This is a genomic window from Williamsia sterculiae (assembly GCF_900156495.1).
GTDB lineage: Bacteria > Actinomycetota > Actinomycetes > Mycobacteriales > Mycobacteriaceae > Williamsia_B > Williamsia_B sterculiae.
The window spans coordinates 57,672-115,075 of sequence record NZ_FTNT01000003.1; the positions used below are offsets into that span (position 1 = coordinate 57,672).

At 68.6% G+C, this 57,404-nt stretch carries 53 protein-coding genes (1 of these 53 only partly in view); 29 read left to right on the forward strand and 24 right to left on the reverse strand.

The features are described from left to right. Nucleotides 1-904, forward strand: partial view of an FtsK/SpoIIIE family DNA translocase gene (locus tag BW971_RS05860; protein WP_083709341.1) — the 3' end only. 1,934 nt of this gene lie to the left of the window's left edge; the window shows 904 of its 2,838 coding nt (coding positions 1,935-2,838); the start codon falls outside the window, past its left edge; the stop codon is at nt 902-904. Nucleotides 905-1,112: 208 nt separating this feature from the next. Next, nucleotides 1,113-2,150, forward strand: coding sequence for a TerC family protein (locus tag BW971_RS05865; RefSeq protein WP_076477581.1), 1,038 nt, complete (start codon nt 1,113-1,115; stop codon nt 2,148-2,150). 16 nt (nt 2,151-2,166) lie between these two features. Here BW971_RS05865 and BW971_RS05870 read toward each other — a convergent pair whose 3' ends face one another. Continuing rightward, nucleotides 2,167-2,445, reverse strand: coding sequence for a YciI family protein (locus BW971_RS05870; protein ID WP_076477583.1), 279 nt, complete (start codon nt 2,443-2,445; stop codon nt 2,167-2,169). 4 nt (nt 2,446-2,449) lie between these two features. Further along, nucleotides 2,450-3,001 (reverse strand): amino-acid N-acetyltransferase, encoded by a 552-nt coding sequence (locus tag BW971_RS05875; RefSeq protein ID WP_076477585.1) that lies wholly within the window; start codon nt 2,999-3,001, stop codon nt 2,450-2,452. A gap of 219 nt (nt 3,002-3,220) precedes the next feature. On the opposite strand from BW971_RS05875, the gene pgsA reads away from it, so the two are divergent. The 8 genes from pgsA (at nt 3,221) to BW971_RS05910 (ending at nt 9,183) form a co-directional block, all read left to right on the forward strand. Further along, entirely contained in the window at nt 3,221-3,904 is a 684-nt protein-coding gene (gene pgsA / locus BW971_RS05880) for a CDP-diacylglycerol--glycerol-3-phosphate 3-phosphatidyltransferase (RefSeq protein WP_076477587.1), read from the forward strand. Nucleotides 3,905-3,970: 66 nt separating this feature from the next. After that, entirely contained in the window at nt 3,971-4,345 is a 375-nt protein-coding gene (locus BW971_RS05885; RefSeq protein WP_076477589.1) for a helix-turn-helix domain-containing protein, read from the forward strand. A 186-nt stretch (nt 4,346-4,531) separates the two neighbouring features. After that, a complete protein-coding gene (locus BW971_RS05890; protein WP_076477591.1) occupies nt 4,532-5,338 on the forward strand; it encodes a PspA/IM30 family protein in 807 nt (268 codons plus the stop codon). Nucleotides 5,339-5,482: 144 nt separating this feature from the next. Beyond that, a complete protein-coding gene (locus BW971_RS21635; RefSeq protein WP_200799367.1) occupies nt 5,483-5,653 on the forward strand; it encodes a hypothetical protein in 171 nt (56 codons plus the stop codon). A gap of 23 nt (nt 5,654-5,676) precedes the next feature. Then, nucleotides 5,677-6,834, forward strand: a complete 1,158-nt coding sequence (locus BW971_RS05895) for a glycosyltransferase (RefSeq protein WP_076477593.1) — start codon at nt 5,677-5,679, stop codon at nt 6,832-6,834. 55 nt (nt 6,835-6,889) lie between these two features. Further along, the gene (locus tag BW971_RS05900; RefSeq protein ID WP_076477595.1) at nt 6,890-7,099 is read left to right on the forward strand and encodes a DUF3046 domain-containing protein; all 210 of its coding nucleotides are present in this window, start codon (nt 6,890-6,892) and stop codon (nt 7,097-7,099) included. 324 nt (nt 7,100-7,423) lie between these two features. Continuing rightward, nucleotides 7,424-8,464 carry a recombinase RecA gene (gene recA, locus BW971_RS05905; protein ID WP_076477597.1) on the forward strand — a complete coding sequence of 347 codons (1,041 nt, stop codon included), beginning with the start codon at nt 7,424-7,426 and terminating at the stop codon, nt 8,462-8,464. Between the two features lie 2 nt (nt 8,465-8,466). Further along, a complete protein-coding gene (locus BW971_RS05910; protein ID WP_327200635.1) occupies nt 8,467-9,183 on the forward strand; it encodes a regulatory protein RecX in 717 nt (238 codons plus the stop codon). Nucleotides 9,184-9,204: 21 nt separating this feature from the next. Here the strand turns inward: BW971_RS05910 and BW971_RS05915 are convergent, their stop codons facing one another. The 4 genes from BW971_RS05915 to BW971_RS05930 are packed head-to-tail and all read right to left on the reverse strand — an operon-like array spanning nt 9,205 to nt 12,555. After that, complete coding sequence (locus tag BW971_RS05915) at nt 9,205-10,074, reverse strand: amino acid ABC transporter permease (RefSeq protein WP_076478171.1); 870 nt, start codon at nt 10,072-10,074, stop codon at nt 9,205-9,207. Beyond that, the gene (locus BW971_RS05920) at nt 10,071-10,754 is read right to left on the reverse strand and encodes an amino acid ABC transporter permease (RefSeq protein WP_076477599.1); all 684 of its coding nucleotides are present in this window, start codon (nt 10,752-10,754) and stop codon (nt 10,071-10,073) included. Before BW971_RS05920 ends, BW971_RS05915 begins: the two co-directional genes overlap by 4 nt. Then, nucleotides 10,751-11,827, reverse strand: coding sequence for a glutamate ABC transporter substrate-binding protein (locus tag BW971_RS05925; protein ID WP_076477601.1), 1,077 nt, complete (start codon nt 11,825-11,827; stop codon nt 10,751-10,753). The genes BW971_RS05920 and BW971_RS05925 overlap by 4 nt, the downstream gene beginning before the upstream one ends. Next, nucleotides 11,827-12,555, reverse strand: coding sequence for an amino acid ABC transporter ATP-binding protein (locus BW971_RS05930; RefSeq protein ID WP_200799376.1), 729 nt, complete (start codon nt 12,553-12,555; stop codon nt 11,827-11,829). Before BW971_RS05930 ends, BW971_RS05925 begins: the two co-directional genes overlap by 1 nt. Before the next feature lie 231 nt (nt 12,556-12,786). Between BW971_RS05930 and miaB the strand changes: the two genes are divergently transcribed. Further along, on the forward strand, nt 12,787-14,343 hold the full coding sequence (gene miaB, locus BW971_RS05935) for a tRNA (N6-isopentenyl adenosine(37)-C2)-methylthiotransferase MiaB (RefSeq protein ID WP_076477603.1): 1,557 nt from the start codon (nt 12,787-12,789) through the stop codon (nt 14,341-14,343). Further along, entirely contained in the window at nt 14,340-14,945 is a 606-nt protein-coding gene (locus tag BW971_RS05940) for an Rv2732c family membrane protein (RefSeq protein ID WP_076477605.1), read from the forward strand. The genes miaB and BW971_RS05940 overlap by 4 nt, the downstream gene beginning before the upstream one ends. Before the next feature lie 83 nt (nt 14,946-15,028). Here BW971_RS05940 and BW971_RS05945 read toward each other — a convergent pair whose 3' ends face one another. Further along, on the reverse strand, nt 15,029-16,426 hold the full coding sequence (locus tag BW971_RS05945; RefSeq protein ID WP_076477607.1) for a DUF349 domain-containing protein: 1,398 nt from the start codon (nt 16,424-16,426) through the stop codon (nt 15,029-15,031). Between the two features lie 111 nt (nt 16,427-16,537). On the opposite strand from BW971_RS05945, the gene BW971_RS05950 reads away from it, so the two are divergent. The 4 genes from BW971_RS05950 (at nt 16,538) to hflX (ending at nt 20,812) form a co-directional block, all read left to right on the forward strand. Further along, nucleotides 16,538-17,359, forward strand: coding sequence for a class III extradiol ring-cleavage dioxygenase family protein (locus BW971_RS05950; RefSeq protein WP_327200641.1), 822 nt, complete (start codon nt 16,538-16,540; stop codon nt 17,357-17,359). After that, nucleotides 17,356-18,339, forward strand: coding sequence for a tRNA (adenosine(37)-N6)-dimethylallyltransferase MiaA (miaA, locus tag BW971_RS05955; protein ID WP_083709343.1), 984 nt, complete (start codon nt 17,356-17,358; stop codon nt 18,337-18,339). Before BW971_RS05950 ends, miaA begins: the two co-directional genes overlap by 4 nt. A 6-nt stretch (nt 18,340-18,345) precedes the next feature. Further along, on the forward strand, nt 18,346-19,236 hold the full coding sequence (gene dapF / locus BW971_RS05960) for a diaminopimelate epimerase (RefSeq protein WP_143690221.1): 891 nt from the start codon (nt 18,346-18,348) through the stop codon (nt 19,234-19,236). Between the two features lie 67 nt (nt 19,237-19,303). Continuing rightward, entirely contained in the window at nt 19,304-20,812 is a 1,509-nt protein-coding gene (gene hflX / locus BW971_RS05965) for a GTPase HflX (protein WP_200799368.1), read from the forward strand. A 31-nt stretch (nt 20,813-20,843) separates the two neighbouring features. Here hflX and BW971_RS05970 read toward each other — a convergent pair whose 3' ends face one another. Genes BW971_RS05970 through BW971_RS05985 form a run of 4 tightly spaced genes read right to left on the reverse strand, consistent with a single transcriptional unit; the run spans nt 20,844 to nt 25,018 of the window. Next, nucleotides 20,844-21,101, reverse strand: a complete 258-nt coding sequence (locus BW971_RS05970; RefSeq protein ID WP_076477609.1) for an HPr family phosphocarrier protein — start codon at nt 21,099-21,101, stop codon at nt 20,844-20,846. Nucleotides 21,102-21,148: 47 nt separating this feature from the next. Beyond that, on the reverse strand, nt 21,149-23,203 hold the full coding sequence (locus BW971_RS05975; protein ID WP_076477611.1) for a PTS fructose transporter subunit IIABC: 2,055 nt from the start codon (nt 23,201-23,203) through the stop codon (nt 21,149-21,151). Nucleotides 23,204-23,258: 55 nt separating this feature from the next. Then, the gene (locus tag BW971_RS05980) at nt 23,259-24,230 is read right to left on the reverse strand and encodes a 1-phosphofructokinase family hexose kinase (protein ID WP_076477613.1); all 972 of its coding nucleotides are present in this window, start codon (nt 24,228-24,230) and stop codon (nt 23,259-23,261) included. Continuing rightward, nucleotides 24,227-25,018 (reverse strand): DeoR/GlpR family DNA-binding transcription regulator, encoded by a 792-nt coding sequence (locus tag BW971_RS05985; RefSeq protein ID WP_076477615.1) that lies wholly within the window; start codon nt 25,016-25,018, stop codon nt 24,227-24,229. Before BW971_RS05985 ends, BW971_RS05980 begins: the two co-directional genes overlap by 4 nt. Before the next feature lie 134 nt (nt 25,019-25,152). On the opposite strand from BW971_RS05985, the gene ptsP reads away from it, so the two are divergent. Continuing rightward, nucleotides 25,153-26,880 carry a phosphoenolpyruvate--protein phosphotransferase gene (ptsP, locus tag BW971_RS05990; RefSeq protein ID WP_407701197.1) on the forward strand — a complete coding sequence of 576 codons (1,728 nt, stop codon included), beginning with the start codon at nt 25,153-25,155 and terminating at the stop codon, nt 26,878-26,880. 27 nt (nt 26,881-26,907) lie between these two features. Here ptsP and lexA read toward each other — a convergent pair whose 3' ends face one another. Continuing rightward, a complete protein-coding gene (gene lexA / locus BW971_RS05995; protein WP_076477617.1) occupies nt 26,908-27,636 on the reverse strand; it encodes a transcriptional repressor LexA in 729 nt (242 codons plus the stop codon). 115 nt (nt 27,637-27,751) lie between these two features. Here lexA and BW971_RS21845 point away from each other — a divergent pair, with 115 nt between their 5' ends. Further along, nucleotides 27,752-28,432, forward strand: coding sequence for a hypothetical protein (locus BW971_RS21845; protein WP_234974266.1), 681 nt, complete (start codon nt 27,752-27,754; stop codon nt 28,430-28,432). A 175-nt stretch (nt 28,433-28,607) separates the two neighbouring features. Further along, on the forward strand, nt 28,608-29,078 hold the full coding sequence (nrdR, locus tag BW971_RS06005; protein WP_076477619.1) for a transcriptional regulator NrdR: 471 nt from the start codon (nt 28,608-28,610) through the stop codon (nt 29,076-29,078). Nucleotides 29,079-29,090: 12 nt separating this feature from the next. Here nrdR and hrpA read toward each other — a convergent pair whose 3' ends face one another. Further along, nucleotides 29,091-33,071 carry an ATP-dependent RNA helicase HrpA gene (hrpA, locus tag BW971_RS06010; RefSeq protein WP_076478185.1) on the reverse strand — a complete coding sequence of 1,327 codons (3,981 nt, stop codon included), beginning with the start codon at nt 33,069-33,071 and terminating at the stop codon, nt 29,091-29,093. 68 nt (nt 33,072-33,139) lie between these two features. On the opposite strand from hrpA, the gene BW971_RS06015 reads away from it, so the two are divergent. Further along, a complete protein-coding gene (locus BW971_RS06015) occupies nt 33,140-34,369 on the forward strand; it encodes an aminotransferase family protein (protein ID WP_076477621.1) in 1,230 nt (409 codons plus the stop codon). A 71-nt stretch (nt 34,370-34,440) separates the two neighbouring features. Here the strand turns inward: BW971_RS06015 and BW971_RS06020 are convergent, their stop codons facing one another. Both BW971_RS06020 and BW971_RS06025 read right to left on the reverse strand, forming a co-directional pair. Continuing rightward, nucleotides 34,441-34,971 carry an alkyl hydroperoxide reductase gene (locus tag BW971_RS06020; protein WP_076477623.1) on the reverse strand — a complete coding sequence of 177 codons (531 nt, stop codon included), beginning with the start codon at nt 34,969-34,971 and terminating at the stop codon, nt 34,441-34,443. 51 nt (nt 34,972-35,022) lie between these two features. Further along, the gene (locus BW971_RS06025) at nt 35,023-35,610 is read right to left on the reverse strand and encodes a peroxiredoxin (protein ID WP_076477625.1); all 588 of its coding nucleotides are present in this window, start codon (nt 35,608-35,610) and stop codon (nt 35,023-35,025) included. A gap of 161 nt (nt 35,611-35,771) precedes the next feature. Here BW971_RS06025 and BW971_RS06030 point away from each other — a divergent pair, with 161 nt between their 5' ends. After that, nucleotides 35,772-36,734: a hydrogen peroxide-inducible genes activator gene (locus tag BW971_RS06030; RefSeq protein WP_076477627.1), complete on the forward strand. Its 963-nt coding sequence runs from the start codon at nt 35,772-35,774 to the stop codon at nt 36,732-36,734. On the opposite strand, the gene BW971_RS06035 is transcribed toward BW971_RS06030, so the two are convergent. Both BW971_RS06035 and BW971_RS06040 read right to left on the reverse strand, forming a co-directional pair. After that, the gene (locus tag BW971_RS06035) at nt 36,721-39,225 is read right to left on the reverse strand and encodes a DEAD/DEAH box helicase (protein ID WP_407701198.1); all 2,505 of its coding nucleotides are present in this window, start codon (nt 39,223-39,225) and stop codon (nt 36,721-36,723) included. The two genes, BW971_RS06030 and BW971_RS06035, sit on opposite strands and share 14 nt — an antisense overlap. An 18-nt stretch (nt 39,226-39,243) precedes the next feature. After that, the gene (locus tag BW971_RS06040; protein ID WP_083709349.1) at nt 39,244-40,329 is read right to left on the reverse strand and encodes a proteasome assembly chaperone family protein; all 1,086 of its coding nucleotides are present in this window, start codon (nt 40,327-40,329) and stop codon (nt 39,244-39,246) included. A 281-nt stretch (nt 40,330-40,610) separates the two neighbouring features. On the opposite strand from BW971_RS06040, the gene BW971_RS06045 reads away from it, so the two are divergent. Together BW971_RS06045 and BW971_RS06050 are read left to right on the forward strand one after the other, a co-directional pair. After that, nucleotides 40,611-41,699 carry an S-(hydroxymethyl)mycothiol dehydrogenase gene (locus tag BW971_RS06045; RefSeq protein WP_076477629.1) on the forward strand — a complete coding sequence of 363 codons (1,089 nt, stop codon included), beginning with the start codon at nt 40,611-40,613 and terminating at the stop codon, nt 41,697-41,699. Further along, nucleotides 41,696-42,331: an MBL fold metallo-hydrolase gene (locus tag BW971_RS06050; RefSeq protein ID WP_076477630.1), complete on the forward strand. Its 636-nt coding sequence runs from the start codon at nt 41,696-41,698 to the stop codon at nt 42,329-42,331. The genes BW971_RS06045 and BW971_RS06050 overlap by 4 nt, the downstream gene beginning before the upstream one ends. Here BW971_RS06050 and BW971_RS06055 read toward each other — a convergent pair. Beyond that, a complete protein-coding gene (locus tag BW971_RS06055) occupies nt 42,315-42,794 on the reverse strand; it encodes a hypothetical protein (protein ID WP_076477632.1) in 480 nt (159 codons plus the stop codon). The two genes, BW971_RS06050 and BW971_RS06055, sit on opposite strands and share 17 nt — an antisense overlap. 150 nt (nt 42,795-42,944) lie before the next feature. Between BW971_RS06055 and BW971_RS06060 the strand changes: the two genes are divergently transcribed. Both BW971_RS06060 and BW971_RS06065 read left to right on the forward strand, forming a co-directional pair. Continuing rightward, complete coding sequence (locus tag BW971_RS06060; RefSeq protein ID WP_143690222.1) at nt 42,945-43,670, forward strand: DUF5642 family protein; 726 nt, start codon at nt 42,945-42,947, stop codon at nt 43,668-43,670. A 146-nt stretch (nt 43,671-43,816) separates the two neighbouring features. Further along, the gene (locus BW971_RS06065) at nt 43,817-44,911 is read left to right on the forward strand and encodes a DUF4192 domain-containing protein (RefSeq protein WP_143690223.1); all 1,095 of its coding nucleotides are present in this window, start codon (nt 43,817-43,819) and stop codon (nt 44,909-44,911) included. A 28-nt stretch (nt 44,912-44,939) separates the two neighbouring features. Here BW971_RS06065 and galE read toward each other — a convergent pair whose 3' ends face one another. Next, the gene (gene galE, locus BW971_RS06070) at nt 44,940-45,923 is read right to left on the reverse strand and encodes a UDP-glucose 4-epimerase GalE (protein WP_076477634.1); all 984 of its coding nucleotides are present in this window, start codon (nt 45,921-45,923) and stop codon (nt 44,940-44,942) included. Between the two features lie 9 nt (nt 45,924-45,932). Further along, nucleotides 45,933-46,616, reverse strand: coding sequence for an iron-dependent transcriptional repressor DtxR (locus BW971_RS06075; protein WP_076478193.1), 684 nt, complete (start codon nt 46,614-46,616; stop codon nt 45,933-45,935). Between the two features lie 164 nt (nt 46,617-46,780). On the opposite strand from BW971_RS06075, the gene BW971_RS06080 reads away from it, so the two are divergent. Together BW971_RS06080 and BW971_RS06085 are read left to right on the forward strand one after the other, a co-directional pair. Further along, nucleotides 46,781-48,049, forward strand: a complete 1,269-nt coding sequence (locus BW971_RS06080) for an acetoin utilization protein AcuC (protein ID WP_076477636.1) — start codon at nt 46,781-46,783, stop codon at nt 48,047-48,049. Continuing rightward, nucleotides 48,042-50,771: a bifunctional acetate--CoA ligase family protein/GNAT family N-acetyltransferase gene (locus BW971_RS06085; RefSeq protein ID WP_200799369.1), complete on the forward strand. Its 2,730-nt coding sequence runs from the start codon at nt 48,042-48,044 to the stop codon at nt 50,769-50,771. The genes BW971_RS06080 and BW971_RS06085 overlap by 8 nt, the downstream gene beginning before the upstream one ends. Nucleotides 50,772-50,779: 8 nt before the next feature. Here BW971_RS06085 and BW971_RS06090 read toward each other — a convergent pair whose 3' ends face one another. The 3 genes from BW971_RS06090 to BW971_RS06100 form a co-directional block, all read right to left on the reverse strand. Beyond that, a complete protein-coding gene (locus tag BW971_RS06090) occupies nt 50,780-51,769 on the reverse strand; it encodes a sigma-70 family RNA polymerase sigma factor (RefSeq protein ID WP_076477638.1) in 990 nt (329 codons plus the stop codon). Between the two features lie 121 nt (nt 51,770-51,890). After that, nucleotides 51,891-53,456, reverse strand: coding sequence for a DUF7782 domain-containing protein (locus BW971_RS06095; RefSeq protein ID WP_076477640.1), 1,566 nt, complete (start codon nt 53,454-53,456; stop codon nt 51,891-51,893). After that, nucleotides 53,453-53,842 (reverse strand): DUF3099 domain-containing protein, encoded by a 390-nt coding sequence (locus tag BW971_RS06100; protein ID WP_234974267.1) that lies wholly within the window; start codon nt 53,840-53,842, stop codon nt 53,453-53,455. The genes BW971_RS06095 and BW971_RS06100 overlap by 4 nt, the downstream gene beginning before the upstream one ends. A gap of 125 nt (nt 53,843-53,967) precedes the next feature. On the opposite strand from BW971_RS06100, the gene BW971_RS06105 reads away from it, so the two are divergent. Continuing rightward, nucleotides 53,968-54,210, forward strand: a complete 243-nt coding sequence (locus tag BW971_RS06105) for a DUF3039 domain-containing protein (protein ID WP_076478197.1) — start codon at nt 53,968-53,970, stop codon at nt 54,208-54,210. A 28-nt stretch (nt 54,211-54,238) separates the two neighbouring features. Here the strand turns inward: BW971_RS06105 and BW971_RS06110 are convergent, their stop codons facing one another. After that, the gene (locus BW971_RS06110) at nt 54,239-55,561 is read right to left on the reverse strand and encodes a YihY/virulence factor BrkB family protein (RefSeq protein ID WP_407701201.1); all 1,323 of its coding nucleotides are present in this window, start codon (nt 55,559-55,561) and stop codon (nt 54,239-54,241) included. 85 nt (nt 55,562-55,646) lie between these two features. Here BW971_RS06110 and BW971_RS06115 point away from each other — a divergent pair, with 85 nt between their 5' ends. Then, on the forward strand, nt 55,647-57,326 hold the full coding sequence (locus BW971_RS06115) for a DEAD/DEAH box helicase (RefSeq protein WP_076478200.1): 1,680 nt from the start codon (nt 55,647-55,649) through the stop codon (nt 57,324-57,326). Nucleotides 57,327-57,404: the final 78 nt, after the last annotated feature.

The window sequence follows — 57,404 nt, forward strand, 5'->3', positions numbered from 1 at the left end:
CCTGATCACCCCGATCATCACCCAGCCCAAGAAGGCCGCTGCGGCGCTTGCCTGGTTGGTGGAGGAGATGGAGCAGCGCTACGAGGACATGAAGGCGTCGCGGGTCCGACACATCGACGACTTCAACGCCAAGGTGCGCACCGGGGAGATCACCGCACCACCGGGTTCGCAGCGGATCTACAAGCCATATCCCTACATCCTGGCCATCGTCGACGAATTGGCCGACCTCATGATGACCGCGCCACGTGACGTGGAGGAGGCGATCGTGCGCATCACCCAGAAGGCGCGCGCCGCGGGCATCCACCTGGTGCTGGCCACCCAACGGCCGTCGGTCGACGTGGTGACCGGTCTGATCAAGACCAATGTGCCGTCGCGGTTGGCGTTCGCCACCTCGTCGTTGACCGACTCCCGCGTCATCCTGGACCAGCCCGGTGCGGAGAAGTTGATCGGTATGGGCGACGCCCTGTTCCTGCCGATGGGTGCCAACAAGGCGGTCCGTATGCAGGGCGCGTTCATCACCGACGAGGAGATCGGCGCGGTCGTCGACTTCGCCAAGACGCAGGCCGAGCCGGAATACGACGAGGGCGTCACCACCGCGAAGGCCGCCGACAAGAAGGACATCGACGCCGACATCGGCAATGATCTCGACGATCTGCTGCAAGCCATCGAGCTGGTGGTCTCCAGTCAGTTCGGATCCACCTCGATGTTGCAGCGCAAGCTGCGGGTCGGCTTCGCGAAGGCGGGCAGGTTGATGGATCTCATGGAGACTCGCGGCGTGGTCGGTCCCAGTGAGGGGTCGAAGGCACGCGAGGTGTTGGTCAAACCCGACGACCTGGCCGGGGTGATCGCGTCCATCAACGGCGGGGGCGACCCTGATGACGAGGCGGCACACGAGGGGGAGTGAGCTCGCCCACGGTGCGGTGGCGGCATGAGTAAAGAGAAGGTAATGTCGAGGCCGCTGGTGAGGGGAGTATCCCTAGGCGGCATGTTCGTCAGTACGGCCAGCGGAACCCCACGCCATCGTGACCGGTCCCGCTGACCCGGACATGTCGGTCGCGTGAGCGACGGGAGAGACCTCCGGCACACACCCTGTGAGCTGGAGGAACTGTCCTGTGAACGTCTCGCCCACCGTGTGGGTCATCACGATCGTGGTGATCGGCGCGCTCTTCGTCTTCGACTTCTTCGCGCACGTCCGTACACCGCACGCACCGTCTCTCAAGGAGTCGGGGTCGTGGTCGGCGGTGTACATCGTCATCGCGCTGCTGTTCGGCGGATTCATCTGGTGGCAATGGGGCGGCACCTACGGCGGTGAGTACTACGCCGGGTTCGTCACCGAGAAGGCGTTGTCGGTGGACAACCTGTTCGTCTTCGTCATCATCATGGCCAAGTTCGCGGTTCCGCGTGAGTACCAGCAGAAAGTGCTGCTGCTCGGCATCGTGATGGCGTTGGTGATGCGTGGAGCGTTCATCGCGGTCGGTGCGGCCGCGATCAACGCCTACAGCTGGGTCTTCTACCTGTTCGGTGCGTTCCTGATCTACACCGCGATCAAACTGGTCCGCGACGCCGCGGGACACGACGACGCGGGGGACGAGGACGAGGGTCGGATCCAGAAGTTCGTCGCCAAGCACCTGCGCAGCACCGAGGAGTACGACAGCGACAAGCTGTTCACCAAGGCCAACGGCAAGCGACTCGCCACGCCGATGCTCATGGTGCTCATCGTCATCGGCTTCACCGACGTGTTGTTCGCGCTGGACTCGATACCGGCCATCTACGGCCTCACCGAGCAGCCCTACATCGTGTTCACCGCCAACGCCTTCGCGTTGATGGGCCTGCGTCAGCTGTACTTCCTGCTCGGCGGTCTGCTCGACCGTCTGGTGTACCTGTCCTACGGGCTGTCGATCATCCTGGCGTTCATCGGTGTGAAGCTGGTGCTGCACGCGCTGCACGAGAACACCTTGGGCTTCATCAACGGGGGTGAACACATCTCGGTGCCGGAGATCCCGACCGCCCTGTCGTTGGGTGTGATCGTCGGCGTCCTGGTCGTCACCACGGTCGCGAGCCTCGTGTGGGGTCGGCCGGCCGACAGGGACCCCGAGGTCGACGACCGTGAGGGTGGCGCGCAGGTCGCCTCCGGAGACGGGACGCGCTGAGGCGACCCGGTCGGTCTCAGAGGGAGCCGAACACCACGTTCCAGGGCTTTACCCGGACCCCGTCGACCGCCCCGTTCACCGCGAACGGATCCTGGGCCAACACGGCGTCGAGGGCGGTACGGTCCTCGGCCTCGATGACGATCAGCGCACCCGACTGATCCTCGAACGGCCCCGACAGCCGCACCACGCCGGCTTCGTGCTGCTCCCGTAGCCACGTCCGGTGCGCCGGACGGTGGACGTCGCGCAGGCCGGCGGTCTCGGTCCGGTAGGTGTAGTCGACGGCGAACAGGGTCATGGGTTCAGGCTCCTTCGAGAACGGCGAGCATCCGGGTGTTGCCCAGGGTGTTGGGCTTGACATAACTGAGGTCCAGGAACTCGGCGACACCGGCGTCGTACGACCGGCACATCTCGGCGTAGACCTCGGCGGTGACCGGCGTGCCGTCGATCTCGACGAACCCGTGGCGACCGAAGAACGAGGTCTCGAAGGTCAACACGAAGACCCGGGACAGTTGCAGGTCGCGCGCCACCCGCATCAGCTGGGACACCAGATGGTGACCGATACCGCGGCCGTTGTGGGCACGGGACACCGCGACCGTGCGAACCTCGCCGAGATCGGCCCAGAGCACGTGCAGCGCACCGCATCCCACCACTGCGCCGTCGAATTCGGCGACCCAGAACTCCTGGACGGCCTCATACAGGGTGACCAGGTTCTTCTCCAGCAGGATGCGGCCCGCGTACTCGTCGATGAGTTCCTTGATCCGCGGCACGTCGGAGGTGCGAGCACGGCGGACGACGATGCCCGGTTGTTCCGGCGCGACCGGTTCCGGTGCGGTCGGGGGGTGCTCAGACACCGCGGACCTCCGCGGTCCGGTCGGGGGATGCGATCAGCGGATCGGTCGCCATGGGAGCACACTATCGCCCACCGCGCCGTCACTCACGGATCCGTCGGGTCCGTCGACCGGGACTCGCTGGGTACCGCCCGAGTGCCGACTGTGAGCCGTGCAACTGCTCGGATACTCTGAGGCCGTGCGTGATGTGTGGGCCGGACAGAGCTATGCGGGGTGTGCGGCATGACCGAGCACCTGCGTCGCTCGGTACCCGAACGTGGACCGGATCCGATCACCGACCCGGTCGACCACGTTCCCGTCGTCAACATCGCCAACATCCTCACCGTGTTCCGCATCGCCCTGGTTCCGGTGTTCGTGGTGGTCCTGTTCGTCGCCGGCGGACACGACACGGTGTGGCGGATCGCCGCCTGGGCGGTGTTCGCCCTCGCCGCCATCACCGACCGCTACGACGGCCGACTGGCTCGCGACCGTGGTCTGATCACCGACTTCGGCAAGCTGGCGGATCCCATCGCCGACAAGGCGCTGATCGGTGCGGCCATGGTGGGCTTGTCGATCCTCGGCGACCTCTGGTGGTGGATCACCATCGTGATCTTGGCGCGCGAACTCGGTATCACCGCGCTGCGGTTCTGGGTGTTGCGCCACGGGGTGATCCCGGCCAGCCGCGGTGGCAAGCTCAAGACCCTGCTGCAGGCCGTCGCCATCGGTCTGTTCATCCTGCCGTTGCCCGGTCCACTGCACTGGGTGGCGATCGGCGTGATGGTCGCGGCCATCGTCGCCACGCTGGTGACCGGCGTGGATTACGTCTGGCAGGCGTTGCGGATGCGATCGCGATCCCGGGAGTCCGCTGCGGGCGAGGGTGCGTCGCATCCCGCCGCGGACGCCGCCGCCCAGCGTCGTGCGAGCTGATCGCCACCCCGTCGGGGAACCGATCGGGGCGGTGTCGCGTTGAACCGGGTGAGTGAGGAGGCTCAAATGGCACAGCTACTGCGTGAAGCGCTGGGGAGCAGCCTGCGGCGGGTGCGCAACGATCAGGGTCGGACGTTGCGTGAGGTCTCCACCAGTGCCCGGGTGAGCCTCGGGTATCTGTCCGAGGTGGAACGTGGGCAGAAGGAGGCGTCCAGCGAACTGGTCGCCGCCATCTGCGATGCCCTCGACGTGGAGATCGCGGACGTGATGCTCGACGTGGGCAACACCCTGCGCCCGATGGAGCCGAGGGTTGTCCCGGGGCATGTCGCCCAGGCCCGGATCGCTCCGTCCCGCGTTGCCCCGTCTCGGATCGCCCCGTCTCGAATCGCTGAGGACACCAAAGTGGTTATCCCCGCACCGGCATCGCTCGCCGCGGTCTGAGGGGCCCGGGCGTCGAACACGATCACCCACCGACATCGCCCTGTCGCTGCGCCCACCCGCTAGATTGGTGGGCGAGGCGACGGCCGGGATGACCGGACACCACCTGCGGCGCGGCAGTGCCGCACGTAACGGGCCGAGCTCGCGGGTACCGGCGAAGAGCGACACCGAACGGAGTGACTGCGGACCATGGCGAATCCCTTCCTGAAGGCGTGGAAGTACCTGATGGCGTCCAGCAACGCCAAGATCGACGAACACGCGGACCCGAAGGTCCAGATCCAGCAGGCCATCGAGGACGCCCAGCGTCAGCACCAGGCGTTGTCACAGCAGGCAGCCGCGGTCATCGGCAACCAACGCCAGCTGGAGATGAAACTGAACCGCCAGCTCGAAGAGGTGGAGAAACTCGGTGCCAACACCCGGCAGGCGATCACGCTTGCCGATCAGGCCACTGCGGCCGGTGACACGCAGAAGGCCACCGACTACACCAATGCCGCCGAGACCTTCGCCGCACAGCTGGTGACCGCCGAACAGGGCATCGAGGACCTGAAGAACCTGCACGACCAGTCGCTGCAGGCCGCCACCCAGGCCAAGCAGGCGGTGGAGCAGAACTCGATGCGGTTGCAGCAGAAGCTTGCCGAACGGACCAAACTGCTCACGCAGCTCGAGCAGGCGAAGATGCAGGAGCAGGTCAGCGCGTCGTTGAACCAGATGAGTGAACTGGCGGCCCCGGGCAACACCCCGAACCTCGAGCAGGTCCGCGACAAGATCGAACGTCGCTACGCCAATGCCCTCGGCTCCGCCGAGCTGTCCCGTGGATCGGTGCAGGGGCGGATGATGGAGGTTCAGCAGGCCACCACACAGCTGGCCGGACACTCCCGCCTGGAGGAGATCCGGGCGAGCATGCGCGGCGAGGCCCTACCGGGCGGGTCGTCGGGCGCCGGGCAGACCACCCCGAATCAGACCCCGAATCTCGAGAAGCCCACCCAGAACGGTTGACCCGCGTCCGCATGCGGCCGGCCCAGGGTTCACCCTGATCTTCCACCCATCTCCGCGGCAGGGCCGTGACCTCGGCCTGACGCGGTGTCACGCTGGATGGCAGATCGGGACAACGGGTCCCGGGGACATCGAGGGAGACAAGGTATGTGGTGGAAGGTCCTGTTGGCCGCACTGGTGGTCTGGTTGGCGTTCGGACTGATCGTCGCCGTGGTGAAGGGTCTGTTCTGGCTGTTGGTGGTGGGTCTCGTGGTGATCGGTGCGGTGACCGCCGTCAAACGGTTCACCGGCGCCGCATCGAGGCACGAACACGTCTGACCCCCGGCCGGGGTCGGTGACCGGTGCGCGTCGCCATCGTCGCCGGACCCGATGCCGGACATGCTTTCCCGGCCTTCGCCCTCGCCGAGCGCTTGACCGCGGTCGGTGACACGGTCGCCGTGTACACCGGGTCGCGCTGGTTCGACGCCGCCGGACGTCGCGGTATCGACATCCGCGAACTCCCCGGTCTCGAGCTCGAGGCGAGCGAGGATGCCGGCGATGCGGGGCAGCGTCTCGGCGCGCGGGCGGCCCGGATGACCATCGGGCTGATTCCCGAACTGCGGCGATTCGCCCCCGACCTGGTGGTCTCCGACGTCATCACCGTCTGTGGTGGCTGGGCGGCGGCCGAACTCGCGATCCCGTGGATGGAACTCTCGCCGCATCCGCTCTACCGACAGTCGCGACATCTGCCACCGATCGGCAGCGGGCTCACCCCGGGGGCGGGACCGTGGGGTCGTGGGCGGGACCACGTGTTGCGTGCGAGCAGTTCCCGTTGGGAACGGCTGGGCGAACGACAGCGCCGCGACGCCCGGGTGGCCGTCGGTCTGCGGCCCCACGCCGCACCCCCGGTCGAGCGGCTCATCGCGACCGTACCCGCGTTGGAGGTGCCCCGACCCGACTGGCCGGTGGAGGCGCACCTCGTCGGACCACTGCTGTGGGAACCCGTCGACACGGTGTTCCCACGCCCTCCGGGTCACGATCCGCTGGTGGTCGTCGCCCCGTCGACGGCGGAGACCGGCGCCGCCGACCTGGTCGGTCAGTCGCTCGCCGCACTCGCCCCCGAGGTGCTCGGACATGTTGTCCGGGTGGTGATCTCCGCGTTACACCACGACCTCGACGACCTGCCTGATCGGGTGGTCGCGGCAACCGGGCGACAGGACGAGCTGTTGACCGGCGCCGACCTGGTCATCTGCGGCGCCGGTCACGGGATGTTGGCCAAGACCTTGTGTGCGGGGGTGCCGGTGGTCACCGTGCCCGGCGGCGGTGATCAGTGGGAGTTGGCCAACCGCGCTCAGCGGTTGGGGGTGGGACCGCTGGTCCGCCCGGTCACCGTGGCGTCCCTCGCCGACGCCGTCCGGACCGTGTTGTCGGAACCCGGATACCGGGAGCGAGCGCGCGCGGCCGCTGCGAATCGGGACGGGGTCGAGGATCCGGTGCGGATCTGTCACCTCGTCGGATGACGGGGACGCCACCGTCGGCGGTGCGGCCACGGCCCGTCTCGGTAGGGTCGACATCGTGCGACTGACCGATTTCACCGAGCTGATGCGCAACGAGTTCGGCACGATGGCATCGGATTCGATGCTGCGCGATCACGTGCTGTCGGATCTCGGTAACCGCACGGGGGCTGTCGCCATCGAAGAAGGTGTCGACCCGCGCGAGGTCTGGCTCGCCTTGTGTCGCGACTTCGATGTCCCTCGCGACCGCTGGTACCTGCATCCGTCCTGAACGGCCGCACGCCGGGAGTTGTGCACGAACGCGCAACTGTGGAATTCGCTCGGCGTGTCCCGGCCGTGGTGATTGACTCGAACACGTGTTCGTCTACTCTGGGTGCCGGAATTCACGATTGTCGACACAGGCGATCGCGTCGACCGGCATGGCCCACGTCATCAGATACGCGAGCACTGTCGGTGGGGCGGTCTAGCGTGACGGCAGCTCACGAGATGACGCCGAAACACACACGCGAGACCACGTACACCGACACCTCACGTCCGCCGACAACCGTCGGCCTACGTCGCCGACGACCGTCGGCTCTACCAGGGAGTAATCACCATGGCAGCACCGCAGGATCGCGAGAAGGCGCTCGACCTCGCCCTCGCCCAGATCGACAAGAACTACGGCAAGGGATCGGTGATGCGCCTCGGCGAGGACGCGCGTCAACCGATCGAGGTCATCCCGACCGGGTCCATCGCACTCGACGTCGCGCTGGGTATCGGCGGACTGCCCCGTGGCCGGGTCGTCGAGATCTACGGGCCGGAGTCGTCGGGTAAGACCACCGTCGCGCTGCACGCGGTTGCCAACGCACAGGCCAACGGCGGTATCGCGGCGTTCATCGACGCCGAGCACGCCCTGGACCCGGACTACGCGGCCAAACTGGGTGTCGACACCGACGCGCTGCTGGTCTCCCAGCCCGACACCGGTGAGCAGGCGTTGGAGATCGCCGACATGCTGATCCGCTCCGGCGCTCTGGACATCCTGGTCGTCGACTCGGTGGCCGCGCTGGTACCGCGCGCCGAGATCGAGGGTGAGATGGGTGACAGCCACGTCGGTCTGCAGGCACGTCTGATGAGTCAGGCGTTGCGCAAGATGACCGGCGCGTTGAGCACCTCCAACACCACCGCGATCTTCATCAACCAGTTGCGCGAGAAGATCGGCGTGATGTTCGGCTCGCCCGAGACCACCACCGGTGGCAAGGCGCTGAAGTTCTATTCCTCCGTGCGGCTCGACGTGCGGAGGATCGAGACGTTGAAGGACGGCACCGACGCGGTCGGTAACCGCACCCGGGTCAAGGTCGTCAAGAACAAGGTGTCGCCGCCGTTCAAGCAGGCCGAGTTCGACATCCTTTACGGTCAGGGCATCTCCAAGGAGGGCTCGCTCATCGACATGGGTGTCGCCCAGGGCTTCGTCCGCAAGTCCGGCTCGTGGTTCACCTACGAGGGCGAGCAGCTCGGTCAGGGTAAGGAGAACGCCCGCAAGTTCCTGCTGGAGAACCCCGACGTCCGGGACGAGATCGAGAAGAAGATCAAGGAGAAGCTCGGCATCGGAGCGGTGTTGACCGATGACGAGGTCGCGCCGGCACCGGTCGACTTCTGAGCGTGCCGGACGAATTCGATGACGCGGGGAACGCGATGACCCCGGGACAGTCGATGACATCCGGATCGGAACCGGAGGACGACGTCCGCGCGTCGCTGCACCAGGCGACCGCGGACATCCTCACCCGGTCCAGAGCGACGCCACCCACCGCACCGGACCAGCGCTCGGGGGCCGTCGACCTCGAGGCGGTGACCGACCCGGTGACAGGTCGGCAATCGACGGGAGGCAAGTCGGGAGCGAGCTGCTGGGACAGCGCGTTGCGGTTGCTCGGGGTGCGGGCACGTAGTGCTTCGGAGATGCGCAACCGACTGCTGCGCAAGGATTTCGACCCGGACGAGGTCGATGACGTGATGCGCCGACTGCACGATCTCGATCTGCTCGACGACTCGGCGTTCGCCGACGAGTGGGTGCGCTCGCGCCACACCCACAGTGCCAAGGGGCGCGGCGCGCTACGGCGGGAGCTGCGGGACAAGGGGGTCGCCACCGAGACGGTCGAGCGGTCGCTCGAGCAGATCGACGACGAGGCCGAACGGGATCGGGCGGCGGAGCTGCTGGACCGCAAGCTCGGCCGCGGCGACCGTGCGCAGGTGCCGGACGACCCCCGAGAACGTGACAAACAGCTACGTCGCCTGGTCGCGATGCTGGTGCGGCGCGGATATGCGCCGAGCCTGGCGATGGAGCTGGTACGAGACCGGTTGTCGCATCCGGCGCACGACTGAGCGCACCGCGTACGAACAGACTCAGATCAGTCCGGGCTCCTTGTCCAACTCCACCGGCACCCGGGTCGCGCTGCTGCGACGACCCTGGCGCAGGCGGCGTTCCAGGTACGTGGCCAGTACCGACAGCCCGAAGTTGATGACGATCATCACCGCCGCGACCACCACCAGTGCTGGCAGGTAGTTGCCGAAGTACGAGGCGGACTGGATACCGGATCGCACCACCTCGACATAGCCGATGGCATAGCCCAGAGCACTGTCCTTCAGCGCGATCACCATCTGGGAGATGAGGGCCGGAAGCATCGCGGTGACGGCCTGCGGCAGCAAGATCAGCTGCATCGCCTGCGATTTGCGCAGGCCGATCGCGGAGGCGGCTTCGGCCTGCCCCGAGGGCAGCGAGTTGATGCCGGACCGGATGATCTCGGCGATGACCGACCCGTTGTACAGGGTCAGCCCGAACACCACCGCGGCGAACGGCAACTGCGAGGACGGGAAGACCGCGTACCGCGCGAACAGGTAGTAGGCGAAGATCATCAAGATCAACACCGGGATGGCCCGGAACACCTCCACGATCACGCCGGACATCCCGCGCACGATCCGGTGATCCGACAACCGGCCGATTCCCAGCACAGTGCCGACCAGCAGAGCCAGCACGATCGACACGGCGGCGGCCTTGAGCGTTCCCCACAGGCCGGGCAGCAGATAGGTGGTCCAGGTGTCGCCGTGGACGAAGGGTGACCACTTCTCGCCGGTGAGCTGGTCGTTGCCGGCGAGAACCACCAACACCCAGGTGACCACGCCGACGACCACCAGCCCGAAGACCACCGCGATGGCCAGGTTCCGGATACGGGCCTTGGGTCCGGGTGCGTCGTAGAGGACTGTCGCGCTGCTCATCGCCGGACCGCCCATCGCCGTGCCAGGAAACCGAACAGATACCCCTCGGCGAGGGTGAGGATCATGAAACCGACCGCGATGATGACGAAGATCCACACCACCTGATCGGCGTGGTTCTCGATCTGCTCCTTCATCAGCAGGGAGGCCTCGGCGACTCCGATGGCGGAAGCGATGGTGGTGTTCTTGGTGAGGGCGATGAGCACGCTGCCCATCGGCCCGATCACCGACCGCGTCGCCTGCGGCAGCACGATGACGCCGAAAACCTGGGTGAACGACATCCCCAACGACCGGGCCGCCTCCGCCTGCCCGAGCGGCACCGTGTTGATGCCGGACCGCAGGGTCTCGCAGACGAAGGTCGAGGTGTAGAGGATGAACCCGAGCACCGCGAGCCAGAAGTTGTTGTTGTCGATGAAGTTCTCGTTCTCGGGGGCCAGCGCGAGACCCAGATTCTGATACAGCCCCACCGAGCAGAAGATGACGATGAGGGTCAAGGGGGTGTTGCGGACGATGTTCACGTACCAGGTGCCGACCCACCGCATCACCGGTACCGGGGAGACGCGCATACCAGCCAGCACCGTGCCCCAGATCACCGAACCCAGGGCCGCCCAGAACGTCAGCTTGATGGTGACCCAGAACGCCGGCCACAACCCGGGGCCCATGTCCGACCAGAGTTCGCTCATGACTGGTCCGCCGGGCACGGGGTCGACGTGGCGTCCAGGAAGGCCTGGTCACCGGGCGTGGGCACCAGGGAGTACTGCGATTCGGGTGCCGATGCACGCGCTTTCAACTTGTCCACCTCGCCATCGCCGATGTTCTCCCGCAAGGTTCGCTCCCAGGCCGACTCGCCACCGTCGGGACCGGGGGTGAGCATTGCGTCGAGAGCGGTGTTCACCTCGTCGACGGCCTGTGGGAACTGCTGGGCCATGCCGATCCCGTAGCGCTCGGTGGAGAACGGTGCACCGGCCTTCTTCAACGACTTCTTCCCGGAGGCCGTGACGCACGCGTTCTTCGGATATGTCATGTCGACGATTTTGAACTTGTTGCGGTACAACGAGAAATCCGCGAATCCGGCCAGGATCACCTCGTCGGTGGTCAGTGCGTCCACCTTCTTCAACCGCAACGCCTCGACGCACGACGAGTACGAGTCGTACTCCTGCAACTGCACGCCGGACAGCTGGTTCTTCACGTTCTGCGCCGATGTGGAACCGGTGACCGAACACAGCTTCTTACCCTTGTCGAGGTCGGTCAGGGTCGAGATGCTGTTGTCGTCCTCGCGGACCAACAGGCCCTGGTAGTTCACCAGGTAGGGACCGGCGAAGGCCACCTTCTTGGCGCGGGCGGCGGTGATCGAATAGGTCGCGGCGATCATGTCGACCTCGCCGTTGTCGATCAGCGTCTCTCGTTGAGCCGACGGCGTCTCGCGCCAGGTGATCTTGGGGTGCTTGACCTTGAGCCGGTCGGCGATGTTGTTGACCACGAAGGTCGACACCCCGACATCGAATCCGGTGAACGTGTTGTTCGGTTCGCGCAACCCGAGCCCGGGCTGGTCGTACTTCGTCCCGAGGATCACCGAGCCGCGCTTGATGGAATCGATCAGGTTGCGCGGGTCGGTGTTACCACAGGCGGCGATGCCGAGTCCGGTGACAGTCATCGTCAAGAGCAGGGCGAGCCCGATACGTAGTCCACGGCCCGGGCGGAGTCTGCCTGTGCGGTCGCGTCCGTCCGGACCGGCGAGCGAAGCTCGGACAGCCATCAGTGGCCGAGAATCTTGGACAGGAAGTCCCGGGCACGCTCGGACTTCGGCGCGGTGAAGAACGATTCGGGGTCGGTGTCCTCCACGATGACACCGTCGGCCATGAACACCACGCGGTCGGCGGCCTTACGCGCGAAACCCATCTCGTGGGTGACCACGAGCATCGTCATACCCTCCCGGGCCAGCGACACCATCACGTCGAGCACCTCGTTCACCATCTCCGGGTCGAGGGCCGAGGTGGGTTCGTCGAACAACATGACCTTGGGGTCCATCGCCAGCGCCCTGGCGATCGCGACGCGTTGTTGCTGACCACCCGACAGTTGCGCCGGGTACTTGTCCTTCTGCTCGGCGATGCCCACGCGTTCGAGCAACTCGACCGCTCGCGCGCGGGCCTCCTCCTTCTTCTTCCCTCGGACCTTCACCGGTCCGAGGGTGACGTTGTCGAGGATCGTCTTGTGGGCGAAGAGGTTGAACGACTGGAAGACCATGCCCACCTCGGCCCGCAGATTCGCCAGCGCGCGCCCCTCCGACGGCAACGGTTCGCCGTCCACGCGGATCTCACCGCTGTCGATCGGTTCGAGGCGGTTGATCGTCCGGCACAGGGTGGACTTGCCGGAACCCGAGGGGCCGAGGACCACCACCACCTGACCGCGAGGGACCTCGAGTTCGATGTCCCGCAACACGTGCAGGTCGCCGAAGTGCTTCTGCGCCGAGCGCACCGAGATCATCGATGGAGCATCGGGTGCCGCCACACCACCGCCTCCCGACGCGGAGGTGTCGGGGGAGCGGCCTACCGGTTCGAACTGCGAGTCGGTCATGGCGAGCACGTTACTGACGGACATCGTCTCGGAGACCGGGAATCGACGCCAGGAGAAAATGGCAATGCAATCTTTACCAACCGTGGTCCGTGTTCTCACCGATGTGGGCTCGCCGAGGGGTGGGACGTACCCTGGTGGTCGATGAACACCGTTCGTGAACACCCAGCCCACAGTGCCTCGTCGGACCCGACCGAGGGCAGGCTCTACCAGGTCAGAACATACGGCTGCCAGATGAACGTGCACGACTCGGAGCGCATCTCCGGCATGCTCGACGCCGCCGGCTACCGTCGTGCGGCGCAGGACCAGACACCCGACCTGGTGGTGTTCAACACCTGTGCCGTGCGGGAGAACGCGGACAACAAGCTCTATGGCAACCTGTCGCATCTGGCCCCGGTGAAGGCCGAGCGTCCCGGCATGCAGATCGCGGTCGGTGGATGTCTGGCGCAGAAGGACAAACAGGCGGTTCTCGATCGCGCGCCCTGGGTCGATGTGGTGTTCGGTACGCACAATCTGGGCTCGCTTCCGGCGTTGCTGGAACGGGCCCGGCACAATGACCGCGCCCAGGTCGAGATCGCGGATGCGCTCGAGCATTTCCCGTCAACGCTGCCCGCCCGTCGCGAGTCCACCTATGCCGGTTGGGTGTCGGTGTCGGTGGGCTGCAACAACACCTGCACCTTCTGCATTGTCCCCGCCCTGCGCGGGAAGGAGATCGATCGCCGACCCGGTGATGTGCTCGCCGAGGTCCAGGCCCTGGTCGAGGAGGGGGTCCTCGAGGTCACCCTGCTCGGTCAGAACGTGAACGCCTACGGGATGTCCTTCTCGGATCCCGACCAACCCCGCAACCGCGGGGCGTTCGCCGACCTGCTCCGTGCCTGCGGGCAGATCGACGGACTCGAGCGGGTGCGGTTCACGTCGCCGCATCCGGCCGAGTTCACCGACGACGTCATCCACGCCATGGCCGAGACAGCGAATGTCTGCCCACAACTGCACATGCCGCTGCAGTCAGGATCCGACCGGATACTGAAGGCCATGCGCCGCTCCTACCGGCAGCGCAAGTTCCTGGGCATCATCGAGAAGGTGCGTGCGGCGATGCCCGACGCCGCCATCACCACCGACATCATCGTGGGGTTCCCCGGTGAGACCGAGGCGGACTTCCAGGACACCCTCGACGTGGTGGCGCAGGCCCGGTTCAGCAGCGCGTTCACCTTCCAGTACTCGCCGCGTCCCGGGACACCGGCCGCGGAGATGGAGGATCAGGTGCCGCCGGAGGTGGTGCGTGAGCGATATCTGCGGCTCACCGCGCTGCAGGACGACATCTGCCTGCAGGAGAACCGGCGCCGCGTCGGCCGCGTCGAGGAACTACTGGTGACCGCGGGCGACGGACGTAAGAACACCGAGACGCGCCGTCGTAGCGGGCGGGCACGCGATGGTCGACTGGTGCACTTCGCCGTCGCCGAGACCCAGACCATGCCGCGTCCCGGCGACGTGGTGGAGGTCCGGATCAGTGCCGCCGCCCCCCATCATCTGCTCGCCGACGACGGGGTTCTGAGTCATCGCCGGACCCGTGCAGGCGATCTGCACGAGGCCGGGACCGCGACCACCACCCCGCCCATCGGGGTGGGGCTGGGGCTCCCGGGGATCGGGCGCCCGACGGTCGAACCGGTCGATACCGGGTGTGCATCGGGGAGTGCGGTATGAGCGAACGATTCGGTCAGTTCGAGACCGACCTGAAGAAGGTGGAACGCAAGGTTGCCGGGGAGATCGATCCCGGTGCCCGGGCGCTGGTGGTCGCCGTCGCCGTCCTGGTGGCCATCGGGTCCCTGCTGTTGCCACACAGTGGGACGGCGACCGGTATCGACGTGTTGACGTCGTCGGCGCGCGCACACGCCGAGGCGATCACCATCACCTCACGCGCGTTCGTGTACCTGCTGGTCGTGTTCGGGATCGGGTTCTCCGCGGCCGCGCTGCTGACCAGACGCTGGGTGCTGGCCTGGGTCGCACTGTGCGGCAGTGCGGTCAGTTGTGTGGCGGGAATGCTGGCCTGGTGGTCGCGAAACACCCCGGGGGTCAACAACGTGCACCCCGTCCACGGCGTCGGGATCGGGCTGGTCCTGGGCTGGATCGCGGCATTCGTCATCGCATTCCACTGGGCTCGCGTGGTGTGGGCCCGCACCAGTTACCAGCTCACCCTCGAACAGCAGCGGCGCGACGAGGCGGCAGGCGCCGAACGTCGAGCACGCTCGCTGCAGCGGCGCCCCGGCACCGACACCCCGGCCCCCGACAACCACGACGACCGATAACGGCCCACTCGACGGTAACGAGGGCCCACTCGACGGGGTCACCCCGTCGAGTGGGCCGAAACCGGCGTCGAGCGTGCCGTTGATCAGCGGTCGGAGACGGCGCTCTGGGCCGCGTCGGCCCACTCGCGCCACTGAGCGGCCTGCTCGCGGAGCTTGGCGGCGTCCTTGGTCTTACCGTTCGCCTCGGCCTTGGCGGCCTGCTGCTCGAACTGGTCCACCCGGAGCCGGAACTGTTCGGCGCGGGCCTGCGCCTCGGGGTCGGTGCGTTGCCATTGTGCGTCCTCGGCGTCGCGGATCCGCTTCTCCACCGCGCGCAAGCGGTTCTCGAGGGTGTGCATCTGCTCGCGTGGGACCTTGCCGATCTCGTCCCAGCGGTCACGGATGCCCCGGAACCCGCGTCGTGCCGCCTCCAGGTCGCGTCCGGGGGTCAGCGCCTCCGCCTCGGTCAGCAGCTCGGCCTTCTTTTTCCCGTTCTCCTCGTACTCGGCGTTGATCTCGTTGTTCACCGCCTTGCGGGCGTCGAAGAAGACGTCCTGGGCGGCCTTGAACCGGGCCCACAGCGCGTCGTCGGTGTCGCGCGGTGCGCGACCCGAGGCCTTCCACTCGGTGAGCAGGTCGCGGAACTTCGCCGCGGTCGGCGACCAGTCGGTCGACGACGACAACGCCTCGGCCTGCTCGATCAACTCCTCCTTGCGGGCCTTGGCGCCCGCGCGCTCCCGATCGAGTTCGGCGAAGTGGGCCCCGCGGCGGCGGTTGAACGCGTCCCGGGCCTTGGAGTATCGACGCCACAGCACGTCGTCGGTCTTGCGATCGACACCCTTGATCGACTTCCACTCGTCGAGGATCGCGCGCAACCGGTCACCCGAGACCTTCCACTGGGTGGATTCCTCGCCGATCTGCTCTGCCTCGGCCGCGAGTTCCTCCTTGCGGGCGATCGCCGCGGATCGAGCGCGCTCACGATCCCGCCCCGCCTGCGCCGCCGCCTCGTCGGCGCCGACGACCAGGGCGTTCAACCGTTGCTCCACGGCTGCGAGGTCGCCGATCACCGCTGCGGTCGGCAACGACTCCAGCAGGTGTTCGGCGGCCACCTTGACCTTGCGGAGATCACCGGCGCCCGCCGCCAGGCGTTCCTCGAGGATCTCCACCTCGGTGTCGAGGTCGTCGAACTTGCGACCGAAGTGCGCGAGTCCGTCGTCGGGGGAGCCTGCCTGCCAGGACCCGATCTGACGGTCACCGGTCGCGGTGATGAGGAAGACGTTGCCCTCCTCGTCGACCCGGCCGAACTTGCGCGGGTCGGACGTGGGTCGGGTGGGGGTGGGGTCGAGCCGGGGCGGCACCGCGACCGGGCCCGGTCGTGGACCCGGACGTGGCCCGGGCCGAGGTTTCGGGACGGGCCGCGGCGCTGCCGGCGAGCCAGTCCCTGCCGGAGTCTCGGTGCCCGGGGTGATGCTGCCGCCCGACGGGTTCTCGGTGTCGCCCATGAGTTGCCTCGTCTCTGCCGCGCGTCACGGCTGCCACGATCTGACCTCGTTCGACGCATACGTTGCGCCGATGTTCGGGAACCATTCAAGCAGCCCGGCCGGTATCGCGCGGTGGTTGCGCACATCACCATCGCTCACGTCTTCGGACCCGACGCCTCGAGCTGCGGCCGCCCGTCTGCGGAGGTCGACTACCGTCGTGGTGTGCTCGCCGCCGTGGTGTTCGTCCCGAGCGCACCATTGTTGGTGCCGCAGTTGGCCGGTCCGTCCGCCGCCGACACCGCACCGGTGCGTACGGCCGCTCTCCGCGCGGTGGCGGGACTGGCCGCGACGAGCCGGCGGTGGGTGATCGTCGGGGCCGACGCCGACGAGCGCGACGTCGCTCGTGTTGGGACGTTTCGTGGCTTCGGAGTGGACGTCGTGGTCTCGCTCGCCCCCGTCGACGGGCGTGACCACCCAGCGGACCCGGGGATGCCGTTGTCGTTGTTGATCGGCGGATGGTTGCGCGGTCGGGTGGGCGCCGACGTCACTGCTCGTCCGCTGCTGGTCGCCCCGGACCTGCCGCCCGCGGACTGCGCGGCCAGAGGGGCCGCCCTGCGCGCGGAACTCGACGCGGACGCCGAACCGGTGGGCGTGCTGGTGGTCGCCGACGGCTCCACGCGGCTCGGCGACACGGCACCGGGCGGGGGGTTCTCGCCGGAGTGTCGCGCCCTGCAGGACGACCTCGACGCGGCCGTCGGCACCGGTGACCGCGACGGTCTGATCGGCCTGTCGGTCGGCGCCGCGTCTGGTGCGGGTATCGGCGGCCGCGCCGCGTTCCAGGTCGCGGCCGGACTCGACACCGACGGCCGATTCCACGGTGAGACCTACTATGCGGCAGCACCGTTCGGAGTCGGGTACATCGTCGCCCGCTGGTCGGTGGGGGGCGCCTCGTGAGCTCTCCGGTGGCGGTGATCGGTCCCACCGCGAGCGGCAAGTCGGCGCTGGCGTTGTCGTTGGCCGAGGAACTCGACGGCGAGATCGTCAACGTCGACGCCATGCAGCAGTACCGCGGCATGGACGTCGGCACCGCGAAGACGCCGGTCGCGGAACGGCGGGGTATCCCGCACCACCAGTTCGACGTGCTCGATGTGACCGAGACCGCGACGGTCGCCCGGTATCAGGCGGCCGCCCGACGCGACGTCGAGGACATCCGGGCGCGGGGGCGACGGCCGGTGATCGTCGGGGGTTCGATGATGTACATCCAGGCCCTGCTCGACGACTGGCAGTTTCCGGCCACCGATCCGGCCGTCCGCGACCGATACGAGCGGCAACTCGCGGCCGACGGGGTGGCCGCATTGCACCGACGGCTCGCCGAGGTGGATCCGCAGGCCGCCGCCACGATCCTGCCCACCGACGGCAGGCGCGTCGTCCGGGCTCTGGAGGTGGTGGAGGTGACCGGCAGGCCGTTCGCGGCGTCGGCGCCCGTCCGTGGCCGCCCCGCGTGGGACACCGTCATCGTCGCCGTCGACCGCGACACCGCCGAACTCGATCAGCGCATCGCCGACCGCACCCGGCAGATGTTCGCCGACGGTCTGGTCGACGAGGTGCGTGGTCTCGTCGACGCGGGCCTCCGGGATGGTCTCACCGCGGTCCGGGCCATCGGTTATTCGCAGGTGCTGGCCGCGATGGCCGGGGACCACGACCTGGCCGCCGCCGAGGAGCTGACCGCCGCCGGAACCCGACGGTACGTGCGCAGACAACGCTCGTGGTTTCGCCGCGACGACCGGATCGTCTGGCTCGACGCCGCCCGGCCCGACCTGACCGGTGCGGCGATCGCCGCGGTGCGCCGGTCGGAGACACCGAACTCGACCGGCGGTCCAGCGGGCTCGGCGACCGCGACCTACGACTCGGAGACCGGAGCCCGGGACCGGTAACCTGGGATGATGACCTCGCGCGCCCCGATCCCGTTCCTGAAGGGTCACGGCACCCAAAACGATTTCGTGGTGCTGCCCGACCCGGAGGTGACGCTCTCGCTGCGGCCGGAGTCGGTTGTCGCCCTGTGCGACCGTCGACGCGGCCTCGGCGCGGACGGTCTGCTCCGGGTGGCCCGGGCCGGAGCGCTGGTCGACGCCGGGGTGCTGGACGGGCTGCCGACGGGCGTGACCGCCGACGACTGGTTCATGGATTACCGCAACGCCGACGGCAGCATCGCCGAGATGTGCGGCAACGGGGTGCGGGTGTTCGCCCACTTCCTCACCCACGCCGGGCTGGTCACGGGAGCGGAGTTCACGGTCGGCTCGCGGGCCGGGGCCCGCCCGGTCCACGTTCACTCCGCCCATGACGGTCTGGCCGACGTCAGCGTGGACATGGGCACGGTGACCGTCGGTCCCGAGTCCAAGGCCACCGTCGCCCGGCAAGTGTTCGGCGGGGTGGTGGTGGATGTGGGCAACCCGCATCTGGCCTGCGTGGTCGACGAGCTGGACCCCCGAGCCCTGGCCGCGCTGGACCTGACCAGTGGGGTGGAGTTCGACACCGCGGTGTTCCCGACCGGCGCCAACGTCGAGGTCATCACCGCGCCGCGGGACGGACGCGTGCACATGCGGGTGTTCGAACGCGGGGTGGGAGAGACCCGCAGTTGCGGTACCGGCATCGTCGCCACCGCGGCCGCCGCGCTGCGTGCCGAGGGACGAGACATCGGCCGACTGACCGTCGTGGTGCCCGGTGGTGAGGTACAGGCGTGGGTCGACGGAGACGGCAGCGGACTACGCGGTCCGTCCGAGCTCGTCGCCGAGGGCGTCCTCGGTCCGGCCTGGCATGCGGCCCTGCGGTGACGCGTCCACCGGACCACCGAAAAACGGCGTGCGCTGCACACTCGCGGCGTGCCACCCTGTCCGACATATGACTGAGAGCTACATGACAGACCTTCATCCCTCGCCGACCACCGGCGAACTCCAGCTCGACGAACGCAGCTCGTTGCAGCGCGTGGCCGGGCTGTCCACCGAACTCACCGACGTCACCGAGGTCGAATACCGGCAGCTACGCCTCGAACGGGTCGTCCTCGTGGGCGTCTGGACCGAGGGATCGTCCGCGCAGGCCCAGGCCAGCATGGTCGAGTTGGCCGCCCTCGCCGAGACCGCGGGGTCGCAGGTTCTCGACGGCATGATCCAGCGTCGCGACCGCCCGGATCCGGCCACGTACATCGGATCGGGGAAGGCCACCGAGCTGCGGGAGGTGGTGCTGGCCACCGGTGCCGACACCGTCATCTGCGACGGTGAGCTCAGTCCGGCACAGCTGACCGCGCTGGAGAAGGTGGTCAAGGTGAAGGTGATCGACCGAACCGCGTTGATCCTCGACATCTTCGCCCAGCACGCGACGTCCCGGGAGGGCAAGGCGCAGGTCGCACTCGCGCAGATGGAGTACATGCTGCCGCGGTTGCGCGGTTGGGGTGAGTCGATGTCCCGGCAGGCCGGTGGTCGTGCGGGGAGCAACGGCGGTGTGGGCCTGCGTGGTCCCGGTGAGACGAAGATCGAGACCGACCGCCGCCGTATCCGTGAGCGGATGGCCAAACTGCGCCGTGAGATCCGTGGGATGAAGACCGCGCGCACCGTGAAGCGCACCCAGCGGTCCGATGCCGCGGTGCCCGCGGTCGCGATCGTCGGATACACCAACGCGGGCAAGTCCAGTCTGATCAACGCGATGACCGGATCCGGCGTGCTGGTACAGAACGCCCTGTTCGCAACCCTCGACCCGACCAGCCGTCGCGGTGTCCTCGACGACGGCCGGGAGGTCGTGTTCACCGACACCGTCGGATTCGTCCGTCACCTGCCGACCCAGTTGGTGGAGGCTTTTCGGTCGACGTTGGAGGAGGTGACCGCCGCCGACCTGCTGCTGCACGTCGTCGACGGATCCGACGAGTTCCCGACCGATCAGATCGATGCGGTGAACACCGTGTTGCGCGACATCGAGGGGGACGGCGGGATCACCGCCGACAACGTGACCGACTGGACGGCGCCGACCGACCTCGCCGGCACTCCACCGGATGTCGCGTCCGCCGACGGCAGCCGGGGCGCGGCGATGCCGCCGGAGATCCTGGTGATCAACAAGATCGACAAGGCCGACCCGCTGGTGTTGGCCCAGTTGCGGGGTGCGTTCCCGGGGGCGGTGTTCGTCTCCGCCGCCACCGGCGCCGGTATCGGTGAACTGCTCGACCGCATCCGTGAGGTGGTCGGTCGCGACGACATCGAGCTGTCGGTGCGTATCCCGTTCTCCCGCGGTGATCTGGTGTCACGCATCCACGCCCAGGGCGACGTCCTGTCCACCGATCACGACGCCGCCGGCACCCTGATGCGTGTCAAGGTGCCGTCGGCGTTGGCGGGTGAACTGACCGACCTGGTGGTCAGCGGCTGATCGACCGATCGACGACCAGGTCGGTCAGCCGTCAGGCGTCGAGGTCGGCGGCGACGAGCCCGGCGATCTGGTCGAGCGTCGCCTGATCCTCCGCGTCGACCGTGATCGCGGTGCCCTTCTCGGCGCCGAGGGTCATGATCATCAACGCCGATCCCGCGTCCACCGGTTCGCCGCCGTCGACGGCGAGGGTGACCGGCGAGCCGGTGGCCGCGACCGCCTCGGCGATGATGGTGGCGGGACGGGCGTGCAGGCCGACGGCTGAGCCGACCGCGACGGTGGTACTGGGCATGATGGGTTCTCCTGATCTCTGATGGGTGTGCGGTGATGTGGTGACGGTCAGGCGGCGACGGTGTGCGTGGTGGCGGTGACCTCGGACTGCTGTTCGGTGCGGGCCTGATGATGTACCCGCATCTGTTTGAGGGCGAGGACCAGAGTCGCGCTGATCACCATCCCGACCAGCAGCGACAGCAGGAACCCGAACACATTGCCCATCGCGAAGAAGACGAAGATGCCGCCGTGCGGTGCCCGCAGGGTCACGTCGAAGGCCATCACCAGGGCGCCGGTCACGGCGCCGCCCGCCATCATCGACGGGATCACCCGCAGCGGGTCGACGGCCGCGAACGGGATCGCCCCCTCGGAGATGAACGACGCGCCGAGCAACCACGCCGCCTTGCCGTTCTCCCGTTCCGGCTCGGTGAACAGTCGTGGTCGCAGTGCGGTGGCCAGGGCCAGGGCCAACGGTGGGACCATACCCGCGGCCATCACCGCTGCCATGATGCGCAGTTGCGCCGGATCGCCGCTGGACAGGCCCTGCACCGCGAACGCGTACGCCGCCTTGTTGACCGGGCCGCCGAGATCGAAGCACATCATGAGGCCGAGGATGATGCCCAAGATGATCGCCGAGGTGCCGGACAACCCGTTGAGCCAGTCGGTCAGCGAGGTGTTGACCCACGCCAGGGGGCGACCGAGGAACAGGAACATGATGCCGCCGGTCGCCAGGGTGGCCAGCAACGGGATGATGACCACGGGCATCAGGCCGCGCGCCCACGCGGGCAACGGGATCCGTCCCACCCAGAGGGCGACGAAGCCGCCGAGCAGACCGCCGACCAGACCGCCGATGAAGCCGGCGCCGACGAAGACGGCCACCGCGCCCGCAGTGAAGCCTGGTGCGAGACCGGGTCGGTCGGCGATGGCGTAGGCGATGTAACCGGCGAGGGCAGGGACCAGGAACGAGAAGGCCAGGCCGCCCAGGGTGAAGCAGATGGCGCCGAGGTACTGGGCGAGGCCGCCCGACGGCAGGTTCCACAGGCTGTTGCTCAACGCGATGGTCTTGCCGATGGCCTCGGTGCCGTCCGCCGATCCCGGTGGGGCCAGGGCGATCTTGTACCCGCCGAGCAGAAAGCCGAGGGCGATGAGCAGACCACCGGCGGCGACGAACGGGATCATGTAGCTGACTCCGGTGAGCAGTACCTGGCGTAACCGGGTACCCCACCCGAGATCCCCACCGGCCGTCGAGGCGGTGGCCGCGGCAGCGGTGTCACCGCCGACACGCGACGCGTCGGGGTCGCCTGCGGCCGCGACGGCCTCGGCGATCATCACATCGGGTTCGTTGATGGCGCGCTTCACCCCGGAGGCGATGACAGGTTTGCCTGCGAACCGGTCACGGTTCTTGACGCCCACGTCGGTGGCGAAGATGACGGCGTCCGCGTCGCGGATCACCGATGGATCGGTCGGGGTGTTGGCCGACGAACCCTGGGTCTCGACCACCAGATCGACCCCGGCGCGTTCGGCGGCGAACTTCAGTGCGTCGGCGGCCATGTAGGTGTGCGCGATACCGGTCGGGCAGGCGGTGATCGCAACCAGTCGGGTGGCTGCCTTCGCCGGTGCGCCGCCGGACGCCGCCGGAACCGCGGCGGCAGCAGGAGATGTGGCTGGGGCGGGGTTGATGGCCTGGTCCACCAGGGCGACCACCTCGTCGGCCGACTTCGCGTTGCGCAGCGAGGTGACGAAGTCGGGCCGTACCAACGCGCGAGCCAGTGAACTCAGCAACTTCATGTGCTGCGAACCACCGGACGCGGGGGCTGCGATGAGGAACACGAGGTCGGCGGGGCCGTCCTTGGCGCCGAAGTCGACGGCAGGCGCGAGGCGGGCGAACGACAGGCCGGCGGCCGAGACACCCTCGGTGCGGCAGTGCGGGATGGCGATACCACCGGGCAATCCGGTCGCCGACTGCGCCTCGCGCGCCATCGCGGCCTCGTTCACGGCAACGGTGTCGTGGACCCGGCCGTCGGCGGCCAGTCGTTCCACGAGGAAGTCGATGACCTCGGACTTCTCGGCACCGGCGTCGACGTCGAGGGCGACGAGGTCGGTGGTGATGATGTTCTCTGACATTCTGGGCTTTCTCGAGTGGTGATGCGATTCGGCGGGTGGATGGTCGGACGTGGTGTCAGGCGGCTCCGGGGGTGAGTTCGACGACTGCGACATCGGCGAGGCGGAGCTGGGCCGTGGTCGGCGGTTGGGTTCCGGGCAGGGCGGCGGCGGCGGCGCCGTAGGCGACGGCCGTGCGTAGGCATTCCGCGGGCGGCGCGTCCCGCGCCGCGGCGATCAGATAACCGGCCAGTGAGCTGTCACCCGCGCCGACCGTGGACAACGGGACGATCGATGGGGGAGACGCATACCAGCTCCCGGAACCGGTGAGCAGAAGAGCGCCGGCGGACCCCAGGGTGGCGAGTACGCAGGAGCCGCTGAGTCGGGCGAGCTCACCGGCCGCGGCCAGCGCCGGACCGGGATCTCCTTGCGCTGCGGCATTTTCCAGGTCGTCACCGTTGACCCCGACCAACCCGGCCAGCTCGTGGGCGTTGGGTTTGAGCAGGTCCGGAGACGAGTCCGGGAAACCTGCGGCCACCTCGGCCAGCGGGCGGTCCGAGGTGTCCAGGGCGGTGCGGCAGTCCACGTCACGTAAGGCCGTCAGCACCTCGCGGTACCAGTCGACGGGGACCCCCGGGGGCAGGGAACCGCAGACGGCGACCCAGTCGGCGGTCCGTGCGTGGGTGAGCACGGTCCGCGTGAGAACGCCGAGTTCGTCGGGGCCGATACCGGCGCCGAGCAGGTTCAGTTTTGTGGTGGTGCCGTCTGGTTCGGTGACCGTGACGTTGCTGCGCACCTCGTCGGACACGGTGACCGCGTCCACCGGCAACCCGGTCGCGGCGAGGGCCACCAACAGCGGGTCACCCGGACGAGCGGGGACGACGGCCAATGTCGATGCACCGGCGAGGTGCACCGCGCGGGAGACGTTGACGCCCTTACCGCCGGGCTCCTGACGCGAGGACAGCGCCCGGATCACCGAACCGCGCGTCAGCGGGCCGGGCAGGGCCACGGTGCGATCCATGCTGGGGTTGGCGGTGACGGTCACGATCATGCGATCACCACCTCCACACCGTGGGCCGACAGGGTCGCCGACAGGTCGGCGGGGATTCCCGCGTCGGTGACCAGTACGTCGATCTGTCCGAGGTCGGCGAACGACACCAACTCCTCGCGGCCCACCTTGGACGAGTCCGCCAACACCACGACCCGCTTGGCCGCGTCGATCATGGCCGCCTTGACCGCTCCCTCGTCGGTGTCCGGCGTGGACAGGCCGTGCTCCTCGCTGATCCCGTTGGTGCCGACGAAGGCGACATCGATGCGATAGCCACGTAGTTCGGTCAGGGTGGTCGGACCGACCGCGGCCTGGGTCAGTCCGCGGACCCGGCCGCCGAGTAGCTGCAGCTCCGCACGTCGGCGGCCCGATGTGGGTGCGGCCGGCTGGGCGGCGACGGTCGCGGCGATCTGCACCGAATTGGTGAAGACGGTGAGCGAGCGATCCGTGGGCAGGTGGGCGGCAGCCTGCACGGTGGTGGTGCCCGCGTCGATGAGCAGACTGCCGCCGTCCGGTGGGCAGAAGCGGGCGGCGGCCGCCCCGATCCGCCGTTTGCGGTCAGGGTGAGAGGTCTCGCGCTCGGCGACACCGAGTTCACCCATGGACACGGCATCGACGGGGACCGCGCCGCCGTGGACCCGTCGCAGGTGTCCTGCTCGTTCGAGGCTGGCCAGATCGCGGCGAACCGTCTCACTGGTGACGTCGAACGCGTCGGCGAGATCAGCGACCGATGCCCGACCCAGCGCATGCACCTGGTCGGCGATGGCGCGTTGGCGCTCTTCGGCGTACACGGATGGCTCTCCGATCTGACAGGGTGAATCCGGTTACGAGGAAAATCTGTGTTTGTGTGGTCTCAGATGTTGATATGTATGTGTTTACGCCTGAGTGTGTTGACAAGTCAAGGAATTCTTGTAACTTCGATCACATGAGTTCGCACGTCGACGCCCCCGTCACCACCGACCCCGACACCACGGACACGGTGCCGGCCCGCACGGTGTTCACCGGAACGCCGGTGGTCGCCGGGGTCGCCTATGCGCCGGTGATCCGGCCAGGGAAGCGGCCCGACGTACCCGACGCAGCATCCTCGGCGGTGGTCGACGATGCCGAGCGTGTCGCCGAGGGCGAGCGTTTCACCGCGTCTGCCGCACGCGTAGCCGACCGGCTGCGCGCCCGCGCGTCCGCCGCGACCGGCGTGGCTGCCGAGGTGTTGTCCGCAACCGCAGGGTTGGCCCAGGACCGTGGCTGGACCGGCACGGTGGGCAAACTCATCGTCGCGGGCAGCACCGCGGAAACCGCGGTCGCCACCGCGAGCGCGCAGTTCGTCGACATGTTCACGACCCTCGGCGGCGTGATGGCCGAGCGGGTCACCGACCTGCGGGATGTACGTGACCGGGTTATCGCGGATTTGTCAGGGGTGCCTGAACCTGGTGTGCCGCAGCCTGATCGACCGTCGGTGCTATGTGCCGACGATCTTGCGCCTGCCGACACGGCAGGGCTCGATCCGGCCATGGTCCGGGGATTGGTCACCCGGCTGGGTGGTCCCACCAGTCATACCGCCATCATCGCGCGGCAACTCGGTATCCCCTGTGTGGTCGCCGTCGACGGCCTCGACCGTGTCCCGGTGGGCACCCGCATCCTGGTCGACGGCGGTGCGGGGGAGATCACGGTGGAACCCGACCCGGATCAGGCCCGCGACCTCGAGCGGCAGCATGCGCGACACGCGGCCGAGATCGCCCGCTGGAACGGCCCCGGAACGACGGCCGACGGCGTTCCGGTGGCGATCCTGGCCAATGTGCAGGATGGGATCTCGGCTCGGAAAGCATCGACGGCGCCGGTCGAGGGGATCGGGCTGTTCCGTACGGAACTCGCGTTCCTCGACCGCGCGACCGAGCCCACGGTCGACGAGCAGACGGCGATCTACCGCGAGGTACTCGAGGCATTTCCGGGCGGCAAGGTGGTGATCCGCACCCTCGACGCGGGATCGGACAAGCCGCTGCAGTTCGCCGACCAGGGGGTGGAGGCCAATCCGGCGCTCGGGGTGCGCGGACTGCGTATCGCCACCGGCTCCCCGGGGTTGCTCACCCACCAGCTCGACGCCATCGCCGCTGCCGCCGCGGCGACCGGCGAGTCGCCCTGGGTGATGGCACCGATGGTGGCGACCGCGGCCGAGGCGCGCGACTTCGCCGCGCTGTGCCGTGACCGCGGGCTGACCCCGGGCGTGATGGTCGAGGTCCCGGCCGCGGCACTGTTGGCGCCGGCGATCCTGGCCGAGGTCGACTTCGTCTCCATCGGCACCAACGACCTGACCCAGTACACGATGGCCGCCGACCGGATGTCGTCGGAACTGGCAGCTCTGACCGATCCATGGCAACCCGCGGTACTGCGTCTCATCGAGATGGTCGGCCGGGCGGGCGGCGACGCGAACAAGCCGGTGGGAGTGTGCGGTGAGGCAGCGGCCGATCCGGTGTTGGCCTGTGTCCTGGTCGGTTTGGGCGTGACGTCGCTGTCCGGTGCCCCGACCTCGTCGGCTACCGTGGGAGCCCGGCTGGCCGACGCCGATCTGGCGCACTGCCGAGCGGCGGCCGCCGCGGCGCTGGCGACGGCCGATCCGATCGCCGCGCGCGAGGCGGCAGCGGCCGCACTGTCCGGCTGATCGTCGCCCGGGGAACGGGTCGGTCGGTCAGACCCGTCGCATCACCGTGACCACCTTGCCGAGAACAGCGGCATCGTTGCCGGGGATCGGCTCGAAAAGCGGGTTGTGCGGCATCAGCCACACCTCGCCCTTGGTGCGTTTGAACGTCTTGACGGTGGCCTCGCCGTCGATCATCGCGGCCACGATGTCGCCGTTGTCCGCGACGTTCTGCTGACGCACCACCACCCAGTCGCCGTCGCAGATGGCTGCGTCGACCATCGACTCGCCGACCACCCTGAGCAGGAACAGTGACCCCTCACCGACCAGCTCGCGCGGCAGCGGGAAGACGTCCTCGACGGCTTCCTCGGCGAGGATCGGACCGCCCGCCGCGATGCGCCCGAGTACCGGGACATACGTCGGGGAGGGTAGGGCCTCGCCGTCGACGCCGGGCGCCGCGGGGGGTGTCGGTGGGGCGTCCTGGGCGGGTGAGACCAGCACGGCCCGCGGGCGATTGTGGTCTCGTTTGAGCAGTCCCTTGCGCTCCAACGTCCGCAGCTGATGCGCCACCGACGAGGTGGACGTGAGTCCCACGGCGTCCCCGATCTCGCGGATGCTCGGTGGGTAACCGCGGTCGCGCACGGACGACCGGATCACGTCGAGAACCTCCCGTGCACGCGGCGTCAGCGACGACTCGGCCTCGGCGGCGGACTCCTCGAAACCGGCGGCGGTGACGCCGGCGCCGAGCTTCTTCGACCCCGGTGTGGACTTCTCTGGCACTGTCTCCTCCTCTGACCAGCGGATATCGACGACGCTACTGCAAGAATGTCTCGATCTCAAACATTTGTTCGACGCGAGTCGCGCGGATGTCGGACCCCCGTGGTACAAATCGAACATGAGTTCACTCGAACACGTGATCGACGCACGGCGGGCCCTTGTCGAGCCGTCGGGTACCGATCACGACCACCGACATCTGGAGGGCTCCGTGACCGTTCTCGACTCCACCCCCCGCGGCGAGACCCCCCGCACCGCGGCGGACACCGCCGCGCGGTCGACGCGCGGACACGTCCCCACGTCGGCCACCGGACGAACCGCCCGCCGCCGCGGCGGACGCCGCCCGGTCGCCCCGACGTCGACGGTGGCGGTTGCCGTGCCGGTGACCCGGCCCGTGCCGACGCGGAGTCGGCGTACCGCCGCCGAGTCCCGACGTCGTCCCGACGACCGCCGGATGACCTCTACTCGTGGCGGCACCGCCTGCCGTGGATCTCGCCGGATCACGTCGGCGGTCCGGGTGTCGTGGGCGGCGGCGTTCGCGGTGGGGGTCGTGCTGGCCCTGACCGTCGTGATGTTCGCGCTGCTCGGAGGTGCCGTGCAGGATTCCGCCGCACCGGCGTCGACGGCCACCCAGGTGGTGCACGTGCGCGTGGGCGAGTCGCTGAGCGAGGTCGCGATGCGTACGGCACCCGATCGCGCACCGCAGGCGGTGGTGAACGCCATCATCGCGCTCAATCACCTGGCCGACACGGGGGTGACCCCGGGACAGGCGTTGCTCACCCCGGTGTACGCCACTCCCTGAGCCGCGTCGGGTCATGTCCAGTTCATCGCGTTCACCGCGGTGCCTCGGCGGCGCCGTCGGCTCGCTGTCGCACGCCGTGCCGGTATCCTCGACGGCGCGGGGCCGGGTCGATGGTCGACCCGGAGCGGATCCGGATCGCCGGTGTTCGCGACCCCCGGATGGCGACGAGGTCGAGATGCACTGCCCCTTCTGCAAGAACCCCGACACACGGGTCGTGGACTCGCGGGTGGCAGAGGATGGTCAGTTGATCCGCAGGCGTCGCTCCTGTCCCGAGTGTGGGCGGCGGTTCACCACTGTGGAATCGGCGGTGCTCGCCGTGGTCAAACGCAACGGTGTCACCGAGCCGTTCAGCCGCGAGAAGGTGATGCTGGGGGTGCGCCGCGCCTGTCAGGGGCGCGACGTCGACGAGGACAAGCTGCGGTTGCTCGCGCAACAGGTGGAGGACACCGTGCGTGCGTCCGGCAGCGCCGAGGTCCCGAGCAACGAGGTGGGATTGGCGATCCTCGGCCCGCTGCGGGAGCTCGACGAGGTCGCCTATCTCCGGTTCGCCTCGGTGTACCGATCCTTCGATTCGGTGGACGACTTCCAACGGGAGATCGACGAGTTGCGTAGTCGCACGCCCGAGGCGGGCGTCACCTCGAACTGACCCTCGGTCTGCTCACGTCAGGTCGGTGATGGCCCTGCGGATCCGCTTCTCCGACACGGGGTAGGCGGTGCCGAGTTGCTGCGCGAACAGCCCCACCCGGAGTTCCTCGACCATCCATCCGATGGCATCGTTCACCGCTGGCCGCCGTGGTGCGGGAACGCGGGCCAACCGGTCGTTCCAGTACTCGACGACGCGATCAATCGTCGCCATCGCCGTGGCGTCGCGGTCGGACGAGGCCGGCAACTGCGCCAATCGTTCGACGATCGCCGACAGGTAGCGCGGGACCTGGCGCAGATGGTCGGGGGTGGTGGCACCGACGAAACCGTCGTACACCAGGTGGTCGAGTTGGTCGGTCACATCGTCCCGGACGTCGGCGGAAACGGTCGTCGACAAGGCTTCTCGTGCCCGGCCCAGTTCCTGGGTGATGTCGGCGACGGTGGTCAACACGGTGACGGCCACCCCGTGTGCGCGTGCGCTCACCTCGGTACGCACCGCGGCGAAGTCGTCGGCGGTGCGCACGTCACCCGCCGTGCGCGGCATCAGCGATCGGATGGCGCACCGGGTGCAATCCCGCAGCAATGCGTCGACGTCGGGATAGGGACTGAGGCGAAGCGAGATCCGTTGCGCGGTCGGCAACGACGACACGGTCGCCGGCCGCAGACGAGGTGTGGACCGCTCCAACAACGCCAGCACCGCGACCCGGGTGGTACCCCGCCGTTGACCGACGGTGTCGAAGGTGCGGACGATGATCCCGGCCGGTGTCGCCGCGAGCCCGGGGTAGCTCGTCACCCGCTGACCTCCGATTTCCTCGGTCACCGACTCGGGCAGATCGCCGATGGACGCGGCGGTCCAGTCGGTATACGCGGTGGTGGTCGGGCGGCGCGGGGACGACGATCTCGGTATCCGTCGCCGTAGTTCGGTGAGCGACCGCGCTGCGGCGATCTCGGAGCCGGAGTCGTCGATGGCGGCAAAGCGCATCTTCAGGTGGTCCGGCACCGTGTCCGGGGCGAAGTCGCTCGCGCTGATGCGGGCATCGGTGAGAGTGCTCAGTTCGCGGGCCAGCCCGTCGATCAACGGCTCGGATCGGACGGTGAGTCGGGCGAGCGCGGCGGCGGCGAAGTCGGGAGCGGGTACGACCTGGCGCCGCAGGGGTTTCGGCAGCGTACGGATGAGTGCGGCGGCCAGTTCGGTGCGCAGACCGGGAACTTGCCAGTCGAATCCGGATCCGCGGACCCGGGACACCAGGTCGACGGGGACGCGCACCGTCACACCGTCGTCGTCGGCGCCGGGTTCGAACCGGTAGTCCAGCGCGAACCCGGACTCACCCTGTTGCCAGCGTTCCGGGAAGTCCTGCCGGGACACCTCGGCGGAGGTGTCGGCGACATCGGCGAAGGTCATGTCGAGGAGCGCGGGATTCTTCCGACGCTCCGTACGCCACCAGGTGTCGAAGTGGCGCGCCGACACCACATCGGGCCCTATCCGTCGGTCGTAGAACTCGAACAGCTGGTCGGAGTCGATGGCGATGTCCCGGCGACGGGCGCGGTGTTCGAGTTCCTCGGCGTCGTCGAGGAGTTCACGGTTGCGATGGACGAACTCGTGGTCGGAGCGCCACTCGCCCTGTACCAGCGCGTGCCGGATGAACAGTTCCCGCGAGACCTCGGGGTCGATGCGGCCGAAGTTCACCAGACGTCGGGTCACCAACGGGACCCCGTAGAGGGTGACCCGTTCGTAGGCCATGGTCGCCTGTCGCTTGCGGGACCAATGAGGTTCGCTGTGTTGGCGTTTCACCAGATCGCCGGCGAGTCGTTCGGCCCATTCCGGTTCGATCCGGGCCACGGTGCGGGCCCACAATCGTGAGGTCTCGACGAGCTCGGCGGCCATCACGAACCGAGGTGGCTTCTTGGCCAGAGGCGAACCGGGGAACACGGCGAAACGGGTACCGCGGGCGCCGAGGAACTCCCGGGTGTCGCCGTCGCGGACACCGATGTGGCTGAGCAGTCCAGACAGTACGGATTGATGGATGGCGGTCACGTCGCCGTACACGTTGTCGTCACCGTCCGGCTCGACCGCACCCGAGGTCGGGGTCCACCCCAGCTCCACCACGGTCTGACGCAGCTGGCGATGCAACTCCCGCCATTCCCGGATCCGCAGGTAGTGCAGGAATTCCCGCTGGCAGCGACGACGGAACTGCCCGTGCGACAGTGTCGCGCGCAACTCCTCGAGGTGCTTCCACAGCGCCAGGTAGGCCACGAACTCCGAACCCGACGTGGCGAAACGGGCGTGTGCGGCGTCCGCGGCCTCGCGGTGGTCGGCCGGTCGTTCCCGCACATCCGGTAGTGACAGCGCGGCGACGATGATCAGCAGTTGCTCCAGACACCCTTGACTGTCGGCCTCCACCAACATCCGACCCAGACGCGGTTCGATGGGCAGTGCCGCGAGCTGGCGCCCCACCGCGCTCAATCGCGGCCCACCGTGCCGCTGTTCGGATCTCGACGCCGGCACCGCGGGATCGGTGACCAGCGCGCCGAGTTCGGTGAGCAAGCCGATGCCGTCGCGGATGGCGCGGTCACCGGGTGTCTGCACGAACGGGAAGGCCGCGATGTCACCGAGACCGAGGGAGGCCATCTGCAGGATCACCGACGCCAGATTGGTGCGCAGGATCTCCGGATCGGTGTACTCCGGACGCGATTCGAAGTCGTTCTCGCTGTACAACCGGATGCAGATGCCGTCGGACACGCGGCCACAACGACCGGAACGCTGGCGTGCGGCGGCCTGCGACACCGGTTCGATGGGCAGCCGTTGCACCTTGGTGCGCAACGAGTATCGCGAGATTCGTGCGGTGCCCGTGTCGATGACATAGCGGATGCCGGGGACGGTCAGTGACGTCTCGGCGATGTTGGTGGACAGGATGATCCGGCGTCCGGTGGACGCGGTGAAGATGCGGTGCTGCTCGGCGGCGGACAGTCGGGCGAACAGTGGGAGGATCTCGGCGCCACGGGTCTGGGTCAACGGCCGTAACGCCTCAGCGGTCTCGCGGATGTCGCGCTCGGTGGGCAGGAACACCAGGATGTCACCCGCGGCGTGGGACCACAGCTCGTCCACCGCGGCGCGGATGCCCTGGATCTGATCGAGGTCGTCCCGGTCGTTACCGAGGTCGTCGCCGGTCCCATCCGTATCGTCCGGTGCCCGGTCCTGGGCCCGCAGCGGACGGTATCTGATCTCCACCGGATAGGTGCGCCCCGACACCGAGATGATCGGCACCTCGGCGTCCGCTGTGGCGAAATGCTCGGCGAACCGCGCCGGTTCGATCGTCGCCGAGGTCACGATGACCCTGAGGTCGGGACGACGGGGGAGCAGTTGCCGGAGGTAGCCGAGGATGAAGTCGATGTTCAGACTGCGTTCGTGCGCCTCGTCGACGATGATCGTGTCGTAGGCCCAGAGCATCGGGTCGCGTGACAGCTCACGCAGCAGGATCCCGTCGGTCATCACCTTGACCAGGGTGGTGTCGCCCACCCGGTCGCTGAACCGCACCGAGAAGCCGATCGCCCCGCCGACCTCGGTCCCGGTCTCCTCGGCGATGCGCTCGGCCACGGATCGCGCCGCGATCCGCCGCGGCTGGGTGTGGCCGATCATCCCGCGGACCCCACGGCCGAGTTCGAGGCAGATCTTGGGGAGCTGGGTCGTCTTCCCCGATCCGGTCTCCCCGGCTACCACCACCACCTGATGGGTGGCGATGGCCTCGGCGATCTCGTCCCGCGCGGCACTGACCGGCAGCACGGCGGGGTAGTCGATGCGCGGGACGGCGGCTCGCCGACGTTCGACGCGGGCGAGGGCCCGGTCGAGGTCGCGGCGGAACCGTCCTGCTGCCGGGCTCTCCGGGCGTTCGCGGATCGTCGGCAGGCGACGCAGCAGCCGGTGTTCGTCGGCCAGCGTCACCGTGGCGAGCTCGGCGGACACCTCGTCGACGTCGGCTGCGGGTGGAGGAGTGGGCATGATGCCCTCCATCGTATGGGTGCCGTACCCGGTCACCGGGCGCGACGGCGACCGGGCATGATGAGGGCATGGATTATCCGCTGTGGCACGGGTTCGCGGACATGGGTGCGGTGACGGCGTCGGGGCCGTTCGTCGTCACCCGCGGTGAGGGTGCGTATATCTGGGATGCCGACGGTAACCGTCATCTCGACGCGACCGCCGGCCTCTGGTTCACGAATGTCGGTCACGGCCGCACCGAGATCGCCACGGCCGTCGCCGATCAGCTGTCGTCGCTGGCGCACTGCTCGGGGTTCGGTGATCTCACCTCCGACGTCACCCTGACGCTGGCACGGCGACTCGAGGCCATCGCGCCGGTGCCCGGCAGCAAGATCTTCTTCACCTCCGGCGGTAGCGATTCGATCGACTCCGCGGTGAAGCTGGCCCGGCGGTACTGGCACGAGCAGGGTCGTCCGGAGAAGAAGACCGTCGTCAGCCGGACGAAGGCCTACCACGGTATGCATGTCGCGGGTACCGCGCTGTCGGGGTTGCCGCCGAACCGCGAGGGTTACGGCGAGTTCATGCCGGATGCGGAAACCGTCGACTGGGACGACGCGAAGAGCCTGCTCGGGCTGATCGAGCGGGTCGGTGCGGACAACATCGCGGCCTTCTTCTGCGAACCGATCATCGGTGCCGGTGGCATCTACCTGCCGCCCGACGGATATCTCACCGAGGTACGTGAGATCTGTCGTGACCACGACGTGCTCTTCGTGGCCGATGAGGTGGTCACCGGATTCGGTCGGATCGGTGGCGGCGCGTGGTTCGCGTCGTCGCGATTCGACCTGCAACCCGACATGATCACCACCGCCAAGGGTCTGACCAGTGGGTACGTGCCGATGGGTGCACTGTTCGTCGCGCCGCACATCGCCGAGCCGTTCTTCGCAGGCGGCGTGTGGTGGCGACACGGTTACACCTACGGCGGGCACGCGGGGGCCGCCGCCGCGGCCATGGCCAACCTCGACATCATCGAGCGCGAGGGTCTCCTCGACGAGGCCGCACGCCTGGAGGATGAGCTGGCCGAACACCTGGCGCCCCTCGGCGACCTCCCGGCGGTCGCCGAGGTTCGGACCGGACTCGGCGTGGTCACCGCGGTACAGCTCGCGGATCCGGCCCAGGCGCCGGGCGCGGTGGTGGCGCTGCGCAAGCACGGTGTCAGCACGCGGGCGGCCGGACAGGGCGCGCTGCAGATCTCCCCGTCCTTCGTGATGACGACCGAGCAGGTCGCCGACCTCGCCGACCGGATCGGTGCGGCTCTGCGCTGAGGCAGTCACAACGCGACAGGGCCGGTTCACCTCGATGGTGAACCGGCCCTGGTCGGTACGGGCGCGACCGATCAGCCGACGAGCACCTCGGCGGTGGTGAGGGCCTGTGCGACCCCGGCGACGATCGAGGCGACCTTGAGCGCCTCCAGCACGGCCTCACGGTCCACGCCGTCCTCGCGCAGGGTGTTCTCGTGTGCGGCGACACAGTGGCCACAGCCGTTGATCGAGGAGACGGCGAACGACCACAGTTCGAAGTCGGCCTTCTCCACACCGGGGTTGCCGATGATGTTCATCCGCAGACCCGGACGCAGGTCGTCGTACTTGCCGTCGAGGAAACCGCGGCCTCGATAGAACACGTTGTTCATACCCATGATGGATGCGGCACCCAGTGCGGCGTTGTATGCCTCCGCGGACAGGATGTCGGCGGCCTCGTCACCGATCTCCTTGAGCACCCGGGCGTTCCGCGTCGCCGCGGCACTGGCCAACAGCGTCCCCCACAGCTGGTCCTCCTTCAGCACGGTGGTGCGGGCGATGGAGCCCAGATTGAGCTTCAGATCCTTCGCGTATTCGGGCAGTGCGGACTTCAGGTTGTCGATACTCATTCTCGGTGCTGCCTCCTGGGCGACGAATGGTGGGCGAGGGATGCGGAGCGATCAGACACTCGCGGTGAGGAGTTCCTTCGCGTCGATCGTCGGATCGCCCTTACGCCAGTTGCACGCGCACAGCTCGTCGGATTGCAGTGCGTCGAGCACGCGCAACACCTCGTCGACGTTGCGGCCCACCGACCCGGCGGTCACGGAGACGAACTGGATCTCGTTGTTCGGATCGACGATGAAGGTGGCGCGATCGGCCACACCGTCGGCGTTCAGCACGCCGGTCGCCGACGCCAGTTCGCGCTTCAGGTCGGAGAGCATGGGGAAGGGCAGCGTCTTGAGCTCGTCGTGCTGTGCGCGCCACTGGAAGTGGACGAACTCGTTGTCGACGGAGACACCCTGCACCAGCGCGTCACGATCCTCGAACTCCTCGTTGAGCTTGCCGAAGGCCGCGATCTCGGTGGGGCACACGAAGGTGAAGTCCTTGGGCCAGAAGAACACGATGCGCCACTTCCCGGGATTGTCGTCGCTGCTCACCGCGGTGAAGTAGTCGTCGGGCTGCTGTGCGTCCACCGCGGAGAGGTCACCGCCGATGACCGCGGTGAGCTTGTAGGACGGGAACTGGTCGCCGATGGTCAACAGGGCCATGGGTTCTCCTTCGATCGTTGTGGACACGGAGGCGGTGTACCCGGACGGGGCACGTGCGGGGTCTCCGCCGTCGCTCGTCGCGCATCGAGAGGCGCGTGTGCACCATCGTGCCAAAAACGAATCAAAAGCGAAACGTGATGACACGCACTATACTGATAGGCATGTCCAATCGCTCTTATCGGCCCACTGTGGTCGGGTTGCGTGCCTTCGTAGAAGTGGCGCGGAAGCGCCACTTCGGTACCGCCGCAGCGTCACTGGGAGTCAGTCAGCCCTCCCTGTCGCAGGCCCTGGCCGCGATGGAGGAGGGCTTCGGCGTGAAACTGGTCGAGCGCAACACCCGATCGGTGATGGTCACCGTGGAGGGGGCCGAGTTGCTGCCGAAGGCGATGAGCGCCCTGGACGCGATCGATGAGTTCACCGCGGCGGCCACCGGTATCGGCGATCCGCTGGCCGGAACCATCCGCCTCGGGATCATCCCGACCGTCGCACCGTACGTGTTGCCCCTGTTGCTGCGCGGACTCGCCCGCGAACTCCCGGACCTCGTGCTGCAGGTGGTCGAGGACCAGACCGCGCGGCTGCTTACCGGGTTGACCACAGGATCGCTGGACGTGGCGGTGATGGCACTGCCCGCCGACGCGGCCGGGGTCACCGAGATCCCGATGTACGACGAGGACTTCGTGCTCGCACTGCCGGACGGACACCCGTTGGGCGGCAGCGCCGACGTGGATCCCGCCGATCTCTCGGAGCTACCGCTGTTGCTGCTCGACGAGGGGCACTGCCTGCGCGATCAGGCCCTGGAGGTGTGTCGACTCGCCGGTGTTCGTCCGGACATCGGCCACACCCGGGCGGCGTCACTGGCCACAGCGGTGCAGTGTGTGGAGGGTGGACTCGGGGTGACGCTCATCCCGCAGACCGCGATCCGCACGGAGACGGCCAGCGGCGCGCTCCGGACGGCGTCGTTCGCGGCGCCCGCACCGGGCAGGCGCATCGGACTGGTGCACCGGGCGACCAGCGGGCGCGACGACTCCTATCGCATCCTGGCGCGCCTCGTCGCGGAGTTGGTGGCCGCGGATCTACCCGTGACGGTCTGCGACCGGGCGACCGCAGAGCTCAGCCCCGGATGACGGCCACCTCGCGCAGATCGGGTTCCTCCACCGGGTCGAGAACGGGAGCGTCCGCCACCGCGATCACGGACCATCCGCGGTCGCCGTCGGGATCGTCGATGGTCTGGCGTAACCGCCACACGGTGCGTCCATCGGTGTCGACGGACTCGGTCACGGTGAACAACGCCGGGCCGCGGGCATCGGGACCCGTTCCGACGGAATCGTACTCATCGAAGTAGTCGTCCATCTCCGTCGCCCAGTCGAGGTCGGGATACCTCGCACCGAGTGCATCCCAGTCTTCCCGTGCCATCAGGGTGATGATGTGGAACATCCTGTTGCGGAGGGCTATGCGCCAACCCCGGGCATCGGGACGGCGACGCGGTGCCGCGATCGCGTCGGGGCCGGAGGTGGGGTGGGTGAGTTCCTCCCATTCGTCGATCAGGCTGGAGTCGACCACCCGGATGAGCATCCCCAGCCACTCGATCACATCACCGAGGTCATCGGTTCGTGCCGCGGTCGGAAGGCCTTGCCGCAGTGCGCGATACACGTCAGTGAGGTAGCGCAGCACTACGCCCTCGCTGCGGGACAGGCCGAACCGGGCGACCAGGTCGCCGAAATCCATCCCCTCCTCGATCATCATCCGCAGCACCGATTTGGGGCTCGGTGGGGTGTACACCCAGGGGTGCGCACTGCGGTAGATCTCGAACGCCGCTTCCAACAGCTCCGACAACGGTGTGGGCCAGCCGATCTCGGCGAGGCGCTCCATCCGCTCCTCGTACTCCAGGCCGTCGGCCTTCGTCGTCGCCATCGCCTCATCGCGGGCGGCGTTGCGTTGTGCCATCAGCACCGGACGCGGGTTCTCGAGGGTCGACTCGATCACCGAGATGACGTCCAGCGTGTGATCTGGCGAGTCGGGGTCGAGTAGATCGAAGGCGGCGAGCGCGAACTCCGACAGTGGGTGGTTCAGTGCGATGTCGTCGGGCAGCTCGGTGGTGAGCTCGACGTTCTTGCCATCGGTTCCCACCTGGTCACGTCGGACGACGATCCCGGACTCGAGCAATCCGCGGTAGAGCTCGATGGTGTGCCGGATGTGCTTGCGCTGTCGTTCGCGTGGCTCGTGGTTGTCCTCGAGCAGATGGCGCATGGCGACGAAACAATCACCGGGACGGGCGATCACGTCCATCACCATTGCGGTGGTGACCCGGAAGTGGGACCGCAATGGTTCGGGCGGGGCGGCGATGAGACGGTCGAAAGTACCCTCGCCCCAGGAGACGAACCCTTCCGGCGCCTTCTTCTTCTGCACCCGCTTGCGCTTCTTGCCGTCGGCCGCGGCGGCCTTCGCCTCGGCGCGCGCGTTCTCCACGTCGTGCTCGGGGGCCTGGGCGACCACGAAACCCTCGGTGTCGTAACCGGCCCGACCCGCCCGACCGGCGATCTGGTGGAACTCCCGGGCACTGAGGTGTCGGGTGCGGACACCGTCGTACTTGGTGAGCGCGGTGAACAACACCGTGCGGATCGGCACGTTGATGCCCACGCCGAGGGTGTCGGTGCCGGCGATGACCTTGAGCAGCCCCTGTTGGGCCAGGCGCTCGACGAGTCGTCGATACCGGGGCAGCATCCCCGCGTGGTGGACGCCGATGCCCGCGCGCACCAGCTTGGACAGCGTCCTGCCGAATCCTGCGGAGAACCGGAAGTCGCCGATCGCCTGGGCGATGGCGTCGCGTTCGGTGCGGTCGCAGATCTTGGCACTCAGCAACGCCTGCGCGCGTTCCACCGCCGATGCCTGGGTGAAGTGCACCACGTACACCGGTGCACGATTCTCCGCGATGAGTCTTTCGATGGTCTCGTGCACCGCGGTGAGCACGTACCCGTAGTCCAGCGGTACCGGTCGGTCGGTGCCGGTGATCGCCGCGGTGGGCCGTCCCGTGCGTCGGGTCAGGTCGTCGACGAAGGTCGTGACGTCGCCGAGGGTGGCCGACATCAGCAGGAACTGCGCATGGGGCAGTTCGACGAGCGGTACCTGCCAGGCCCAACCGCGGTCCCGGTCGCCGTAGAAGTGGAACTCGTCCATCACCACCAACGCGACCTCGGCGGCGGCGCCCTCGCGGAGCGCGATGTTCGCCAGGATCTCGGCGGTGGCGCAGATGATCGGCGCGCGAGAGTTGACCGTCGCGTCACCGGTCATCATCCCGACGTTCTCCGCACCGAACTGCTCGCACAGGGCGAAGAACTTCTCGCTGACCAGCGCCTTGATCGGCGCGGTGTAGAAGCTCCGACCACCTCGCGACAACGCGGCGTAGACGGCACCGGACGCGACCAGGGACTTCCCCGAGCCGGTGGGGGTGGAGAGGATCACATTGGACCCGCCGACCAGCTCGATCAGCGCCTCCTCCTGAGCGGGGTAGAGCGCGATGCCTCGGCCCGCCCAGAATTCGCCGAAGGTGACGAACAGCTCGTCGTCGTCCGCGCCGGTGCGGGCGAGCAGTGGTCCGGTCGGCCCGGCCGTGGTCACCGGCCGTCCACGTGGGGGTCAGCCACGCGCGCCGCTCTCACCGTCGTCTGGACGGTCATCACCGGTCTGGGCGGCCAGGAATCGCTCCAACTCGGCGCCGAGCTCGTCACCGCTGGGCATCGACTCGTCGCGAGCCAACAACGACTGCGTCTCCGACTGGGCCGCCGCGTAGGTGTCGTACTGCGCCTCCAGTGCGGTCACCACCGACTCGACCTCGTCGTTACCGCTGACCTCGGCGTCGATCTGGGTACGCACCTTGGCCGCGGCGTTCTCCAGCGCGGTCACCGGGAGGTCCAGACCGGTCGCCGTGGCCAGGGACTGCACCAGAATGGCGGCTGCCGCCGGATAACTGGACTGCGAGAGGTAGTGCGGGACGTGCACCGACAACCCCGCCGTGCGGTACCCGCGGTCGCCGAGGCGCAGCTCGAGCAGCATCGACGCGCTGGCCGGCACCTTCATGGGCGTGCCCCACCGCGGAAGATCTCCGAGGAGCTCGGCGGCATTGCCGTGTGCCGTGATCGTCGACGGTCGCGTGTGCGGAACCGCCATCGGGATGGCGTTGAGCCCCACGGCGGTGGCCACCTCGAAGTGATCCGACAGCCTGCGCACGGCGTCGACGAACTGCTCCCAGCGCAGATCCGGCTCCACCCCGGACAGCAGCAGGAACGGACGGCCTCGGTTGTCGCGGATGGCGTGCAACTGCAGAAGCGGCATCTCGACGCCGGTGAACTGTTCGCCGGAGAACTGCATCGTGGGCCGCCGTGAGCGGTAGTCGATCAGTTCGTCACCGGAGAACGTCGCGACGAGTTCCGAGTCCAGCGCGTCGCGCAGGTGCTCCGCGGCCAGTGCCACCGCGTGTCCGGCGTCGGCGAAACCCTCGAGAGCGTGGACCAACACCGGTCCGTCACCATCGTCACCGGTGACCTCCGGGGCCGGGAACTCCAGCTCGTACAAGCGTGAGCCGGTGTCGTCCGACCAGACGGCTTCCTGGTCTGCGCCCGGCTGGTCGGGGGTGCCGCGGTCTGTGGTGCCGCGGTCGGGGGTGTTCTGGTTCGGGACGTCGTCGGCGGAACCACCGTCGCCGGTGGGGAAGTCCTCGTTCATAGTCTCTCCTCTTCGGCTGGGCACGCGCGCGGCGAACCATCCTGCCGTATGTGCATTGTGGCTCAGCATCCAGGCGGTGGGGACATCGACGCGGCCGGTACCCCGGTGCCTGTCGTCCGCACATCTCGCCGGTGTGCACTGGTCTGCAGGTCACAACGTCCGCGCGGCGCCGCGGATTCCCCGTGCGCGGCCGCCGAGTCATCGCGTCCCCCGGCGCGTGCGCCGGCGTGTGGCAGGGTTGAGGGGACATATGCAGGGTCGGTGATGAGAGGGAACAGCGCATGTCGCAGCAGGTACGCGGGGTCGTGTCGCGCAAGAAGTCAGAGCCCACCGAGGTGGTGGACATCGTCATCCCGGACCCGGGGCCCCGCGACGTGGTGGTCGACATCACCGCGTGCGGCGTGTGCCACACGGATCTGGCGTATCGCGACGGCGGCATCAACGACGAGTACCCGTTCCTGCTCGGGCACGAGGCGGCCGGTCGGGTGGAGGCGATCGGTACGGAGGTCACCCACGTCGGTGTCGGCGATTTCGTCGTGCTGAACTGGCGCGCGGTGTGCGGGCAGTGTCGTGCGTGTAGGCGCGGCCGACCCTGGTACTGCTTCGACACGTTCAACGCGAGCGTGCCGATGACGCTCACCGACGGCACCGAGCTGACCCCTGCGCTGGGGATCGGTGCCTTCGCCGACAAGACGCTGGTGCACGAACTGCAGTGCACGAGGGTGGACCCGGACGCCGATCCCGCGGTGGTGGGGTTGTTGGGCTGCGGTGTGATGGCCGGCCTGGGTGCGGCGATGAACACCGGACAGGTGGTCCGCGGTGACTCCGTCGCGGTGATCGGGTGCGGCGGGGTGGGCGACGCGGCCGTTGCCGGCGCCCGGCTGGCCGGCGCCACCAGGATCATCGCCATCGACCGCGACCCGGCCAAATTGGACTGGGCCACCGACCTCGGCGCCACCCACACCATCGACGCGTCTCAGGTGCAGGACGTGGTCACCGCGGTGCAGGAGCTCACCGACGGCAACGGTGCCGACGTGGTCATCGACGCGGTCGGTCGCCCGGAGACCTACGAGACCGCCTTCTACGCCCGCGATCTGGCGGGCGTGGTGGTGTTGGTGGGCGTGCCCACCCCGGAGATGCGGTTGGAGCTGCCACTGCTGGACTTCTTCTCCCGCGGGGGTGCGCTGAAGTCGTCCTGGTACGGCGACTGTCTGCCCGAGCGCGACTTCCCGATGCTGGTGGACCTCTATCAGCAGGGTCGGTTGCCACTGGAGAAGTTCGTCACCGAGCGTATCGGTCTGACCGACATCGAGGAGGCGTTCGAGGCCATGGAGGCCGGCACGGTGTTGCGCTCGGTGGTGGAGCTGTGAGCGCCGGACAACTGCGCATCGACCAGGTGGTCACGTCGGGGACGTTCTCCCTGGACGGCGGCACCTGGGAGGTGGACAACAACGTCTGGGTGGTCGGTGACGACTCCGAGTGTGTGGTCATCGATGCGGCTCATCAGGCCGAGCCGATCGTCGAGGCGGTGGGCGGACGCACGGTCACGGCCATCCTCCTCACCCACGGCCACAACGACCACGTGACGGTGGCCCCTGAACTGTCCGAGCGCCTCGACGCGCCGATCCTGTTGCACCCGGGTGACGACATCCTGTGGGTACTGACCCACCCGGAGGTGGTCCACCGGGACCTCGATGACGGACAGTCGATCTCGGTGGCGGGTACCGAACTGCGGGTGATCAACACCCCCGGTCACTCTCCCGGGTCGGTGTGCTTCCACGCGCCGGAGTCGGAGGAGTTGTTCAGCGGCGACACCCTGTTCAGCGGCGGACCCGGGGCCACCGGTCGGTCGTTCTCGGACTTCCCGACCATCATCGACTCGATCAGCGGCCGAATCCTGACCCTGGACCCGGCGACGCGGGTACACACCGGGCACGGTGACGGCACGACCGTCGGTGCCGAGGCGCCGCATCTGGAGGAATGGATCAGGCGAGGGAGTTGATGCGGTCGGTCGCCGTCGCGAAGGCGGTGAGTGCCTCACCCACGGTCCCGGTGTAGGCGATGCCCGGCAGCTTCTCCACCTCGTCGACGGCCGTTTCCAGGGTCTCCCGGCGTTCGATGCGATGGTCGGCGGGCAACGTCGAGGATGCGATGAGTGCGTCGTCGAGGCGAACGGCGGCCCGTTCCAACTCATCGCGGGCGACGCGCAACCGATCGTTCGGGACGATGCCGGGATTCTGTCGGATCTCGTCGAGGGCGTAGCGGATCCTGCGGTGCAGTACCGCCTCGGGTTCGGGGGATCGGGCCCAGTCGGCGGGGGCGTTGCCGGGTAGACCGGGGATGATCTCGTTCGAGCGGGCGAAACGGCGGATCCGCCGGTTGGCGGCGACGGCGAACGTCGCCGCGCCCACCAGCACGAACACCGCGACGACGACCACGACGACCATGACGGCGGTTCCGCTCATCACACCTCTTCCCGTTCTTCACCGATCCGGAGGTCCGGCAATGACGCGGGTACCGGACGCGACCCCGACCGTAGGTCGATACAGGTGCGGTAGGCAACGAAGCGGTGTCGGTGTGGGCACGGCCGCGTCGGTGATGGCACAGTGTGACCGGTGAGGTTCGTGAGCCGGGGTGTCGACCGTCGAGGGGCCACGCGTCCCTGTGGCGCGGTGCTGTGCCTGGCGTGCGTCGCCGCGGTGATGATGGTGTCGGGCTGTGGCCGGGCGATCGAGGGGATCGCGGTCGCCGCCACGCCGACCTCGCCGTCGGTGGATGTGGGGGCGCTGGCGTTGACACCCGCCGACTTCCCTGCCGGTTATTCGGCCGATCGGCTGCGGTCGCAGCAGGCGACCGACGTCCTCGCCGACCTTCTCGGAGTACCGGTGGGGGCGACCGTGTTACCCGCCTCCTGTGCGCCGCCGGCGATCGATCCGTCGCGTGCGGTGGTGGTGACCGGTATGCCGAGCGCCACCTCGACCGCCACCAGGGGCGGCAATCTGACCGTGGTCACCGCGGCTGTGGATGCGCCGCTGCGATCGGTGGCCACCTGGGCCGACCGGTGTCGCACCTATGCCACCAGCCGGGGAGCGGCCGCGACCGCGGTCACCGTGACGACGGTGCCGCCCGCACCCGTCGAATCGCAGGAGTCGTTCGCGATGCGCCGGGTGGTGACATCGACGACGTCGCTGCAGAAACCGCAGACCACCACGATGCTGATCGCGCAGAACGACGGCATTCGGGTGTACGCCGCCTATCTGTCGTACACGTCGGACAAGCCGGACGGTGCGGCGTTGGACGAGGTGTTCACCACGGCTGTGCGCAAGTCGCGGCAACGATGACCGGGCTGCGAGACCGCGGCCGGGGCCACCGACACCTCTGACCGGCGCCCGGGCGTCGCCTGCGCGTTGTGCACAGATCTCCGAACCGTCCACAAGCAGACGCGCCGGCCGGGTTCGTGACCGACCGGGTGCTCATTCTGGTTGGCATGAACAGCGACAGCGGGGCATCCGCCGACGGACTCGATCAGCACCCGCACACCGTACGGATCCACGGCGGTGGCGACCTCATCGCCGCCATCGGTCCGCTGCTGGGCTTCCTGCCCGAGCGATCCATCGTCTTGATCTGTCTGCGGGGCGGACAGATCCGGATGTCGATGCGTCACGATCTCCTCCTGGATCACCGCGGGACCCCTGTGCCCGCTCTCGTGGGCGTGCTGCGCCGGCTCGCCGCCTTGTGTTCGGACCATGAGGACAGCGTCCTGTACGCGGTGATCGTCGACGACCGGTATCCGGATCACTCCACCGTCTACGCCGAGGTCATGGAGCTCATCGAGGGTCTGTTGGCCGATGACCGGGCGCTCGGCGGTGGCTACGTGGTGCCGGAGATCGAGGCCGGGGCACGGTGGACCCAGATCGCGGGAGCCGTGGGTACCGACGATGGCACCGGGGTGCTCGAGGACCCGCGCACCACCCCGCTGGCCATCGCCCACGCCGTGGTCGGGGGACGGCGCATGCTGCGAACCCGAGCCGAACTCGTCGCGTCGTTGGAACCGCTGACGCCGTGCGACGCGGTGGCCTGCCCGGTGCACACCCCGGCACGGCGCGATCCCATCGATGCGGGCCCGTCGGCGGCAGAGGATCACTTGGCCACGGTGATGCGGATGCTGACCCATCCCGCGGGGGGCCAGATGTCGTGTCGACGGCTCGAGCGGCTCGCGGCCGGCCTGACCTCCATCCCCGCGCGCGATGCGCTGCTGGCGGTGGCGGTGACCGATCTGCACGATGTCGCCGAGGCACTGTGGCGGCTGGGCGCCCGACGACTGCGGGGGCGTCCACAGGCCGCCGCGGCGACGCTGTTGGCACACCTCTACTACATCTCCGGGGACGGAGCCGCCGCCGGTGTCGCGCTCGACGTGGCCCTGGCCGCCGACCCCCACGCCTCCCTGGCCCGGTTGCTCGACCGATCCCTGCGCGCGGGGATGCACCCGTCGACGCTGTGGGATCTGCTCGGCGACAGTTACGCCATCGCCGACGATCTCGGTGTGCGGATACCACCCCCGACTCGCAGGATCGCCGGATGACCGGCCCCGCACGATCGCGCGGAGCGGATCAGGCGCGTGCCGAGTGTGCCCGGTCGCCCAGTGATCGGGTGAAATCCCAGGCGTCGGAGACGATCACCGACAGATCGGTGCGATCGGGCTTCCAGCCCAGCTCCGCGATCGCCTTGTCACTCGAGGCGATGAGCACCGCGGGGTCGCCGGCCCGGCGTCCGGTCTCCTCCACCGGGATCTCCGCGCCGGTCACGGTCATGCAGGTGTCGATGACCTGTCGTACCGAGAACCCGGTGCCGCTACCGAGATTGAAGATGTCGTGCCGACCGGGGGTGGAGGCTTGCAAGGCAAGGGCGTGCGCCTGGGCGAGGTCGTAGACATGGATGTAGTCGCGGACCGCGGTGCCGTCGTCGGTGGGGTAGTCGGTACCGAAGATCTTGACGCCCGCACGGTGGCCGAGTGCGGCCTGCAGGACGATCGGGATGAGATGGGTCTCGATCACCCGGTTCTCGCCCGCCCCGCCGTGAGCACCTGCGACGTTGAAGTACCGCAGGCTGGTCGCCGCGAGTCCGTAGGCCGCGCAGTACCCGGAGATGGCGGTGTCGATGGCCAGCTTCGTCGCACCGTAGGGGTTGGTCGGCCGAGCGGGCGACGACTCGAGGATCGGCACCGACTCGGGCTCGCCGTAGGTGGCGGCGGTGGACGAGAACACCAACCGCGGCGTGCCCGCGTCGCGCATCGCGTCCAACAACGCCAGCGTCTCGACGACGTTGCCGTGCCAATACTTCTGCGGGTTCTCCACCGACTCGCCGACCAACGACTGTGCGGCGAAGTGCACCACGCCGTCCACGTCGCCGGGGTCGAGCACCGTGGCGGCGACGTCGCGGACGTTGCCCTCGACGAATCGGGCCCCGTCCGGCACGGCGTCGGCGTTACCGGTGCTGAGATTGTCGACGATGGTGATGTCGTGGCCCGCCTCGAGCAGCACCCGGGCGCAGACGCTTCCCACATATCCGGCACCGCCGGTGACGAGGAGTTTCATGCCTGCCGGTCAGACCTTCTCGACGTGAACGGCGTGTGCCATCTCGGTGGACAGGTCGAGACCGTCGTGACCCGGGGTGCTGATGGTCACCGAACCAGGGGCCGCGGTCACCGTCACCCGGGCGTTGGGGACCACCCCGGCATCCCGGAGATCGGCGATCAGCTCGATGTCGGACTGTGCGTGTTCGGACAACCGCCGCACGATCACCGCGACCGGCTCACCCTGCGGCAGGTCCGACAGCCGGGTCACGGTCGGTGCGGGTGTGGCAACGTCCATGCCCAGCATCTCCAGTCCCGGAATGGGATTGCCGTACGGGGAGGTGGTCGGCCGGTCGAGGACCTCGAACAGTCGGCGTTCCACGTCGTCGCTCATCACGTGCTCCCACCGGCAGGCCTCTGCGTGTACGTCCTCCCAGGGCATCCCGATCACGTCGACCAGCAACCGCTCGGCCAGGCGGTGCTTACGCATCACCGAGATCGCCAGCGTGCGTCCCTTGTCGGTGAGTTCGAGGTGACGGTCACCGGCCACGCGGACCAGACCGTCGCGCTCCATCCGCGCGACCGTCTGCGACACGGTGGGGCCGCTCTGCTCCAACCGCTCGGCAATCCGCGCCCGCAAGGGGGTGATGCCCTCTTCTTCGAGGTCGTAGATGGTTCGCAGATACATCTCAGTGGTGTCGACCAGATCGTTCACTCGGACCCATCCCTTCGTGTCACCGCACCAGATTACCTGGTCCCGGCCGGACACCCGCGTGGCTGTGACGACGCGCGCGCGGAGATCGCGCGGGCCGTGGGGGTGTCGATGCCGGACGGACAAATCCGCGCGACCAACCGGGACACGTTCTAGCCTGGAGACCCATGAACAGAACTGCGGCCGCCGGACCCGACGCCGCGGTGATCTGGAGTGAACGGTTCCTCGACTACCGGTGGATCAGCTCGCACCCGATGAATCCCTGCCGCCTGGCACTGACGATGTCACTGTCCCGATCGCTCGGTGTACTCGACGGAATCGACCCCACCGCTCCGGTGCCCGCCGCCGACGATCTCTTGCACCGGGTGCACACCTCCGCCTACGTCGACGCCGTCCGCGCGGCCGGGGCGCGGGTTCCCGCGATGCCCGCCGCGGTGTTGGAGCGGGTCTTCGGGCTCGGTGGTGACGACAACCCGGTCTACCCGGGCATGCACGAGGCGTCGGCGTTGCTGGTCGGCGGATCGGTGGCGGCCGCACAGGCCGTCGCCACGGGTGCGGTACGGCGGGCGGTGAACATCGGTGGCGGTATGCACCACGCGATGCGCGGCCACGCGTCGGGGTTCTGTGTGTACAACGACGTCGCGGTCGCCATCCGGTTCCTGCTCGACCACGGATTCGACCGGATCGCCTACCTCGACATCGATGCCCATCACGGCGACGGGGTGCAGCAGGAGTTCGTCGCGGATCCGCGCGTGCTCACGGTGTCGCTGCATCAGCACCCGGCGACGCTGTGGCCGGGTACCGGGTCGTCGCAGGAGGTCGGTGAGGGTGAGGGGGAGGGGTCCGCGGTGAACCTCCCGTTGATGCCGGGTACGCCGGATCGCCTGTGGCTTCGGGCGTTCCACGCGGTGGTCCCGTCGGCGCTGGAACACTTCCGCCCGCAGATCCTGGTCAGCCAGTGCGGGGTGGACACCCACCGACTCGATCCGCTGACCGACCTGTCGCTGACCGTCGACGGTCAACGGGCGGCGTTCCTGGCCATGCGCGATCTGGCCGACCGGTACTGCGACGGCCGCTGGGTCGCGGTGGGTGGCGGGGGGTACGGGGTGGTCGACGTGGTGCCGCGCGTCTGGACCCATCTCATCGCCGCGGTCCTCGACCGCGACCTCGACCCGCAGACGCCGGTCGACCCACAGTGGTGTGCGGCTGCCTCGGACCGGGCGGCAGGCGTGGACGCCGCCTACGCGCGGCAGCCGGTGCCGGTGATGACCGACGGTGGCGACGTCGATCATGTGCCCTGGGACGGCGACAGCGGTCAGGAACCGCCCGCGGGCATCAGCGAGTCCGCGCAGCGCAGCACCGACGCGGCGATCCTGGCCACCCGCCGCGCGGTGTTCCCGTTGTACGGACTCGACCCGGAGGATCCCCGTGACTGAGCCGACCACCGGTACCGAGGGACCGACCGCGGCGCGGGAGAGTGCGCCCGGCGGCGGCGTGCCCCGTCGCGGCCCTCGAGACTTTCCCCGGCACTGGATCGCCGACGTGCTGGCCAGCGACGGCGGCGTGGTACATCTGCGACCGATCGTGCCCGAGGACGCCGATCGGTTGGTGCGGTTCCACGCCACGTTGTCCGAACGCACGCGATACATGCGCTATTTCGGGCCGTACCCGACACTCTCGCCACGGGACATCGCACGGATGACCACGGTCGACCACCACGACCGAGTCGCGATGGTGGGGCTCCTCGGTGGCGAGATGATCGCGATGGGCGTCTACGAGGGGATGCGCACCATGGGGCGCCCGCACTCGGCGGAGGTCGCGTTCGTGGTCGCCGACGACCATCAGGGCCGCGGACTCGGCCCCATCCTGCTCGAACACCTCGCGGGCGCGGCCGCCGAGAACGGGTTCACCCGATTCGAGGCCGAGGTGCTCACCGAGAATCCGTACATGGTGGCGGTGTTCCGTGACGCGGGATACCAGTTGACCCGCAGTTTCGATGGCAGCACGGTGCACGTGGAGTTCACGATCGACCCCAGCGAGGCCCTGCTGTCGGTGCGCAACGCCCGCGAACGCGGATCGGAGGCGCGGAGCGTGGCCAACCTGCTGCGGCCCGCCTCGGTGGCCGTCATCGGCGCCTCCACCGACCGCACCAAGGTGGGAAACGCCCTGCTGGCCAACATCGTCGACCACGGATTCACCGGCCCGGTGTACCCGGTGAACGCCGAGGCACGTGAGGTGCGTGGCATCCACGCCTACCCGACGGTGCGCGACATCCCCGAGCCGGTGGATCTCGCGGTGGTCGCGGTGCCCGCGGGCACGGTCGACGAGGTACTCGCGGACTGTCTGACCAAGGGGGTGAAGACGCTGGTCGTGGTGTCGTCAGGGTTCGCCGACACCGGTGAGTCGGGTCGCGCATCGGAGGCGCGACTGGTCGCCGCGGTACGCGAACACGGGATGCGACTGGTCGGTCCCAACGCCCTCGGCGTGGCCAACAACGACCCCGAGATCTCGTTGAACGCGACGCTGGCCCCGCGGATACCCTCGCTCGGGCGGGTGGGGTTCTTCTGTCAGTCCGGTGCGCTGGGCATCGCCATCCTCGACACCGCCGCCCGGCGGGGACTGGGCCTGTCGACGTTCGTCTCGGCGGGCAACCGCGCCGACCTCTCCGGCAACGACCTGCTGCAGTACTGGGATTCCGATGCGGGCACCGAGGTCGTCCTGCTGTACCTGGAGAGTTTCGGCAACCCCCGCAAGTTCTTCCGGTTGGCCCGCCGGGTGGCGCGGGACAAGCCGATCGTCGCGGTGAAATCCGGTCTGGGCGCGGTCACCGCCAAATTCGCCACCGGAGAACCCGAGCTCGGCGACGAGGGGTCCCGGGGCATCCTGGCCCAGGCCGGGGTGATCCAGGTGGACACGCTGACCGAACTGTTCGACTGTGCGCTGGCGCTGGCATATCAACCGTTGCCCGCGGGTCCGCGGGTCCGGGTGGTCGGCAACTCCAGCGTGCTCGGCGCGATCGCCGCCGACGTCGGTGGGAGGTACGGGCTGGAGTCGAGTGGCAACATCGACCTCGGTCCGGCGGCGAGTCCTGAGGAGTTCCAGGCCGCGGTGGGGTCCGCGGCCGCCGATCCCGACGTGGACGCGATCATCGCGGTGTTCGTGCCGCCGGTCGCGGTGAGCGCCACCGCCTACGCCGACGCGTTGATGGCAGGCGCCCGCGATTCCCGGACGCCGGTGGTCTCGACGTTCCTGGCCGCCGAGGGCGTTCCGGACGCATTGATGGTCCGGGGTGACAACGGCGGACCGGCCCGTGGATCCATTCCGTCGTATCCCGGTCCGGAGCGAGCCGCCCAGGCGCTGGGTCAGGCGTGGCGATATTCGCGCTGGCGCTCCCGGCCGGAGTCCCCGATCGTGCGCCCCGACGGCATCGACCCCGCCGCCGCCCGCGGGCTGGTCCGCGACCTGCTCATCAGTGGGGGGGAGCAGGGTATCGACCTCGACGACCGCCAGTCGGCGAGCCTGCTGCGGTACTACGGCATCCACGTCGTCGACTTCCGCGAGACCGACACCGCCGAGGAGGCGATGGCGGCGGCCGAGGAACTCGGGTTCCCGGTCGCCGTGAAGGCGATGTCACCGGGCTGGCGCGGTCGCCTCGACCGGGAGGGTGCCCGCCTGGACCTGTCGGACAGCGTCAGCGTGGGTGCGGCGTTCACCGAACTCACCCTGGTCACCGGGGATCGCACCCTGCAGGTACAGCGGATGGCCCATCGCGGCATCAACACCGTCATCCGGGTCGGCGACGACACGTCCTTCGGTTCGTTGATCTCGTTCGGACTGTCCGGGGTGACCTTCGAACTGCTCGGCGATCACGTGTACCGGGTACCGCCGCTCAGTGAGGCCGATGCCCGGGAACTGATCGCCGCGCCGCGGTCGGCTCCGCTGTTGCAGGGCTACCACGGTCAGCAGGTGGTCGACACCGACAGCCTCGTCGACCTGTTGCTGCGGGTGTCGACGATGGTCGACGACATCCCCGAGGTGCGTTCGCTGTCGTTGGATCCCATCCTGGTCGCCTCGGACTCGGCGTCGGTCCTCGCCGGCCGGGTACGACTCGGCCCGGTGCCCACCAGGGTGGACACCGGGCCGCGGAGGCTGCGCTGAGGAGTCGGTCAGCTGGCGTAGGCGCGCAGACGTTCGGCCCGCTCACCCTGGCGTAGTTTGGCCATCACCTCACGTTCGATCTGCCGGACACGCTCGCGGGAGAGCCCGAACAACCGACCGATCTGGTCGAGGGTGCGCGGCTGTCCGTCGTCGAGGCCGAACCGCAACCGGATGACCTGCTGCTCACGCTCGTCGAGGGTGGACAACACGCTGCGCACGTCGGAGTGCAGCAGACCCGCCAGCACCGCGCTCTCCGCCGAGGTCGCCTCGGCGTCCTCGATGAAATCACCGAGGGGGGCCTCCTCGTCGCTGCCGACCGGCATGTCGAGGCTCACCGGGTCGCGACTGTGGTCGAGCAGATCGGCGATCTTCTCGGCCGGGATGCCGGACTCGTTGGCCAGCTCGTCGTCGGTGGCCTCGCGACCCAGCTGCTGATGCAGCTCACGCTTGATGCGGGCCAGCTTGTTCACCTGTTCCACCAGGTGGACGGGCAGCCGGATGGTGCGGCTCTGATCGGCCATCCCACGGGTGATCGCCTGGCGGATCCACCAGGTGGCGTAGGTGGAGAACTTGAAGCCCTTGGCGTAGTCGAACTTCTCCATCGCGCGGATCAGACCCAGGTTGCCCTCCTGGATCAGGTCGAGCAGCGGCATCCCGCGACCGGTGTAGCGCTTGGCCAGCGAGACCACCAGACGCAGGTTGGCCTCCAGCAGGTGTGCCCTGGCCGACTGCCCCTCGCGGACCAGCATGGCCAGATCGCGCTTCTTGGTGGCCGAGAGGCGCTTGCGTGTGGCGAGCACGTGCTGCGCGTAGAGACCCACCTCGATCTGCTTGGCCAGTTCCACCTCCTGCTCCGCGTTGAGCAGGGCCGTCCTACCGATCCCGTTGAGGTACACACGGACGAGGTCCGCGGCGGGGCTCTGCGCATCGAGGTCGGCGTCGGTCATCGCCGGACGCGTGGTCTCAGGTGCCCGGGTGGTGGCGGTGGTGCGGTGCATGTCGGCCTCCTCGAGTCATTCGCTTTCATGAGGTCCAACGACCCGTGGGGAGGAAAAAGTTCCCCGCACCGACTCGTCGCTGCCGCTCTGAGCTGCGGGAATGCCTCACCCGGCTGAGAACTTACTGAGAAGTCAACTCCGCGCGAACATCCGGGGAACCCGCGACCAGGACGCCGTGGCGGACCAACGCCTCGACGAAGCCGTGCACCGCGTCCGGTTCGGGAGCATCGTCGACCGCCGCGGCCAGCAGCGCGACCACCTCGTCCAGGGGGAGTCCGTCGTGGCGCAGTCCGCCGACCAGGGCGCGGCCCACCGCATCGACCTCGTGGGCCCACCGGGGGCCCTCGGTGCGGTGCAGGCGCAGGGCGACCCGACGCCAGTCATCGACGTCCACGCCGTCGGGACCGGTTGTCCTCGCGCGGACCGCCACGTCGGTGAGGGCGACGTCGTCGGCCAACTGCAGCCGCGCCGACCCCAGCTCGTGATCACGCAACCAGGCGACTCGGTCGAGGTAGGCCGGTGCCTCCACGCCGAGACGGCCGTCGAACTCGTGACGGATCTCCTCGGCCAGCACGTCGGAGGGGGCGTCGGTGGCGCGCAGGTAGACGAAGCCGAAGCCGATCCCGCGGACCCCGGCGGCCTCGAGGTGCGTCAGCCACTGCGCGGCCAGCTCGGCGCCGCGACCCATCCGCGGATCCAGGCCGGCGTCGCGGATCCAGGTGCCCACGTACAGCGCCGGGTCGGCCACGTCACGCTGCAGGATCCACGCGTCCACTCCGTGGTCGGGGATCCAGCTCGCGACCCGTTCGCGCCAGTCGTCACCGGTGATCACCCATGACGCCAACATGCTCGCGGTGCCGCCGGGTACCAGGTGATCCGGGGCGGTCGAGATCATCAGCCGGCTCGCCCCGTCGAGGTCGAGACCGGAGTCGCGGTAGCTGTGGGTGACCGCGGGCGGGCCCACGACGAACGGCGGATTGGTCACGATGGCGTCGAACCGTCGGCCGACGACCGGTTCGAACCAGGAGCCGCGGAGCAGTTCGTGACGTGACGGATCGACGGCGTTGATGGCGAATCCGGCCCGGGCCAGATCCAGCGACCGTCCGGTGATGTCGGTGGCGGTGACGTGGCGCGCGTGGTCCAGCGCGTGCAGTGCCTGCACCCCGCAGCCGGTCCCGACGTCGAGCACGGTGCCCACGGGCGTCGACGGGGTGGCCTGCAGCAGCGATAACGACGCGTGTCCGACACCGAGTACATGGTCGGTGGCGATGTCGACGGGGCGCATGCTGCCGTCGATGTCGGAGAACAACCAGCGGTTGCCCGAACCGGTGTCCAGCGGACGCACGTCGACCGCGGCGCGCAGTCGATCACCGTCGGTGATCAGCAGCCCGGTGGTGAGCGCGTCCCCGACCGTCACCGGGTGCAGGGCCGCCGCGACCTCGTCGCGGCGGCAGGCGTCGGCGACCAGGAACAACCGGATCAGGATGCCGAGTTCGCCGGCGTCGGCGGCGGCCCGACGCACCGGGACCGGTTCACCGCGACCCAGTGCGTCATGGGCCTCCGCTCCCAGGGCGGCGAGCACACCGTCCGCGTCGTACCCGTGGGTGAGGAACGCGGTACGCAGATCGGAGCAGATGGTGTGCAGGGCGTCGACGGCGGTGGGTGCGCCGTCGAGGTCGGTGGTCACTCCTGGCGGCCCTCGATACGGCGCAACTCCTGGTCGATGTGGGTGGTGTGCGGGTGCTCGTCGACCACCGACGAACGGCCCATCCCCAATTCGTTGCCGACCTTGGCACCACCGAATTTGTAGTGCCGCGCCTCGCCCTTGGCCCGGGGCGGGCGGTCGTTGGCGATGAGCACCGCCATCCACGGCAACGGGATGGACAGCGCGATGACACCGAGGGCGACGTAACCGTTGCCGGTGACGCCGTACAGCACACCCGCCAGCACCAGCGCGGGAACCCGGAAGGCCATCAGGAACAGATAACGCCGGACCCTCGCCCGGTGCTGTGCATCCTGCGGCAACTCGGCCTGCGTTATCAGGATGGCTTCCCGATCCTCCTTGCGAACCACGTGCTCAACTCTTCCACTTTCCCGAGCTCGCCGCATCGTCGCAGGCGAGAGCCGTGCTGAAACGGATCGGACCGTCCTGCGGCGTCGGTGGTCACCCGGGCACCCGATCCGGCACAATGTCGGGTATGGGTACGCAGACGATCGAGCGCCCCGATCTGCTGGAGGACGTCGACACCGACGACACCACCGACGACGACGCGCCGAAGTTTTTCCACTACGTCAAGAAGGACAAGATCGCCGAGAGTGCGGTCATGGGCAATCACGTCGTCGCCCTGTGCGGCGAGGTGTTCCCGGTGACCCGGTCGCCGAAGCCCGGCGCCCCGGTGTGCCCGGAGTGCAAGAAGATCTACGCCCGGATGAAGAGCTGACCGCGGGTCGAGCCCATTCCGATGGTCGTCATCGGCGCAGCGGCGACCGGCTCCGCTGTTGGTGTCCGTCCCTGGCGACCTCGGTGATGTCGCCGGACTGCATCGGCATCTCCGTCGATCTCGCGTCGGCCGCAGGGTGGCCCCGGCGGCGGATCGGCCCGGTCTGCAGCCGTTCGGGGATGCCGCGGAGCTGACCGGTGATGTCGTCGGCCTGGGCCGACACCCAGTCACGGACCACGTCGATGTGACTGGGCTTGGCGGGCCACATGCGCTGCACCGTCGCGTTGAACTCGGCCCCGATGACGATCGCGAAACCGAGGAAGAACGTGAACAGCAAGAAGGCGATCGGGGTGGCCAGCGCGCCATAGGAGTAACCGGCCTTGACCACGTAGGCGAGGTAGATCCGCAGGATCCACGACGCGACCGCGAACACCACCGCGGCCAGCAGCGCACCGGCGATGAGCCGGTGCCAGGGCAGCGGTCGCGGCAGCGCGACGTGGTACATCGTGGCCAAACCGAGGACCAGCAACAATCCGACCGCGGGGTAGTAGCCGTAGGCGATCAGGTGGTTGCCGATGGGGTTCCACGAGTCCGGCAGCAGCTCGTTGATGTAGGTGGGGCCCAGGGCGACCAACGGCAGGATGAACACCGCGCCCACCAGGAACGCCAGGTACACGTTGAGCGCGAAGATCCGCTGCCAGACGGGGTTGCGCAGGGAATTCTGCTCGTGTGCGCGGGAGATGGAGTCGATGAAGTTGCTCATCGCCGACGATCCGGCCCACAGCGACATGACGAAACCGATGGAGATGAACTCGACCCGGCCCCGACCCAGCACGTCGGCGACGGTGGGTTTGATGATCTCGTCGACGACGTTCTCGCTGAACGTCCGACTGGCGAACCCGATGATGCGCGCGTGCACGATGTCGATGGTGTCCGGGCCGAACCACCCGGCGACATAGCCGATGCTGCTGAGCAGGCCCAGCAGCAGGGGAGCCAACGACAGGGTCTGCCAGAAGGCGGCCTGGGCCGACATCGCGACGATCGAGTCCTGCCACGCCTTGACCGCCGTGCGCCAGACCAGACGATGCAGGTTCGACCACACCGGCAGGCGCAGACGATCCGGCTCCGTCGCGGAATCGTCGACGGGCCTGGTGCGGGCATCGTGTCTGTCTATGTGACCAGCATCCCTGATCGGGGCGATGGACCGCGGGACCGGGTCGTGCGTGTCCCGGGGAGCGGGCCCGCCTCGGGTAGAGTCGCAGCGGTGCGTCCGGGCTCCGCCACCCGACCGTGACGTCGGTGCGGTGGCCGGAATCGTCGCCAATCCCCTTTGTCTGTCGGGGTTTTGCAGTGTGTAGGGAGTTCTACTGTCTGTCAGGAGTTCTACTGTCGTGGTCGACACCCAGAACGCCGTCTCCACCGGTGCGTCGCTACGTATGTGGCAACGACGCGCGCTGACCCGATACCTGGCCACCGCGCCGCGGGACTTTCTCGCGGTGGCGACCCCGGGTGCGGGTAAGACGACGTTCGGGTTGCGGATCGCCACCGAGTTGCTCGCCGACCGCACCGTGGAACAGGTGACCGTGGTCGCTCCCACCGAACACCTGAAACACCAGTGGGCAGACGCCGCCGATCGGGTCGGTATCTCCCTGGACTCCCGGTTCTCCAACTCCACGGGTCAGACCAGCTCCGACTTCGACGGCGTGGTGGTCACCTACGCGCAGGTCGCGGCGCACCCGTCACGACACCGCGTGCGCACCGAGAATCGGCGCACCCTGGTCGTCCTGGACGAGATCCATCACGGCGGTGACGCCAAGACCTGGGGTGACGCCATCCGGGAGGCGTTCTCCGACGCCACCCGACGCCTGGCGCTGACCGGTACCCCGTTCCGGTCCGACGACAGCCCCATCCCGTTCGTCACCTACGAGTCCGACGCCGAGGGCGTGCAGCGGTCCAAGGCCGACCACAATTACGGTTACGCCGACGCCCTCGCCGACGGCGTGGTGCGTCCGGTGGTGTTCCTGGCGTACTCGGGGCAGGCGAGCTGGCGGTCCAACGCCGGCGAGGAGTTCAGCGCCCGGCTCGGTGAACCGTTGTCGGCCGAACACACCGCGCGGGCGTGGCGTACCGCGTTGGACCCGCACGGTGACTGGATCCCCGCGGTCCTCACCGCCGCGCACACCCGTCTGCGAGCACTCCGCGAGTCGGGTGTTCCCGACGCGGGGGGTCTGGTGATCGCCAGCGACCAGAAGTCGGCCCGCGACTACGCCGAACTGCTGAGTTCCATCAGCTCCACCCCGGTCACGCTGGCGCTGTCCGACGATCCCGGGTCGTCGAAGAAGATCGCCGCCTTCGGCGAGTCGAACGACGAGTGGATGGTCGCGGTGCGGATGGTCTCCGAGGGCGTGGACGTGCCGCGTCTGTCGGTGGGGGTCTACGCCACCTCGGCGTCCACCCCGTTGTACTTCGCGCAGGCCATCGGCCGGTTCGTGCGGTCCCGGCGACCGGGGGAGACGGCGAGCGTGTTCCTGCCGTCGGTGCCGGTGTTGCTGCAACTGGCCGCCGAGTTGGAGGCGCAGCGCAACCACGTGCTCGGCAAACCGCACCGGGATTCCGACGGTCTGGATGACGCGCTGCTCACGGACGCGCAGCGGGAGAAGGACGAGGGCGACGCCGACGAGCGCGGCTTCGAGTCGCTGCACGCCGACGCCGAACTCGACCACATCATCTTCGACGGTTCGGCCTTCGGCACCGCCACCTACTCCGGCAGCGAGGAGGAGTCGGACTACCTGGGTCTGCCGGGGCTGTTGGACGCCGACCAGGTGCGGACCCTGCTGTCGCAACGGCAGCAGGAGCAGGTCCAGGCGCGCACCGCGGCGGCGGCGAACGGCGACCAGGCCGTCACGCGAACCGCGGCCGAACCCGACACTCGGGCGCAGTTGTCGTCGCTGCGCCGCGAACTCAACAGCCTGGTCGCGATGCACCATCACCGCACGGGCAAGCCACACGGTCTGGTGCACAACGAGTTGCGGCAGCGGCTGGGCGGTCCGCCCACCGCGATGGCCACCGCCGAGCAACTGCGCGAACGGATCGGCGAGTTGCGTCGTTGGAAGTGACCGGCGCCGCCGTCACGGTCCGACGCGACTCCCGGACAGCACACGGCCCGTGGTTCCGCTCGACCGGCGTAATGGTCG

Bases quoted from the DNA above. Each gene is read 5' to 3' on its own strand.
- miaB (WP_076477603.1), top strand. From the start codon at position 12,787: ATGAACACCGTTCGTGAACACCCAGCCCACAGTGCCTCGTCGGACCCG.
- BW971_RS06030 (WP_076477627.1), top strand. From the start codon at position 35,772: ATGTCCAATCGCTCTTATCGGCCCACTGTGGTCGGGTTGCGTGCCTTC.
- BW971_RS05890 (WP_076477591.1), top strand. From the start codon at position 4,532: ATGGCGAATCCCTTCCTGAAGGCGTGGAAGTACCTGATGGCGTCCAGC.
- BW971_RS06040 (WP_083709349.1), bottom strand. From the start codon at position 40,329: ATGAACGAGGACTTCCCCACCGGCGACGGTGGTTCCGCCGACGACGTC.
- ptsP (WP_407701197.1), top strand. From the start codon at position 25,153: ATGAGTTCGCACGTCGACGCCCCCGTCACCACCGACCCCGACACCACG.
- BW971_RS06025 (WP_076477625.1), bottom strand. From the start codon at position 35,610: ATGGCCCTGTTGACCATCGGCGACCAGTTCCCGTCCTACAAGCTCACC.
- BW971_RS05885 (WP_076477589.1), top strand. From the start codon at position 3,971: ATGGCACAGCTACTGCGTGAAGCGCTGGGGAGCAGCCTGCGGCGGGTG.
- BW971_RS05930 (WP_200799376.1), bottom strand. From the start codon at position 12,555: ATGATCTCGGTGCGCTCGGCGCAGAAGCACTTCGGCGACCTGCACGTG.
- BW971_RS06090 (WP_076477638.1), bottom strand. From the start codon at position 51,769: ATGCACCGCACCACCGCCACCACCCGGGCACCTGAGACCACGCGTCCG.
- BW971_RS05975 (WP_076477611.1), bottom strand. From the start codon at position 23,203: ATGTCAGAGAACATCATCACCACCGACCTCGTCGCCCTCGACGTCGAC.
- BW971_RS05945 (WP_076477607.1), bottom strand. From the start codon at position 16,426: ATGGGCGACACCGAGAACCCGTCGGGCGGCAGCATCACCCCGGGCACC.
- dapF (WP_143690221.1), top strand. From the start codon at position 18,346: ATGATGACCTCGCGCGCCCCGATCCCGTTCCTGAAGGGTCACGGCACC.
- BW971_RS21845 (WP_234974266.1), top strand. From the start codon at position 27,752: ATGAGTTCACTCGAACACGTGATCGACGCACGGCGGGCCCTTGTCGAG.
- BW971_RS05980 (WP_076477613.1), bottom strand. From the start codon at position 24,230: ATGATCGTGACCGTCACCGCCAACCCCAGCATGGATCGCACCGTGGCC.
- hrpA (WP_076478185.1), bottom strand. From the start codon at position 33,071: ATGCCCACTCCTCCACCCGCAGCCGACGTCGACGAGGTGTCCGCCGAG.
- BW971_RS05870 (WP_076477583.1), bottom strand. From the start codon at position 2,445: ATGACCCTGTTCGCCGTCGACTACACCTACCGGACCGAGACCGCCGGC.
- hflX (WP_200799368.1), top strand. From the start codon at position 19,304: ATGACTGAGAGCTACATGACAGACCTTCATCCCTCGCCGACCACCGGC.
- BW971_RS06080 (WP_076477636.1), top strand. From the start codon at position 46,781: ATGAACAGAACTGCGGCCGCCGGACCCGACGCCGCGGTGATCTGGAGT.
- BW971_RS06015 (WP_076477621.1), top strand. From the start codon at position 33,140: ATGGATTATCCGCTGTGGCACGGGTTCGCGGACATGGGTGCGGTGACG.
- BW971_RS06020 (WP_076477623.1), bottom strand. From the start codon at position 34,971: ATGAGTATCGACAACCTGAAGTCCGCACTGCCCGAATACGCGAAGGAT.
- BW971_RS06115 (WP_076478200.1), top strand. From the start codon at position 55,647: ATGTGGCAACGACGCGCGCTGACCCGATACCTGGCCACCGCGCCGCGG.
- BW971_RS06105 (WP_076478197.1), top strand. From the start codon at position 53,968: ATGGGTACGCAGACGATCGAGCGCCCCGATCTGCTGGAGGACGTCGAC.
- BW971_RS05940 (WP_076477605.1), top strand. From the start codon at position 14,340: ATGAGCGAACGATTCGGTCAGTTCGAGACCGACCTGAAGAAGGTGGAA.
- BW971_RS06055 (WP_076477632.1), bottom strand. From the start codon at position 42,794: ATGAGCGGAACCGCCGTCATGGTCGTCGTGGTCGTCGTCGCGGTGTTC.
- pgsA (WP_076477587.1), top strand. From the start codon at position 3,221: ATGACCGAGCACCTGCGTCGCTCGGTACCCGAACGTGGACCGGATCCG.
- BW971_RS05915 (WP_076478171.1), bottom strand. From the start codon at position 10,074: ATGAGCAGCGCGACAGTCCTCTACGACGCACCCGGACCCAAGGCCCGT.
- recA (WP_076477597.1), top strand. From the start codon at position 7,424: ATGGCAGCACCGCAGGATCGCGAGAAGGCGCTCGACCTCGCCCTCGCC.
- BW971_RS21635 (WP_200799367.1), top strand. From the start codon at position 5,483: ATGTGGTGGAAGGTCCTGTTGGCCGCACTGGTGGTCTGGTTGGCGTTC.
- galE (WP_076477634.1), bottom strand. From the start codon at position 45,923: ATGAAACTCCTCGTCACCGGCGGTGCCGGATATGTGGGAAGCGTCTGC.
- BW971_RS05925 (WP_076477601.1), bottom strand. From the start codon at position 11,827: ATGGCTGTCCGAGCTTCGCTCGCCGGTCCGGACGGACGCGACCGCACA.
- BW971_RS06065 (WP_143690223.1), top strand. From the start codon at position 43,817: ATGAACAGCGACAGCGGGGCATCCGCCGACGGACTCGATCAGCACCCG.
- BW971_RS05970 (WP_076477609.1), bottom strand. From the start codon at position 21,101: ATGCCCAGTACCACCGTCGCGGTCGGCTCAGCCGTCGGCCTGCACGCC.
- BW971_RS06045 (WP_076477629.1), top strand. From the start codon at position 40,611: ATGTCGCAGCAGGTACGCGGGGTCGTGTCGCGCAAGAAGTCAGAGCCC.
- BW971_RS05920 (WP_076477599.1), bottom strand. From the start codon at position 10,754: ATGAGCGAACTCTGGTCGGACATGGGCCCCGGGTTGTGGCCGGCGTTC.
- nrdR (WP_076477619.1), top strand. From the start codon at position 28,608: ATGCACTGCCCCTTCTGCAAGAACCCCGACACACGGGTCGTGGACTCG.